This window comes from Stenotrophomonas sp. AS012628 (assembly GCF_010608305.1).
Classification (GTDB): Bacteria; Pseudomonadota; Gammaproteobacteria; order Xanthomonadales; family Xanthomonadaceae; genus Stenotrophomonas; species Stenotrophomonas geniculata.
The window spans coordinates 1-56,770 of record NZ_VMBJ01000010.1; the positions used below are offsets into that span (position 1 = coordinate 1).

Here is a 56,770-nt window from a genome sequence, read left to right on the forward strand (position 1 = left end):
CGCCCATCCCGCCTCGCCCAGCACGCAACAACACAGAGCCGACCAGCCTGCTGTTGCTGTTGCTGTTGATCTCGAAGCAGTCGTGGCCGCAGGCCGCGCGGAACACTCACAGATGCCGCAATTCCTGCTTCAACGTCGCCACGCAGCGGCGGCTGACTTCCAGCGGCTGCTTGCCATGGCGCAGCATCGCCTGCACCTGGCCGCCCGTGCCTCGACGCAGCTCCACCAGCTCATGGCGTGCCACCAGGCAGTTGCGATGGATGCGGATGAAGCGGCTGGCGAACTCCTCCTCCAGCGACTTCAGCGACTCCTCGATCAGGTCTTCGCCGCGTGCGTGGTGCACCACCACGTACTTCTCTTCGGCCTGCAGGTAGTGGATGTCGTCCAGCGGAATCAGGCGCAGGCTGCCGCGCAGGCGCGCGCACAGCATGCTGCGGGCCTGCTGCCCGCGGTGGTCCTGCGGCTGGCCGTCGCGGCCGGCCAGGAACGTGCGTGCGCGTGCGATCGCTGCAGCCAGGCGCTCGGCACGCACCGGCTTCATCAGGTAATCGATCGCTGCCGCTTCAAAGGCCGACAGTGCATGCGCGTCGTAGGCAGTGCAGAACACCACCGCCGGGCGTGGCTCGAAGCTGGCCAGGTGGCGGGCCGCTTCCAGCCCATCCAGCCCGGGCATGGCGATATCCAGCAGGACCAGGTCCGGCTGCAGCTCCGCGCACGCGTGCAGGGCCTGCTCGCCGTTGCCGGCCTCGGCCACCACATCCACGCCGTCCTGCGCGGCCAACAGGCTGCGCAGGCGCTCGCGCGCCAGCGGTTCGTCATCGGCGATGACTACCCTCACGATCGCTCCCTCACTGGATCGGCACTGTCACCTGGCAGGCATAGTAGCCCTCGCTCCAGCCAGCCGTCATCCGCGCGGCGCTGCCGAAGCGCCAGGCCAGCCGATGGCCGATGCTGTGCTGGGCATGGCCGGCACCGCGCGCCAGGGCCAGCCCGGGGGCCTGCGGATCGGGCGCCGGATTACGCACGCGGATCTGCAGCTGATTGCCCTCGCGCGCCAGCTGCAGCTCGATGGTCCCACCCTCGGGCAGCCGCGAGATGCCATGCAGCACGGCGTTCTCCACCAGCGGCTGCAGTACCAGGCGAGGCAGGGGAAGATCCCAGGGCAGTGGCTCGTCGCGTTGCCAGCGCACCTGCAGGCGCTCGCCCAGTCGAAGTGATTCGATCGACAGATAGCGCTCGGCCAGCTCGCATTCGTCACGCAGGGTGGAATCGCCCTCGCCCGCCCCCAGCGCGGCACGGAACAGATCGGACAGGTCCAGCACCGCCCGCTCGGCCACCACCGGGTCGCGATGCAGCAGGCTGGCGATCAGGTTCATGCTGTTGAACAGGAAATGCGGGCGGATCCGCGCCTGCAGCGCGTCGGCCTGTGCGCGTGCGTTGGCCTGTACCTGCGCGGCCCAGCGATCACTCACATAGAAGTAGCGCAGGGCCAACGCCGTGATCAGCGCCGTCGTCGCGGCGCTGCCCAGCGTGAAGCGCCAGAAGCTGATGCCGCGGGCGAAGTTGTCGCCAAGCACCGCGTACAGGGCATGCACGATGCCCGCGCAGACCACCGCGATCAGCGTCGCCAGTGCGATGGCCGAGACCGCCCCCAGGACCTGTGGCAACCTCGACAACGCGTTCCGCAGCAGGCACAGGCTGGCCGTTACGGCCAGCGCCAGCCACAGCGCGAAACCACTGGCCGACAGCAGTTCGCCCACGGTCCAGTGGCGGCTGCCATCCGGGGCCAGGGCCAGCACTACCACCACCAGTTCGGCCAGGCCGAGCATCGCCGCCAGCCGCGGCAGGCGGCACAGTTCCGGCATCCAGGGCGGGGCGCTGGCCGGTGACATGGCTCAGGCAGCGCCCAGGCGTTCCTGCAACCAGTCACCCAGCGCCTGGATCTCTTCGGCGCAGACCTGGTGGGCCATCGGGTAGCTGTGCCATTCCACCTCCAGGCCCAGCGCCTGCAGGGCCTGCGCGCTGTGTACGGCCACCGCCTGCGGAATCACCGGGTCGCTGCTGCCATGGGCCATGAACAGCGGCACCTGCACCGCTCCGTCAACGCGCTTGGCGCTCTCGGCTTCCGGCAGGTAGGTGGACAGTGCGATCAGGCCAGCCAGTGGCGCGGTGCGTGACAGCGCGGCGGTCAGGATGATCGCGCCCCCCTGCGAGAAGCCGGCCAGGAAGATCTTCTCCGGCGCGATGCCGCGCTCGACCTCCCGCGCAATCAGCGCATCCAGCTGCACCACCGATTCCTGCACGCCGGCCATGTCGGCGCGCGAACGGAAATCCATGCCGACGATGTCGTACCAGCCACGCATCGGCACGCCGTTGTTGATCGTGATCGGCCGCACCGGTGCATGCGGGAACACGAAGCGCAGCGCCGGCCAATGCGGACGCACCAGCTCCGGCACGATCGGTGCGAAGTCGTGGCCGTCGGCGCCGAGGCCGTGCAGCCAGATCACCGACCACTGCGGCGAGGCGCCGGTTTCCTGTTCCACCGTTTGCAGCATGATGCGGCTCCTTCAAGTTCGAGCCGCATTATGCCGCTGCCGCGGGACGATCAGTACAGCGGCGGTTGTTCGGCGGCTTCCCGTCGCAGCTGCGCGGCGCGTACCAGCACCGGCGGCGGGATGTTCTCCTCGGGAATATCGAGCAGGCCGAGGCGATGCAGGAAGGCACCCGGGCCGCGCGAAGACGTCAGCGCCACCACCGGTACCGCCAGCACCATGCCGATCACCACCGGCGCCATCCACGCGGCCAGCGAGGGCGATACCGCCCAGGCCAGCACGCCCATGAAGGCACCGAACACGCCCAGGCCGCCGTAGCCGCGGATCAGCGCCAACCACGAGATGCCGCCATCGTCGCGCTGCTGTGCGTCCCAGCCGGAATCGCGGCCGGACAGCACTTCGGCCACGCCGCGCGACTGCACGTACATCACCACCGGTGCCATCAGTGCCGCCAATACGGTTTCCACCAGCATCGAGACGAACGCGCGCAGCGCGCCGCCACACCCGCGGCGGTCGACCGGGTCCAGCAGCATCGCCAGGTAACCCAGCACCTTGGGCAGCAGCAGCACCGCCATGGTCGCCGCGAACAGGCGCACCACCTGTTCCTCGTCCTGGGCCCGCCAGTACACGCTCGGCGACAGGTGCAGCAGGGCGTTGAAATCGATGCCTTCCTGGAACAACGGGATGGCGATGCCGATCAGCATCAGCATCGCCCACATCGGCGCGGTGAAGTAATGACCGATGCCGATCAGCATGTGCATGCGGCTGATCCAGTGCAGGCCGCGGCTGCCGACCACCTTGCCGTGCTGCAGGTTGCCCTGGCACCAGCGGCGGTCGCGCACCAGCAGATCGGTCAGCGTCGGCGGACCTTCTTCATAGCTGCCCCCCAGGTACGGCACCATGTGCGCGGCCCAGCCGCCCCGACGCATCAGCGCCGCTTCGACGAAGTCATGGCTGAGGACGTGGCCACCGAACGGCTTGCGCCCCGGCAGCGCCGGCAGCCCGGCCTGATCGGCAAAGGCGCGGGTGCGGATGATGGCGTTGTGCCCCCAGTAATTGCTCTCGGCACCGTGCCACCAGGCCACACCGCGGGCGATCACCGGACCGTACACGCGGCCGCCGAACTGCTGCATGCGCGCGAACAGGGTGCGCCCACCGATCACCGACGGCAGGGTCTGGATCAGGCCGACATCGGCGTTGTGTTCCATGCCCGCGACCAGGCGCACGATGCTGTCGCCGGTCATCAGGCTGTCGGCGTCGAGGATCAGCATCTGCGGGTAGGCGCCGCCGAAGCGACGGACCCAGTCGGCGATGTTGCCGGCCTTGCGCCCGCTGTTGTCGCCACGGCGGCGGTAGAACAGCCGCGCCTGGCCATCGGTCACGCGCTCGCGCAGTTCGGCGAACACCTGCTCCTCGGCCCGTGCGATGTCTTCGCGGCGGGTATCACTGAGCACAAAGAAGTCGAACCGGTCGAGCTGGCCGGTGGCGGCCACCGACTCGTAGATCGCCTGCAGGCCGGCCAGCAGCCGGCGCGGGTCTTCGTTGTAGGTCGGCATCAGCAGCGCGGTGCGGCTGTGCACCGCCGGCAGCGGCTTGTCCGGGTCGATGCCGAGGCGGTAACCCCGGTCGAACACGGCAGTCAGGAAGCCGGCCACTGCACTGGCGAAAGACAGCGCGATCCAGGCAAACAGGCCGACAAACAGGACCAGCAGGCAGGCTTCGAGCACGCTGATGCCATTGGCCGACAGCACCCGCCACATCATCCGGGTGGCGATGGCGGTCATCGCCAGCGTGCCGCCGAAGATGTAGAACCGGCGCAGGCCGATCAGTCGCGGCGAGGTGCGGTGGCGGCGAACCTTCAGTTGGCCTTCGCGCAGGGTCTGCTCGGGCATCTGCAACGGCGATTCGGCCGGCAGCAGCGTCCAGCCGGCATCACGCCGGGACGTATCTGCTTCCGCATGGATGGTCTGCACCCCCATTGCCGCCTACTCCGCGCAGTCGGCACGGCCGGCCATCCCGGCCGGGCTGCATGCACCAAGGTTCCCGGCGCGCTTTCCCGGCGCCCGCACTTGTCCTGGCTGCGTCGGCCTCACGCCACGCAGTCGCTGTCTGTCACTACCGGAACCCACACGATCTCCAACGGGGCGGAATCGAAAATGCGGCTCAGTCTAGGGCGCCGGATGTAAGCCGAGTGCGAAGGTCTACGCCGGGATTTATCCCCATTCAGCAAACAGCAGGCGAGTGCCGGGGCGTGGGTACGGATGTCACTTGGTCGCCCCAGGTACTGGATCGTAACAAACGCGAACGGTTATCATTTCATTAACCAGGCAGGTCACCGTCTTCCGCACGGCCGAGACCCACCCAGCTGCGCCGGTTCGAGCCGCGCGCCCAACGACCCATGGAAGGGGGGCCTGCCTGCTTGTCTGCTTGCGCCCGTTGCTTCCATCCGGTCCCCCTCATCCGATGGAAGCCGTCATGTCCCAGCTGTTCCGTTCCCGTTCCGCGCGCCTGCCGCGCACCCGCCTGGCCAGTGCCCTGGCCACCGCCTGCCTGCTGGCCCTGCCCGGCCTGGCCGCCGCAGAGGCCAGCGCCGATGCCTCCACCAAGGATCTGGATACCGTGGTGGTCACCGCCTCGGGCAACCAGCAATGGATCAAGGATGCGCCGGCCAGCATCAGCGTGATCAGCCGCGAGGACATCGAGCGCCAGCCGGTGCACGACCTGGCCACCCTGCTCAGCCGCGTGCCGGGCGTGACCGGTGGCCTCAGTGCGGTCGGCGAGCAGTCCAAGATCAAGCTGCGCGGCATGCCGTCCAATTACACGCTGGTGCTGGTGGACGGCAAGCGCATGGGCAGCTCGGCCTCGACCAACTACCGCCCCGACCTCGGCCGCCAGGATCTGAACTGGATCTCGCCCGACCAGATCGAGCGCATCGAAGTGGTGCGCGGACCGATGTCGTCGCTGTACGGCTCCGACGCCATGGGCGGCGTGATCAACATCATCACCCGGCGCATCGGCGATGACTGGAGCGGCAGCGCAACGCACAGCTATACCCGCCCCGGCGATGACAAGCGCGGTGATACCCAGCAGATCGGTGCGGCCTTCTCCGGCCCGCTCGGCGAACGCTTCGGCCTGCGTATCGGTGCCAACAGCATGCGCCGCGACTCGGACCAGTCCAACGGTGGTGTCTACGGCAACGCCTACGCCGGCGAGAAGGACCGCAACGTCGACGCGCTGCTGCAGTGGAAGCTCAGCGATGCGCAGGAACTGTCGCTGGAAGCCGGCCATGGCGTGCAGCAGGCCTTCATCGATGCCTCGCTGGAGAAGCAGGACGAAGGCGCCTGGGGTGCCAGCGAACTCAAGCGCAGCTCGCTGGCGCTCAACCACGACGGCAAGTGGAGCTTCGGCAACTCGAAGATCAGTGCGTACTGGACCGAGTACAAGAACGACATCGGTGCCACAGGCCGCTCCGAAGCCACCGATACGATCATCGAGGGCAGCCTGACCACGCCCTTCACCCTGGGGGTTGAACACCAGTTCGCCGTGGGCGGCCAATGGAAGCGCCAGGAACTGACCAACACCGACACCATCGGCCGCGCGCCGATCGACTATGCCGGCAATGCCGTCAGCGGCTCCGATCTGGAAGTGGATACCTGGGCCCTGTTCGTCGAAGACGAACTGAAGCTGCACCGCACCTTGGCGCTGACCCTCGGCGCACGTCTGGATCACCATGAGAAGTTCGGCGGCCACGTCAGCCCGCGTGCCTACCTGGTCTGGCATCCGGCCGAGCAGTGGACGATCCGAGGTGGCGTTTCCAAAGGCTTTCGCGCACCCAGCCTGACCGAGAATTCGGCCACCGCCGCCACCCAGTCCGGCGGCCGAGGCTGCACCTCGCTGATCCCGCTGGGCTATACCCGCGGCGGCTGCTACATGGCCGGCAACCCGGACCTGGACCCGGAAACCAGCACCAACCGCGAGATCGGCATCAGCTTCGACAACGACCTGGTCGATGCGGGCCTGACCTACTTCCATACCGACTTCAGGAACAAGATCGAGTACGCACCGCTGGGCAGGTTCAACGGCATCTGGTGGACGCGCATGAGCAACGTGCAGCGCGCACGCACCAGCGGCATGGAAGGCAACCTCAATTTCCGCTTCGGCGAGCACTGGCGCTGGCGCACCTCGGCGACCTGGATGAAGGAAGCCAAGAACCTGACCACCGGCCGCAACCTGATCGATACTCCGGAATTCTCTGGCTATTCGTCGCTGGACTGGACGCCCAGTACGGTGTTTTCCAGCAGCCTGTCGGCGCAGTACACCGGCAAGCAGACCGGCACGGCGACGACCTTCCTCAAGGCCTACACGTTGTATGACCTGACCGCGGCCTGGAACGTCAACGAGGTACTGACCCTGCGTGGCGGCGTCAGCAACCTGGCCGACAAGAAGCTGTATGCCGAAGGCTCCACCGACTACTTCGTGGCCGGGCGCAGCTACTTCATGAGCATGACAGCGCGGTTCTGACCGGCGGCGCGCGCCGCGATCGCGCTGGCAGCACGCCAGCGCGATCGGCGGTGTTGCGGATTACTCGCTTTCCAGCGCGGCCGCGGCCGCGTTCTGCGTAGCGGCCGTGCGTGCACGGTCCATCGCTACCGCCAGTTGCTGGCGTGCGAGCAGTTGTTGTGCCTGCACCACTTCAGGTGTCGGCAGGAGCACCGGTCCCGGTGCGTTTTCCGGTGTAGCAGGTGTGGTCATGCAACCTCCATGGACATCCCGCCGCCACCCGGGTTTAGCTGGGGTGGCAGCGGAACTGCGCACCCTATCCTAAAAACAAGGCGGATGGGTGACGGTGCGGCGCCCCGCCGCACCACAACGAACAAGGCGGGCGTCACATTTTTGACGCCGAAGCTTGGATCCTGAATAGGACTTGCCCTATCATGAAAACGTTTTCCAACAGGGATGTTTCCCATGAATACCACTGACCTGTCCCAGTTCAGCCCGAAGTGGCAGTTCCGCTTCAACTTCTTCCGCCAGCACGGCGCCCCCAAGAATCCCGGCTTCAAGCAGGCCTGGAAGGCGCTGTCCTTCGGTGACCGCCTGAAGATCAACCTGAACTTCTTTGCGTTGTTCTTCGGCGCCATCTACCTGTTGATCCTGGGCATGTGGCGCAAGGCACTGGTGTTGATCGGCATCAACATCGTGCTCGCCATCATCACCATGTTCCTTCCGGACGTCGTGGGGCGCATGCTGTTCATCGCCATGAACCTGCTCGTCGCCTCCAGCACCAACTACAGCTACTACCTGGAGAAGGTGGAAGGACGCACCAGCTGGAACCCGTTTGAAGGCATGTTCTGAGCCCTCAGAACTGCGCAGGGATGCGCGGCAAGGATGCAATCGACGCCCGGCCCCCGCCGGGCGTCTTCGTTTGCGGGATCAGGCCGCGCGGCGAGCCGTGGCCACCGGCTCGGCCTGCAGGCGGAAGCGCGAGACCGCCACCGCCAGCTGCTCGGCCTGTTCTTCCATCGCACGCGCGGCGGCACTGGCTTCCTCCACCAGCGCGGCGTTCTGCTGGGTGGTCTCGTCCATCTGCACCACGGTCTGGTTGACCTGCTCGATGCCCGCCGACTGCTCGCGAGAGGCCGCCGAGATCTCGGCCATGATCTCGTTCACTCGACCGACCTGGCCGACGATTTCCTGCATGGTGCGGCCCGCGCCGTGCACCAGCTGCGCACCGGCACCGACCTGCGCCACCGAGGCGTCGATCAGCTCCTTGATCTCCTTCGCCGCACCTGCCGAGCGCTGGGCCAGCGCGCGCACTTCGCTGGCGACCACGGCGAATCCACGGCCCTGTTCGCCGGCACGCGCCGCTTCCACCGCCGCGTTCAACGCCAGGATGTTGGTCTGGAACGCGATGCCGTCGATCACCGAAATGATCTCCGCAATGCGCTGCGACGAGGCCTCGATCTGCTCCATGGTCTGCACCACTCGGCTGACCACCTGCCCGCCTTCGCTGGCCACACCCGCTGCGGAGCCGGCCAGGGTGTTGGCCTGCAGCGCGTGGTCGGCATTCTGGCGCACCGTGGAGGTCAGCTCCTCCATCGAGGCCGCGGTCTCTTCCAGGTTCGCTGCCTGCTGCTCGGTACGGCGCGACAGGTCACTGTTGCCCGCGGCAATCTCACCCGCCGCCAGGCGGATGCTGGCCGCCGACTGCTGGATCTGGCCGACGATCTGGGTCAGCTGCTGCACGGTGCTGTTGGCATCGTCGCGCATCACCGCGAACACACCGTGGAAGTCGCCGTGCATGCGCGCGCTGAGATCGCCTGCGGCGATCGCGCGCAGCAGCGTCGACAGCTCGGCCAGGTTGTGGTCGCTGACCTGCATCATGGTGTTGAGGGTTTCCACCATGCGGCGGAAGTCGTGGTCGAAGCGCAGCGTGTCGCCGCGCACCGCGAAGTCGCCGGCGGCGGCGGCGGCGGCCAGCTGCTGGATCTGATCGTTGATCGCCGCCAGGTTGCTCTTGGTGGTGGCCATCGCAGCGGTGAACACCGCCTTCTCGCCCGGCAGCGCTTCCATGTCCACGCTCAGGTCACCCACCGCATAACGCTGCATCACGTCGACCAGACGCTGGGTGACGGCGTTGCTGGAGGCCACCAGCTGGTTGCTGTCGGCCACCATCCGGCCGTACTCGCCCGGGAACGCCGCGGCGTCCATGCGGTAGCTGAGTTCGCCGGCGTCATGGCGACGCGCCATCTCCGCCTGCGCCGCCATCACCGACTGCAGCTGACCCCGCATGCCCTGCATCGCGTCCAGCAGGCGGCCCACTTCGTCGTTGCTGCGTGCCGGCAGGGTGCTGTCCAGCTTGCCTGCGGCGACGTCGCCGGCCACGCGCACGGCTTCGGCCAGTGGGCGGATCGCCAACCGGCGCAGCAGCACATAGACACCCACACTCAGCGTCAGCGCGGCTACCACGCCAACCAGCAGGGTCAGCCACAGCAGCTGGCGCGCCTCGGCCACGATCACCGCGTGTGGCATCACCACGCCCAGCGCGAAGCGCTGCGGCGCGTCGCCCACGCGCAGCGGCACGTACACGCGCACGTTGCCTGCCGCATCCGGAGTGAAGGCTTCGAACCGGCGGTCGGCGGCGATGTCGGCCAGCATGCTGCGGGTCAATGCGTCGTTGCGCGGCTTGCCGATCTCGGCGGCGTTCGCCGAGGCCAGCACCACACCGTTCGGCGAGAGCAGTTCAACGCGCCCGGCGCCCATCGGCTTCAGCGTGGCCAGGTGCTTCTGCAGCGCCGCCAGCGAGAAGTCCACGGTGAATACACCGAGGAACGTGCCGTTTTCGATGATCGGAGTGCTCAGCGTACTCATCAGCACCTGCTGGCCGGCGATGTCGTAGGCATAAGGTTCACTGACCTTGGGCAGCTTGTCGCGACTGGGCACCACGTACCAGTCGGCCGAGCCGTCAGCGGCTTCGGTGTAGTCGGTCATGGTCGACTGCTGCGGCTTGCCGTCATGCCAGGCCCAGTAGCTCATGTAGCGGCCGCTGGCATCGTGCATCTCGGTATTGGCGAACTCGGCATCCTTGCCGTCGAAGGCGTTGGCTTCCCACATGGTGCTCTTGCCCAGCCATTCGGGATGGCTGCGCAGCTGCTCGCCCAGCACGGCCGCCAGGCTGGCGCGATCAGGCGCGTCACCCCGCGCACGCTGGGCGAGCACGGCCTCGACCATGGCGTCGTTGCTTGCAAAGGCGGTGCCCAGATCGGCCGCGACCTGGCGGGCTTCGGCGGTGGCCTCGCTGGCCATGGTCTGGCGCGAGGCATCGATCAGGCTGGCGCTGGCCTGGCGGTAGATCAGGAACGCGGTCAGGCCGAAGCACAGCAGCGCGATCGCAGCGGTGCCCAGCATCAGCTTGTGGGCGATGCTGCCCGGGCGGCGGGCAGCGGCGGAACGGGGAGAATGCATGGAAGGGTCCGCAAGGCAGTTCAGGACGACCGGCACCGCGAGGGCACCGCGCAGGTGCGCGATCCGTCGCGCAGGCCACCGGCTGCCGGGACCCGCCCGGCGCAGGAAGCGCACCGGGTTAGCGGCCGCCTGCGAACGAGGTTGAGGCGCTCCGCCTGCACATTCCTGAATCTGCTCAGGGTCGGGTCAGGAACCCGCCCCGTTCCGTCCTATTCGGCAACCCGATCCTTGATCCACTGCGCCCGAGGCAACACCTCGATGCTGCCAGCCGCGTACTGCTGCAGCACGTCGTCCGGGCCGAAGCGCGGCTGCCAGCCCAGTGTGCTGCGCATCAGTGCACTGTCGTAGACGCGGTCGATGCTCAACGGCAGCGGCCAGCCGCGGCGCTCGAACTCGGCCAGCAGCAGCGGGGCGCGGCGGGCCAGCACCCGGCGGGGCTGAGTCGCCAGTTCCAGGCAATCCTCGCGCAGGAACGGTGTCGGTGCGCAGGCAATATAGCGTGCGAAGGCAGCGCCCTCATCGTGCAGCAGCGCGGCATGTGCACTGGCCACGTCGCGCGCGTCGATGCCGCGGTGCAGGCGGAACATCGCCATCCGCTCCGGTGGCTCGGGGAAGCAGCGGGCCATGCGCAGCACGCGCACGCTGAAGCCCGGTGCCGCAGCGGCTTCGGCCAACGCCTCTGCCTGCAGCTTGCTGCGATGGTAGATCGTGCGCGGCAACGGCTCGGTATCTTCATCGATCCAGCGGCATCCGCCCGCCACTACCGCATGGCCATACAGCGCCGTGGTGCTGGTCAGCACGAAGCGGCGTGCACCGGCCTCGCGGGCAGCCTGCAACAGGTGTGCGGTCGCCTCCACATTGATCTGCTGGAATACCGCATCCGGCACCAGGCCGACATGAGGTGCGTGCAGGGCGGCGGTATGGATCACCGCATCGACCCCCTGCACCGCCCGCGTCACGGCCTGACGATCGGTGACATCGGCAATGATGCGGGTGGTGGCAAATGGGCTGCGATCCAGCCCCACCACTTCGTGGGCCGCCGCCAGCGCGCCGAAGATCGCACGCCCGATCCGCCCGGAACTGCCGGTCAACAGAATCTTCATTGAGTCCATTCACTCGAAGCGCCCGGGAACTACCGGGATGCTTCGATTCTAGGCACGCTGCATGTCGTCTGCGATAGGGCGCGGTTGCAATTGTGCGTTCATTCTGGCGATGCCGATCGGGCCAGCAGCTGCCGGGCGACGAACAGCGGATCGTCACCGCCTGCCGCATCAGGCGTGACCCCGGTACGTTCCCAGTTGGTTCCGGTACGAAGGTTGATCGGCTGCCGGTCGGGAATGCTGATCTGATAGCCATCCGGCAGCAGCACAGGATCATCGAACATATGTGCCGCGCCGCCACTTCGACTCCCAACGACACGTGCCCGCCCCTGCGCCTGCAGCGAGTACGCGACGAATTCGGCGGCCGAGCCGGTGCGGCGGTCGATCAGCACCACCAGCGGCTTCAGGTACAGCCCCAGGCTCGCCGGTGGCAACGGTACCGGACTGCGTTGGCCACGTTGTTGCAGTGACTGCACCTGGGTGATCTCCGCCGCCAGCAGGGTCCGCACCAGCAGGTCCGCACTGCCGTCATCACCCCCCCCGTTCTGGCGCAGATCGAGCACCAGCCCATCGGTGTCGGCCAGCAGGGTGAAGGCCGCGGCCAGCTTCGGCCGGGCCAGATCGAGCGGATAGAAGGTGCTCAGGCGCAGGTAGCCGATGTTGCCTTCCAGCACCCGCACCTCGCGCACGCCCGCACCATTGCTGCGTGCATCCGCGCGCCAGGCCATCAGCCAGTCATCCTGGCCGGCGCTGGCATCCACCCGCTCGACATGGAAGTGGCCATCGAACACGTCCAGGTCCTGGTTCAGGCGTGCGCTGAACGCCTTGGGGTCCGCGCAGCTGTCCGCATAGCGCTGCTGGGCGGACCAGCCGCGCACCACCTCGGCAATGCGCGCGCCTTCGGCCACGTCCAGGTACTGCGCCTGTATCGCCGTGGCCGCCGCCTGCAGCACCGCGTTCTGGGCCGGGCAGGACGCCGCCAGCAGCGCGCCCAGCATCCACGAAACCGGCATGACCGCACCCCATGTTGATGATATGTAAGTGCTTATATATCATCGCCAGCATGGATCTCCAACACGCCACCCTGGGAACGCTGCTGCGGGCCCTGCTCGACCAGCTCGACCCGGCGGTCGAACAGGCCTACCGCGACCTGAAACTGGACTACCGCCCGCGCTACACCCCGGTGCTGCGCACGCTGATGGCGCAGGGCCCCTGCCGCATCAAGGACCTCGCACTGGCCTGCGGGCTCAGCCATTCGGCACTCAGCCAGACGGTTTCAGCAATGGTGCGCGACGGCTGGCTGCACGCTGCGGTCGGTGAAGACAGCCGTGAGCGCATCCTGCAATTGAGCCCGCGCGCACTGCAGGCGCTGCCGGCGCTGCAGGCGCAGTGGCAGGCCACGGCACGCGCGGCGCGCAGCCTCGATGCCGATCTTGGACAACCGTTGGAGCAGGTGCTGCGCGACGCACTGCAGGCGCTTGAGCAGCGGCCGTTCGCGCAGCGACTGCGCGACACACCCCAGCGCTGAGGCGCCTACTGTTCGGCTGCCATCTCGATTTCACTGAGGAAGGTCCAGCTGCCATTGGCCAACCGCAGCTCGAGCGTGCGGCACTGCGCGGCCAGCGGCGCGGCATTGCCCAGCACGTATTCCTCTTCGGTCGAACCGCTCAGCCCGGCCTGGGTGAATGGCGCCGACAGCACGCCGATGCGGGTTGCGGCAGTGCCCGGCTCAGCGCACATCACCTCCACCGACGTCGGCGTGACGATGCCCCAGGCCGGGCGGGTCATCGTGTGCAGGCCGATCCAGTCCACCCGCCGGCGCTGGCCGAGGTCGATGGTGATGCTGACGTTGCCGTGCACGCCCACCCAGCCGGCATCCATCGGGTTGCGCGGATCCCCCACCCGGCGATCGAACAGTTCATGCCCGGTGCTGTCGGGATAGTTTGCGTCCGGCGCCGTGCTGTAGCTGTAGGTGGTCTGCACCGGATCGACACTGTAGGACGCACCGAGGCCATACAACCCGCGATAGGTGTTCATCATCCGCGGCGATTCGCCATACCCCTGGCCGGGGCCGACCACCTCGGACATGTGGTACTGGTTGAGCCAGGCAACGCGCTTGCCGGCCGAGCGCGCACTCCACAACTGCTGGTTGATGCGCTGCACCGACGCGGAGCGATAGGCACCGGACAGCCCGTTGCCGGTCTCCAGGAACAAGGGGCTGCCATGGTTGAACAGTTCGATGTCGGCCCACAGGCCGCTGGCACCCAGCGCCGCCGACAGCGCCTCGTAGTACGCCTCGGTGGAATGACCCGCGCGATCCCACTGGAACAATCGGGCATGCGAGGCAGCACCGATGCCGTCCTGCCAGATCTGCACGTCCACGCCGGTGGCGGTGCGGAACTGTGCAGCAGCCCGGCCCACGCTGGCCGGATCCACGCTGGATGACGCCAGGTAGGGTGCCACCATCACCGGCCGCGAGGGTGTACTGCCTTTGAGCGCCGTCACGATCGCGCGATAGAACGACGCGCGATCAATCGGCACCTGTGCCGGCTCGTCGGTGATGTACCAGCCGGCGAACGCCGGATGCGATCCGTACTGCTGGCCAAGCTGCGCCAGCGACTGCGCCGCATCCTGTGCCACGGCCGTTGCATTCTGGCCCTGCCAGAAGGTGGCGCACTGCCCCGAACTGTAGGTGGTACCCACCACGACCTTCATGCCGCGCGCGGCTGCCGCATCGAGCACGGTGCCGAGCTTGCCGGGAAAGCCGGCAATCCATTCGAAATCCTGCACACCGCTGGCGCATCCCACGCCGGCACGGGTGGCACGCACCTGACCGAGGATGATCGTGTCGTTGCCGAGGTCCTGCAGTTCATCCAGGAACAGCGGCAATTGCGCGGCTGGCAGCTGTTCGTCGGTGGCCGAATAGCCGACGTGGACGAAGCTGCCGGACAACAGCGGGTTACCTGCATGGACGGAGCCGGCACACGCCAGCAAGGCGATCAATCCAATCCTGTTCATGTTCTACGTCCCTGTCGTGGCCAGGCGAGTGGCGTTGTCGCGCATCCTATCAACAGCGGCGGTGGCCCCATCACGATCATCGGTGGATGCGCGCGTGCTTCGACGCAAGGCTCCATCCTCACCCTGTCCCCTGCGGCCTTGCTGCTGCAGTTGTGCGAGAGAACTTCCGCATTGCAGCGCCCGCCTGAATGGCTGCGTGATCGGTCCCGTGCGCAGGGCGCGTGAAAACCGTGGCGAAGATGGCGACCTGGACTTAGCGTGCGATGGCCAAGCATGGATGCTGCCGTCTACGAAGGCGGCGTCCACACTGCAGGAGATTTCACATGACTGAGCAGAACCCGCGCAGTTCCAACCGGGGCTTCGCATCAATGGACCAGGACAAGCAGCGCGCGATCGCTGCCAAGGGCGGGCGTGCCGCACATGCCTCCGGCAACGCGCATGAATTCAGTCCGGCCGAAGCACGTGTCGCAGGCCGCAAGGGCGGCGAGGCGATCAGCCGCAACCGCCAGCACATGGCCACGATCGGTCGTGAAGGTGGGCACGCTCGCCACGCCAATGCGCGCCAGCAGCAACAGCAGCCACACGAGATCGAACGCACGGCAGAGGGCCCGCAACGCCAGCAGGGCTGAACGCTGCGCGTCAGGCTGGTGCGCGCTGGCGATACAGACCCAGCGCAGCAAGCAGGACCAGCGCACCGGCCACAGCCATCGCCCAGCCGAAACCACTGGCCATCGCACTGCGATACCACGCCAGTGTCTGCGGCGTGGCGTGCATCGAGCTTGGTTGCAGGATCAGTTCGCGCGCCTGTGCCACCAGCCCCCTCTGCCCGGCCGCCTGCGCGGAAACGGCGAAGTGCTGCACGGCGCGCTGGCCCATCAAGCTGCCCAGCAGCGCGATGCCCAGGCTCATGCCTGCCTGGCGTAACGCGTTCATCGTGGCTGAGGCGATACCCGCGCGCTCGACCGGCGCGCTGGCCATGACCGCCATGCCGGTTGCCGGCACTGCCAGCCCCATGCCAATGCCAAGCAGCACCAGCACAGCGCTGGCAAAAGCACGCGACGTAGCCGGTTCGAACGTGGCCATCGCGCACAGCGCTATTCCGGCCAGGGCGTAGCCCAGCACCAGCGCGGCATGCAGCCCGAGGTGGGCGACCAGACGACCGAACAACAGCGAGACGACCCCCATCAACAGGAACTGCGGAGCCAGCTGGGAGCCGGCCTGCGCAGCGCTGTGGCCCTGCGCCTGCTGGAAGAACAGCGACAGGAAGAACAGGCTGGCATAGGCAGTGAAGCCCAGCACGAACGATGCCAGGTTGAACATGCCGAAGCGGCGGTCGGCAAACAGGTCCAGCGGCAGCAATGGGCGTACAACCCGGCGTTCAACGATGCCGAACAGGATCAGTCCGGCGGCTGCGACGCCCAGCGCCAGCAGGGTCACCGGCGCCAGCAGGCCATGCTCGCCGATCGCGATCAGGCCATAGCTCAGCGCACCCAGCGCGACGATGCTGAGCAGCTGCCCGGCGGGGTCCAGTGCGGCGTGCTGCGGATGCCGCCGCTCCGGAATTCCCCAGACGCCCAGCGCCAGCGCGAGCAGGCCCAACGGCAGGTTGATCAGGAAGATGCTGGGCCATCCGGCGCGCTGCACCAGCACGCCGCCCAGCAGCGGGCCAAGCACCAGGGCCAGCGCACTGAACGCGGACCAGCCACCGATCGCACGTGCACGTTGGCGCGCATCGGGAAACGCATGGCTGAGGATCGGCATTGCGGCGGGAATCAACAATGCGCCCGCGATGCCCTGCACTGCGCGCCCGGCCACCAGGGTTCCAAGATTGCCGGCACAAGCGCACAGCAGGGACCCCAGCGTGAAGGTGGCGACGCTGAGCAGCCACATCCGCCGATGACCGTAACGATCCCCAAGCGGCCCCGCCGACAGCATCAACGCCGACAACGCGATCGCGTAGGCGTTGATCACCCATTGCAGGCCGGCCATGTCGGTGTGCAACGCCTGCTGCAGGGTCGGCAGGGCGACGTTGACGATGCTGATGTCCAGCGAGGCGAGGAATGTGCCGAGGTAGGCGGCCAACACCAGAGCCGGACGTTGGAAACGCTGCATGTGTGGATCCCGGGGGAGGACGTGCGCGCATCGTAGCCACTGACTGACCGTCGGTCAATGACCGGCGGTCAGTCAATGCCGAAGGACAGCTAGAATGCCCACCGTCGCACCCGGACCTTGCCCACCATGCAGACCCCAGCTGTCGCCAGGCCCCGCACCAAGCCTGCGGAAACCCGCCAGGAAGAACTGATGGACGCCGCGCAGGCACTGTTCCTGTCAAAGGGAGTGGACGCCACCACCATCAGCGACATCGTCGCCGCGGCTGATGTGGCCAAGGGCACCTTCTATACCTACTTCGCCTCGCGCACCGAGATCCTGCAGGCGCTGGCGCAGCGCTACACGCGGCAGTTCATGGAAGCGGTCGACCAGGCCGTGCAGCAGCACCCCGTCGGCGATGGCGTAGCACGCCTGCGCGCCTGGATCCGCGCCAACATCGAACTTTACGTGCGCACCCATGCACTGCACGACGTGGTGTACGCCAACCATCATCACCACAAGCGCGGCAACGCCGAACGCAATGCAATCCAGCAGCAGCTGCTGGGCATCCTCGAAGCGGGCAACGCCGCCGGTCTGTGGCAGCTTCCGGCGCCGCAGGTTACCGCCTCGTTGATCTACGCCGGCGTGCACGGCGCTACCGACGACCTGATCGCCACACCGGCACAGGATGCCGATGCGTTCATCGAAGCCGTGCAGGCCGATTGCCTGCGCATGGTCGGCGTGCCACCGGCCGGTGCCAAGCGGCGCTGACGAACCGTCTGTCGCTCAGCTATGGGCGAGGATGTTCAACAACCGCCCGAACGGGTCACGGACGAAGAAGCGACGCACGCCCCAGGGCTCATCGGCTGGGCCATATTCCAGCGGGATGCCGGCCGCGCGCATGCGCTCCAGTACCTGCTGCAGATTGTCCACTTCGATCGACAGATCCGGCACTGCGGTGCCGGACCCCCCTTCACTGGCAAAGCTGACCTGCGCCAGCGCGCTGCCCTCGCCGCCGTGGGTGACGATCCAGCCGTGGTCCATCACCACCGGCATGCCCAGCAGCTCGCCATAGAACACTGCGGCACGCGCAGGATCAGGCGTGGCGATGTTGGCGACGACACGTTTGACGGCCATGTGCAGCGGCTCCGATGCGATTCCCCATCCTCGCCGCTGCGTGCATGGCCTGCAAGCGGGCTGCGCTGAAACAGAAGAGCCCCGTCGGTGACGGGGCTCGTCATCAGTCCTGCTGCCACTGCTTACACAGCGCCGCAGCGATCCATGACGCAACGATCGTATTCGTACTGGCATTCCATCGCATCACCGCCACCGGACAAACAGGCCTGGTAAGCCTTCCAACAGGGAAGATCGCATGGCGGAATCGGCCCGGCCACAGCAACCGAACCGCTGCAGGCCAAGGCGAACACGGCACCTACGATCATTTTCCTGAAAGTACGCATCGACATCACTCCTTGATAAGCCTGGTGAGCCCAGGCCGGGCCACGGTAGCGGGGTTTCCCGGAGATGGAGTGAACACGCGCGTCACGAAACATTAACCTGTTCATTAAATTTTCTTCACACCACTGGGGGTGATCGGCGCGCTGCGGGGTTAACGGCCTTGTTGTCCGTCAATCAAGGAAGTTGTCCGATGAATCACCCGCTGCACGGCCGTTCGTCCCGCTCCCGTTCTCCGATGCACAGCCGCCTCGCACTGGCGGTCACCAGCACATTGCTGCTTGCCAGCACGTTGCCCGCGATGGCCAACGACTCATTCGAGGTCTGGCAACAACAGCGCCAACTGCAGGCGGCGTGGGCACAACCGGCCACTGCGGCGATCCCGTCCGCAACCACCCCGTTGCCGATTGCAGCCCCCGCAGCGGCGGCCAGCAGCACGACGACCCTCGGCAATCCGGGCGATCCAGCCAGCTGGCGTACGAACGAATTCAATGCCGACTGGGGCCTGGCCGCGACCAACGCGGACCACGCCTATGCGCGGGGCCTGACCGGTACCGGCATCCGCCTGGGTGTGTTCGACAGCGGCACCGGCCTGGACCATCCGGAGTTCGCCGGGAAGAACCATCGCAGCCTCCGTCTGGCCGATGTGTTGGCAAATGGCAGCCTGTGCGGAAGCGAGGTACTTGCCGGCCCGGATGCCTGCTTCACCAGTGACGGCAATCAGGTCGCCATCGATTACACCCTCATTGATCCGGCCTACAGGGACCTGCTCAATCGCAACGGCTACTTCGAGGGCCCGGGCTACAACGTGCACGGCACCCACGTATCCGGAACCATCGCCGCCAACCGCGACGGCAACGGAATGCACGGCGTCGCGTTCGGGGCGGACCTCACCGTGGCCCGCCTGTTTGCCAACAGCGTGAACTACCTGACCGTCGTCGAGCGCAATGGCGGACTGTATCTGGACAGTAAATCGGTTGCCGGGCTGGGAGCCTCCGACTCGATCTTCCCGCAGCTATACGCACAGCTCAACGAACAGCACGTCCGCGCAGTCAACCACAGTTGGGGCCTGACCAACGAACCGGACACTGCCGAGAAGCTCGACTTCTATCTGTCGCATCCGGATCTTGCGGACAGCCTCGGCGCGATAGCAGAAGGCTCACGTACCCGCGGCCTGATCCAGGTATGGGCTGCGGGAAACACCGACTCGGTCAATCCCTCGCCAGAGCAGGCGCCGATCGCGGGCATGTATGCATCGATGCCACGCGAATTCACTGACGTCGAGCCGTACTGGTTGGCCGTAGTCAACGTCAACCAGGCGCTGGAGCTGAGCAATCGCTCGATGCGCTGCGGCCTGGCCGCGAACTGGTGCCTGGCCGCGCCTGGTTCGAACATCAATTCGACCGTCTATGGCGAAGATTCGGTCATCGATGCCAGCCCCCGCGAGGACAATGGGAATGTGATCCTCGAGGTCTCCGGCCAGGCCCCAACGTATGCCTACGGGAACCTGAGCGGCACCTCGATGGCCGCACCCCACGTCACCGGTGCACTGGGCCTGTTGTTCGAACGCTTCCCTTATCTGGACAGCGCCCAGGTGCGCGACGTACTGCTGACCACCGCGCGCGATCTTGGCGCACCGGGCATCGATGATGTCTATGGCTGGGGCCTGATGGACCTGCGCAAAGCCATCGAAGGCTACGGCTCGCTGCGCGTGGATACCAACGTGGTGATGAACCAGAAGGCCGGTGGCCTGAAGGTCTGGGAAGGCGATGCCTGGGACGACTGGACCAACGACATCGGTGGCCCCGGCAAGCTGACCAAGTCCGGCATCGGCTGGCTGCGCCTGAGCGGTGACAACACTTTCAACGGCGCGGTACTGCAGGACGGTACGCTGGAATTGAATGGCGCCAACACGCTCACGTCTGCGGTCGAGGTCCAGGGTGGCCAGTTCCTGCTCAATGGCAGCCTGGTCTCCACCGCGCTGAACACCACCGGGGGCGTGAGCACGGTCAGCAGCAGCGGCCTGCTGAAGGACAGCAACCTGACCGTCAACGGTGGCGTGGTGTCCTTCAACGGTACGCAGACCGGCGGCACCACCACGGTCGGTGCCAACGGCCTGCTGAAGGGTGTCGGTACGCTCGGCAGCACCCACGTCGACGGCATCATCGCGCCCGGCAATTCGATCGGCACGCTGACCATCAACGGCAACTACGTACAGGGTGCAACCGGCGTCTATGCTGCCGAACTTGCTCCGGGCGGGCGCAGTGACCAGCTGCACGTGACCGGCACCGCCACCCTCGGCGGCACCCTGATCGCACTGCCGGAGCCGGGTACCTACTACCTCGGCGAGCAGTTCAATTTCATCCGCGCCGACGGCGGTGTCAGCGGCCAGTTCGCGAAAACCGACTTCAGCGCGTTCTCGCCGTTCCTGCAGTTCAGCCTGGCTTACGGTGCCAATGGCACCCGCATCGACGTGGCCCGTGGTGCGTCGCTCGCCAGTGCCGCCGCCACGCCGAACCAGCGTGCGGCCGCGGCGGCGGCCGATGGACTGGCAATCAACCAGGGCCTGCCCAAGCCGCTGACCCAACTGTTCCCGCAACAGGTCGGTGGCGTGCTCGATGGCCTCAGCGGCGAGCTGCATCCGGCCACGGCACTGGCCCTGGTCGAGGGCAGCCGCCATGTGCGCGATGCCGCACTGTCACGCCGTGCCGGTGCAGCCGCACCGGGATCCGATACGGGTGATGCCACCGGTGCCTGGGTGCAGGCGCTGGGCGGCAACAGCAAGCTGGATGGCAACAGCAACACCGCGCGCACTGATGCCAACAGCAATGGCCTGCTGGTCGGCATCGACCGCGAGTTCGGTGGCTGGCAGATCGGCGTGCTGGCCGGTACCGGCCGCACCGACGTGAAGCAGCAGGAGCGTCGTGCCAAGTCGAAGATCGACAACACGCACTTCGGCGCCTACGCCAGCCACACCTGGGGCGGGTTCGGCCTGCGCGGTGGCGTGGCATGGAGCCGCAATGAAGTGAAGAGCACGCGTGATGTTGCCTTCGCAGGCTTCAGCGACAGCCTGAGCGCGCGCTACAACGCACATACACGCCAGGCCTTCATCGAAGCGGGCTACCGTTTCGGCAATGCGGAAGGTGGGCTGGAGCCGTACCTGCAGGTCGCCCGCGTGGAAGTGGACCTGAAGCAGATCAACGAGCGTGGCGGCGCGGCGGCACTGCACGGCAAGGTGGACGACACCGGCACCACCATCGCCACCGCTGGTCTCCGCTTCGACAAGGGTCTGAAGGCATCGTTCCAGCAGGACAGCTGGTTGCACCTGCGTGGCGGTGTCGGCTACCGCCGTGCCTCCGGCGACCGCAGCCAGGTGGCCAACCTCGCCTTTGCCAACAGCAGCACCACGTTCGCGGTCGAGGGTGCTCCGATTGCCGACAACGCCGTCGTGGCCGAGCTGGGCCTGGCGGCGTGGCTGACCCCGCGGCAGCAGCTGGAGCTGGGCTACAGCGGTCAGTTCGGCAGTGAAAGCCGCGACCATGGCGCCACTGCACGCTGGTCCGTCCGCTTCTAAACACGTGTTCTCTTGACGGGTTGGGGCGGCCTCGCGGCCGCCCCTTTTTTTGCCCGCCATCCAGCGCTATGTGCGGTGCCGCAGCGCGGCGGTACCTGCCAGGCTGGCAAGTGGCAGCAGCAACCCGTAGGCCACCAGCGGCCACACGGTATCGCCGGGCAGCACCAGGGTAACCAGCGTGCCGATGCCTGCCACGATCAGGCTCTGCACCGCGTAGTACAGAGCCACCGCCGTACCCGACGCATCGGCGAAATCACGCAGCGCGCCGCTTGCGGCCACCGAAACCACCATCACCAGCCCCACCGCGATGCCCCACATGGGCAGCACCACCGCGATGAACGAGGGAGGCCACGCTGCGGCCAACGCCATCAGCAGCACCCCGGCCACCATCACCCACAGGCCGCGCAGGAAGGTACCGCGCACGTTCCAGCGGGCAATGCACACGTGCGCCATCCGCGCCGTGACGATCATCACCAGCGCCACCGTGGCGAAGGCAAGGCTGAACGACAGGGGCGAGTACTGCATGCGTCCGACCAGCAGCCGGGGCGCGACCGAGAAGAACACGAAGAACATGCCCATGCCCGCACTGAAGCCCAGCGTGTAGACCCAGAACGCGCCGCTGCCGAGGATGCGTCGTACCGCCGGTCGCGACGCGTCATGGCACCGCGGGCGGGTTTCCCGCCAATGCCGTACCGCGCGCATGCCGGCGATCATGCCCAGTGCGCCGAGCAGAACGAAGATCGCGCGCCAGCCAACCGCGCCTGCCAACAGTGCGCCGAGGATCGGCCCCAGTGCCGGCACGAAGGCCAGCATCGAGGCGAACAGCCCATACAGCGACGCACCTTCGGGTGTATCGGCATACACGTCACGGACCGTGGCAAAGGTCGCCACCAATGCCGCCGACGCCCCCACCGCCTGTACGGTCCGCCAGGCCAGGAATGCTGCGCCGCTGCTGGACATGGCCAGCGCAAACGACGAAAGCGCGAACAGCAACGCCCCCAGCAACAGGACCGGCCGCCGCCCGATGCGGTCGGACAACGGGCCGAACAGCAACTGGCCCAGGCCGAGCACCAGCAGGTAGATGCTCAACGTCAGCTGCACCACCGTCGGTGATGTCTGCAGTGCCCGCGGCATCACCGGCACCACAGGAAGATAGATATCCATGGCCAGCGAGGCCAGGAGGTCGAACGGCGCCATCAGCACAATGGCCGATGGCGGCGGGTGGGCCCAACGCGGGGCCTGTCGATTGAACATGGGGAGTCTCCGCCCAGAGTGAATCCGGCGGTGATCCATCCACTTCGCGTGCATCGCAGGGATGATCACCGCAACAACGTCTGCATCGTTGTTGCGGCTCAGCGAACTGTCTGCGGACCGTTCCCGTTGTTCATGATGTCCATCGAATGCAAATGCAGGTGGCGCAAGTGTAGCAATCGTCCACCTGCCGCGCGGCGCTCAGGCCAGGGGCAACATGTCGATGCGCCGGCACGGCGTCTCCTTCACCTGCTCGATCAGCCGTCGCACCACAGGCGAGGACTCCGCCCGCCGGTACTGCACAGCGATGGTCGAGACGATGGTGGGGCCGGCCAGTGGCAGATAGATCATTCCGGGCAGCACCAGCGTGCGTTGCAGTACCGATGGCACGATCGCCACCGAACCAACGCCGACCGACACCTCGGCCAACACCGCCGCCAGATGCCCGGGCTGGGAACGGATACGTGGAATGAACCCGCCGCGGCGCCCGACTTCCATTGCGCCCACCGGCTGCTCCGGCATGACGAAGCTTTCCCGGGCCAATGACGCCGGCTGTACCGGCGCGCGGGCCTGCGTCAGCGGATGGGTTTCCGGCAGGGCCACGCAGAACTGGTCTTCGACCAGGGTGTGTTCGCCGAAACTGTCGGGTACATCCATCGGAGGCCGGCAGAACACCACATCCACCCGGCCTTCCTGCAGCAGCTGCGGGAGCTCGCCCATCGGCCATTCGCTTACCTGCAGTTCCACGCCCGGGTAGCGGCTGCGGAACCGGCTGAGCTGATCCTGCAACGCACCGGCATACAGCGCCGAGCCGACGTAGCCGATCTCGATCTTGCCGATCTCACCCCGCCCGGCGCGCCGACCCAGGGTTTCGGCCTGTTCGAACCGGCGCAGCACATCGCGGGCTTCCGCCAGGAACACCTCGCCTGCGGAGGTCAGCAGCACTTCGCGCCGGCCGCGGTCGAACAGGCGCGTGCCGAGGCGACGCTCGATGTCCTGGATCTGCACGCTCAGCGTGGGAGTGGCGATCCCCAGCCGCAGGGCCGCGCGACCGAAGTGCAGTTCCTCGGCCAAGGTGACGAAGTACTCCAGGTGACGGCGTTCCATGGGCGGCATTTCGTTAGGTTCAAGCTAACGTAACCAGAAAACACCGAGAATGAAACAAACACCGATCATTGCTGGAATGGCGGTCCTCTCTTCGTGCGAGTGACCGGTGCCGCCCTCCCCTCCCTCTTCGCCTGCACGGCACACGCTGCCTGACGCGATCCTGCTGGTGGCCTCGCTGGGCTGCACGATGACCGTGCTGGAGACCAATGCCGTGGCGGTCGCACTGCCCAGCATCGCGCGCGACCTGCACGCCGGATTCGCCGATATCGAGTGGGTGATCAGTGCCTACATCCTGTCCTTCACCTCACTGCTGCTGCCCGCCGGTGCTGTCGCCGACCGCTACGGCCGCCGCCGGGTGCTGCTGATCGGCATCAGCCTGTTCGCCCTCACTTCTCTGCTCTGTGCACTGGCGCCCGGTGCCACCCTGCTCTACCTGGCGCGGGCACTGCAGGGCATCGGTGCTGCTTTCCTGCTGGCGCCCTCGCTGTCGATCATCGGCCACACCTACCACCAGGGGGCCGCCAAAGACACTGCATGGGCGTTCTGGGGCACAGCCATGGGCGTGATGATGGTGCTCTCGCCACTGATCGGCGGCCTGCTGTCCGCGCTCTGGGGCTGGCGCGCGGTGTTCATTGCGATCCTGCCGTTCCTGGGCCTGCTCGGCTACGGCACGCTGCGCTGGATACCCGAGTCGTCCGACAGCGCGGTCCGCCCGCTCGACCCGCCCGGCATCATCACCTTCAGCGTTGCCATCTTCGGCATCGTGTTCTTCCTGGTCGAAGGACTGGCAAAAGGATGGTCATCGGCGCCGGCGCTGAGCGGGCTGGGCCTGGCCATCATCATGGCCGCCGCCTTCGTCATCGTTGAGCGGGCACGGTCACATCCCATGGTCGATCTCGGGCTGCTGGCCAGTCCACGTTTCGTCGGCGCACTCATTGCCATGGTCGGCTATTCGGTCAGCGCACAGGTGATGGCGTCGATGCTGCCGCAGTACCTGCAGAACGGCATCGGCCTGGGCGTACTGGCTGCGGGTGCCGGCATGCTCCCGTTCGCTGCGGCGATGCTGCTGTTTCCCAGCGTGGGCCGCCGGCTCGGTCGCCATCTGAACAGTCCGGCGGTGCTGGCGATCGGGCTGTCGATCACTGCCGCGGGCAATGCCGTGGCCGGACTGGCCGCGTGGCAGCATCTGCCCTGGCTGGCATTCGTCGCAATGGTGGTGATCGGTGCCGGCGGCGGCATCCTCAATGGCGAGACATCCAAAGCCATCATCGGCGCGGCACCGCGCGAGCGGGCCGGCATGGCCTCCGGCATCAGCGCGACCACGCGCTTTGTCGGCATCCTGCTCGGATTCACCGTGCTGTCCAGCGCCTTGAGCCTGGGCATCCGCAACGCACTGTCGGCTGTGGTTCCCGCGCGCGAGGTACTGTCGATGGCCGATGCGATCGCTACCGGCACCTTCACCGGTGCGCGCAACATGGCCTTCGCACAGGCGATCTACAGCCACGGATTTGCCAGTGCACTGCGGACGTCGGCCATTGCCGCGCTGCTGGCCAGCCTTGCGGTGTTGCTGCTGGGCCGTAGTCCCGCACAGCGATGACGCTGGAGCGCGGATTACGAAGTTGGCCGGGGCAGCCACGCTGCCCCGACCGTGGCGGCCCCGGGGAGAAGGCCGCCGATGATCGTCAGGCCGCCTTCATGGCGTGCTTGCGCGCCCGCATCACGTTGTGGCATTCCTGCACTTCGGGCAGCAGCTGGGTGACTTCCTGGCGCACGGCCGGCGGCAGTTCGTTGTCCTTCAGCACGTCCTTGAACGCGCCAAGCAGCCGGTCTTCCGACTCTTCCAGCTCGGCCACGTAACCATAGTTGGTGTCGCCGAATGCAGCGCGCACCTTGCCGTAGAACTGCTGCATCGACCCGACCATGGTGCCGTGCTCGGCGGGCTTGCCGCCGCTGGCGGCGACCGAACTGCTCAACGCGGCGACGATGCGGCCCTTGACGCCGGCAATGCGGGTGAACAGGGCCGACAGTTCGGCATCCTTCACCTTGGTCGCAGCTTCTTCGTAGAACGACTTTCCGTCCCGGGCAATCTCGATCAGGTCGTTGAGGCGATGTTCGATGGTGGACTGGGTGCTCATGGAATCGCTCCTGTGTGCTCGATGGTCTATGGAGAATGACAGCGCGAGTGCGTTGCCTTCGGGATCACTGTGGAGGTTTGAATGTGCCGGTTGGGTGAGTACGAATTGATGCATGCATCACCACCCTCAACGCGTCCTGACTCCTTCATCCCATCGCATTTCCGCGTTCACGGCATCTGAGCAGAACGCCCACGATTCACCAGGGCGCGATGACGATGATCAGCGCCACCAGCAGTGCGATGGCAAGCACCAGCAACAGCACATGCCACTGCTTCCACGTGGGTTTTGGTTTACCGGGGGTATTCATCGGATGTCTCCTGGAGTCTGTCATCGGCCCGCAGCCAGACTGAAGCAGGGCACCCCCGGTGCGCGTCGCGGTTTCGTGCATGGCTTGTGCATGAACGCTGTATCCAGCGCGCGACGATAACGCGTCCATAACGTAATCGAGTTGTAAACGGAATGTTAGGTTCCTTCCGATTCCGCACAGCGGAGTTTCAGATCGGTTTCCACGCAGCTATGCGGAAACCCATTCAACTGGATTTGGAGAGAGCCAAATGCATTACAAGTACACCCTGCTTTCCCTGGCAGTGGGCACGGCCCTGGCCGCCGCCTGGTCACCGGCCGCGCATGCGCAGGATGACGGCGACAAGACGCCGAAGAACCTCGATCGCATCCAGGTTACCGGCTCTGCCATCCGCAGCGTGGATATCGAAACGCAGCAGCCGATCATCGCCATCACCCGCACGATGATCGAGCAGCAGGGCTTCACCACGATCGCCGACCTGCTGCAGAACCTGACGTCCACGGGCGCGCCGGCGATCTCCCGCGCACGCGCATTGTCGTCCGGTGAAAATGTCGGCGGCTACTACGTCGACATCCGTAATCTGGGCGCCACGCGCACGCTGGTGCTGGTCAATGGCAAGCGCCTCGGTGCGACCACCAGCGGCCTGCAGGATCTCAGCCAGATTCCGATGAGCGCGGTGGAACGCATCGATGTCCTGAAGGACGGCGCCTCCTCGCTGTACGGTTCGGATGCGATCGCTGGCGTGGTCAACATCATCACCCGCAAGAACTACGAAGGGCTGGAAGTGTCCATGCAGCACGGGCAGTTCAGCCAGGGCGATGGCAAGGACAGCACGTTCTCGCTGGTGACCGGCGCCCGTGGAGAACGTGGCGGATACACCCTCGCACTGGAATACCAGAAGTCGGATCCGGTATTTGCCCGCGACCGCGAGTTCTCCCGGTACGGCGGCGCCGGCCCCAATTACCCGGGCGCGGACTGGAGCAACATCAGCCAGAACGGTTCGTGGTGCGACCCGGCGCTCTACAAGTGCAACACCGGTGACGCGGTGTTCAAGACGCTCAACCGTGGCGGCGACCCGAAGAATCCGAACGACTACCACCCGATCACGCCGGCCGAGTTCGCCAACGGCAACGACCAGATGCACCTGCAGACCGGCATCGAGCGTCGCTCGCTGTTCCTCAGCACGGACTACGCGCTGAGCGACCAGATCAAGTTCGCCGCCGACATCGGCTACAACGAGCGCACCACCGACCAGCAGATCGCGGGCTACCCGTACCAGTCGACCAAGTTCGGCACGCCCCTGGACGCAGCCAGCGTATTCAATCCGCTCGACCACGGCATCGCGTTCAATCGCCGCCTGTGGGAAGTGCCGCGCACGACCGAAAGCAAGCTGAAGTCGCTGCGCATTGCACCAAGCCTGTCCGGCTACTTCGAACTGGGCGCCAAGACGTACGACTGGGAAGTCGGTGCGCTGTTCAACCGCAATGAAGTCACAAAAACAGGCCGTGGCGACATGAGCCTGATCGCTTCCCGGCAGGCATTGGGGCCCTCCTACCTCGATGCCAACGGTGTGGCCCGGTGTGGCACGGCGGCATCGCCGGTCACGGGCTGCCTGGCCTGGAATCCTTTGCTGCCATACGGTGTCGCGGGGGCTGGCTCTCTCTCCGATCCCGAACTGCAGCGCTTCTTGTTCCCGACGTTCAACGATACCGGCATCACCAAGACCCGCAGCTATTTCGCCAATATCTCCGGGCCAGTGATCGAACTGCCTGCCGGTGACCTGTCCGTCGCTCTGGGTTACCAGTACCGCAAGGAAGAAGGCCGCTTCGTGCCCGACGCCTTTGCCCAGTCGCGCCAGAGCACGGCACTGGGCGCATCCACCACCTCGGGTGAGTACAGTCTCAATGAGTTCTTCGCCGAAGTGAACGTGCCGGTGCTGCGTGACCTGCCGTTCGCCAAGGAACTGACCGTGAACCTGGCCACGCGCTATTCCGACTACAGCAATTTCGGCAACACCACCAATTCCAAGGCCAGCTTCGCCTGGCGCCCGATCGAGGAATTGATGATCCGCGGCACTTTCGCCGAAGGCTTCCGCGCCCCGAGCATCTCCGACCTGTATGGTGGAATGGGGACCAGCTTCGAAACCTATGTCGATCCCTGCGGCACCGGCGCCACCAACAGCGTCAACGGCAACGCTGCCTGCAACGCTGCCGGCGTCCCGCTGGGCTACCAGCAGCTGAACCAGAGCCTGAAGCCCTGTGCCAGCTATCCGTGTGCCACGCCCGACGAATTCACCACCGGCTCCAACGCGAAGCTGCGACCGGAGGAGTCCAAGAGCAAGACCGTGGGCGTGGTCTGGAGCCCGCGCTGGGTCGATGGCCTGGACATCAACCTCGACTGGTACAGCTACAAGATCACCAACATGATCATCGAGGACAGCGTCGACCGCATCCTGCGTGACTGCTACGTGCTGGGCAATTCCTCGCGCTGTGGCAGCATCAGGCGCGCTGGCGATGGCCACATCACCAGCATGTTCTACGGCCTGGCCAACCTGGGCTCGATGGAAACCGAAGGCTGGGACCTGGGCATCCACTACCGCCTGCCCGAGTTCTCGTTCGGCCGCTTCACCATCGACCTGCAGAACAGCTATGTCTCCAAGTACGACGAGGAGAACCAGAACTCGGCCGGCGACACCATCATGATGGGCCGGATCGGTCGGCCGGGCATCTTCCGCCTGCGCTCGAACCTGGGTGTGAACTGGCAGCTTGGCAACTTCAGCACGCAGTACACGGTGCGCTACTACTCCGGCATGGCCGAAAGCTGCGTGCCGAACCGTCCGTGCTCGCTGCCCGATCGCTACGCCTACGGAGAACCGGATGCGTTGCGCAAGGTGGGCTCCAATGCCTTCCATGACATCCAGGTCAGCTACAAGCTGCCGTGGGACGGTACCGTGGCGCTGGGTTCGAACAACGTGTTCAACCACCAGGGCCCGATCATGTTCTCCAAGCCGTCCAGCTCCTTCCCCTACTACGGCGGCTTCGATATCGGCCGCACCGTGTACGTGAAGTACTCGCAGCGCTTCTGACGGGCATGTCCGTGCTCGTGGCCGGCGGAAGGGGAGTCCGCCGGCCACGATGCACACCACATCCACCCAATCTCCATCGTTTTTCGACGGAATCTCCAAGGTTCCCGGCAACACTTGATGTCATGACGGCTAAGGAGCAGGACCGCATGGATCGCCACGCGCCCCGACGCTGCACACCCGTCTCCAGGTTCACCACTGAATGTGGCGATGTGGCCGGGTTCCGACCCTCCGGACGTGCCGCCGCAAGGGAAGTACGAGATGACGACGGCAGTTCGCACCGGCCTGACCGACCTGGTCGCTGACGCGCAGCGGTACCTGCGCAGGATTCTCCCCGGGCTGGCCTCGGCAGTGCATCCACTTGCTTCATTGCACGCCATTCCCCACGCAATGGCATCGCGCTACCACCTCGCCGGACTGATGCTGTACGGGGAAACCCCCGCCATGCTCGCCGTGGCCCGCGAGCCCGGCGAATCCAGCACCCGTGTGATCCAGGATGTACGCTGCCTGCGCTCTGCTGCGAATGCACTGGTGCTGTACGTCTCTCCCTATCTCACGCCGACCCAGCGCCGCTTCCTTGTCGAGAACCACATCGACTTCGTCGTCCCGCACACCCAGTTGTTCGCGCCCAGCCTGGCCATTGAGTTCCGCGACGCCCCTGATCATGAGAAGAAGGCCATCTCGCTGCTGCCTTCGGCGCAGGCCGTGCTGATCCACGTGCTGCTGAGCGGCCAGTCGCGCTGGTGGTCGCCGCGCGAGATCAGTGCTGCCGCCGGCTACACCTCGATGACGGCGTCGCGCCTGTCGGCCGAACTGGTTGGTCGCGGCCTGGTTGAACGCTCCACCGGTGGCCGCGAGCGCTTCCTGAAGCTGGCCGGCAACCGCGACGAGGTCTGGGCCAGGGCGCAGCCGTTCCTGCGTTCCCCCATCCTGAAGGAAGTGGATGTCTACTGGGGCCCGACCGCCGAGGCGCTCCGCGATGCCGGGCACCCGGCGCCGACGGCGGGCCTCGATGCGCTTGCTGACACGTCACCGCCCGCGATCGGCGGCACCCGCGCGCTGCACATCGATGCGTGGCGGTTGCTGGGTACACTTCCCATGCCCGGCCCGGACTGCGCCCAGAGCGCACGGTTGCAGATCTGGGCCTATCCGCCGGCATTCACCAGCATCGGCGATGTGGTTGACCCGCTTTCGCTGTATCTCAGCCTGCAGGGCAAACGCGGCCATGATGCAGAGGCGCTGGAACAACGGGTGGAACAGGCGCTGAGCGGGGCCACATACCCCGCATGACCGAAGCCCTATGCGGGCTGCTCGCTCGGCACCGCAGCAGCGCGCCTGGCGCTGTACTCGGCCAATACCACGCCGGACACCGCCAGCAGGCCACCGCCCAGTACCCAGCCACTGAGCGATTCGCCCAGCAGCAGCACGGCCAGCGCGGCGGTCACGATCGGCACCAGGTTGAAGAAGCCAGAGACGCGCGCAGCGCCCAGGCGTGAAAGTCCGGTCATCCAGGTCAGCGGCGCCAGGATCGAGGCACAGACCGCCGCGAAGCCGATGCAACCAACGGCGGTCAGATTGCTCACCCCGGTACCGACCAGCAACTGCAGTGGCAGCAGGATCAGCGAGGCCGCCGTGGCCTGCAGGAACAGCGACTCCAGCACCGACAGCGGAATCTTCCAGCGCTGCATCAGCACGTTGTAGGCGGCGAAGGCCAATGCGCCGATCAGCATGATCGCGTCTCCGCGGTTCAGGCCCTGCGCCGCCAACCCTGCCAGGTCGCCCTGCGATACCACCGCCACCACGCCGGCGGTGGAGATCACCGCGCCAAGAATGGAAGCACCACGCACCGGATGGCCCATGAACACGCGTGACAACGCCAGCGCGATCAACGGAATCAGCGCCTGGATCACCCCCATGTTGGTGGCCGAGGTGAAGTGCGCCGCATAGTAGGCCAGGCACTGGTACATCACCCCACCCAGGCAGCCCAGCACCAGGAAGCGCCCGAGGTTGGCGCGCACGGTCGGCAGATTGCCGCGCAGCCGCGGCAGCGCGAATGGCAGCAGGACCACCGCCGCGACCAGCCAACGGAAGAAGCCGATATCGATGGGACCGACCGAGCCCGAAGCAAGCTTGGTCACGATGGTGTTCGCGCCCCACAGCAGGCAGGCGAGGATCGGGAAGAGATAGTTCACGCGTGCAGGTGTACGTGGGGGAATGGCCAGCGTACGCTTGGCGTATATCGAGGACATCCCGAAAATGCGCCACCCCGACCCCGGCTTGCGGCAATCGATGGAGCCGATCCCCACCTTCCGCCAGCTGCCCGGCCCGATCTACTTCCGGCAGGGCGCGATGGAGCCCACGGACTGGGGCACGCACAGCCATCCGTGGGGTCAGTTCAACTTCGTCGCGCAGGGGGTGATGGAGATGAAGATCGACGGCGAGTGGATGGTGTCGCCGCCGCACTACGCGATCTGGATTCCACCAGGAATGGCGCACTATTCGCGCAACCGCTCGCAGCTGGCCTACCGCTCGGCCTATCTGTCGGCGACACTTTCACGCCGGCTGCCCACGCGTTGCAGTGCGCTGGAAGTCAGCCCGCTGCTGCGCGAACTGCTGCATGAACTGGCACGACAGGGCGTGACCGATCCGCAGACACCGGTCCAGCGGCGCATGGCCGCCGTGGTGATCGACCAGATCGTCAATGCCGCTGTGCTGCCCAGTTTCCTGCCGATCGCCAGCAGCGATGCCTTGAAGCAGGTGATGGCGTACATGGAGAAACACCTGTCGGCGGCCGAATCGGTTGCCGAGATCGCGCGGCGGCACCACATGAGCGTGCGCAAGCTGGAGCGCCTGGCACGCAGCGAACTGGGCATGTCGCTGGGCGACTGGCGTGGGCGGGTGAAGTTCGTGCGCGCCACTGAGGCGCTGTGTACACGCCGGCCGATCAGCCGGATCGCCGAAGAGCTGGGCTATTCCGGCGTCAGCGCCTTCGCCGAGATGTTCAAGCGGCACGCGCAGTGCACGCCGGATCAGTACAGGAAGCTGCATCGGGCGGGGTGAGCGCGGCCTAGAGAGCGACCAGCAGGTCCACAAGCAGCCCCGGCAGGAACAAGGCGGCCAGAACGCTGGCCAACAGGATCAGCAGGACCTTCGCCGTCAAGGGGCGACGGCGCGGATTGCTGAAGTACAGGTGCAGATCGCGCAGTTCATCTTCCAGCTCCTTCCGCACGCCTGCGCTCTGTGCACCGGGTTCGAGCAGCTGTCGCTCAAGCGCCTTCAGGCGCTTCATCAGTTCACGCGGCGGTGTAGCCCGCAGGATCAGCTGATTGAGCTCCTGGAGCCGGTGCGCCTGCGGCATCAGCGCTGCCACGAGATCATCCGGCGGAAGCCGTGAGACCCGTCGCTGGGCATCCGCATCCATCTCAGCCTGCAGCACATCGCGTTGCCGCTGCAGTTCGGCCAGGGAGGTGCGGCGCTGCCACATGAGGAGGCACAGGATTGATGGGTGGCGGGCAGTGTATCGCCCGGCGCCCCGGGAAGGTTGTCGATTTCCCGCCCCATCGTTCGTCGGAGAAGGAAAGGCGGGTCTTTCAGCCTGCAGGAGTGCCCCGATGTGCCCGATCCTCACCGCCTTCGCCACCTCTCCCGACCGCGGCCAGGGCCTGGCCCGTGACATGCGCGTACGCTGGGCGCTGGAGGAACTGGCCGTGCCCTATGACGTGCAGCTGCTCAGCTTTGCCGAGCTGAAGCAGCCCGTCCACCTGGCGCGCAACCCCTTCGGGCAGATCCCCACCTGGCAGGACGGCGACCAGGTCCTGTTCGAATCCGGCGCAATCGTCCTGCACCTGGCCGAACAGCATGCCGGCCTGCTCCCCGCTGATCCGGACGCACGCATGCGCGCGATCATGTGGGTTTTCGCTGCGTTGAACACGGTGGAACCGCCCATCGTCGAACGCTCGATGGCCTGGGTGCTGGAACGCGAACTACCTTGGTATTCACAGCGGCTGGTGATGCTGGACGAGCGCGTGCGGATGCGTCTCTCGCAGCTGTCTGCGTGGTTGGGCACGGTGGCGTGGCTGGATGGCGACTTCAGCGTGGGCGACCTGATGATGGTCTCGGTGCTGCTGCGCCTGAAGAGCAGCGGCCTCCTCGACGAATACCCGAAGGTGGCTGCCTATGTGGGCCGTGCAACGCAACGCCCCGCCTACCAGCGTGCGTTTGCCGCGCAGCTGCAGGTGTTCCGGCAAAGCACAGACGCGCCATCACCAAAGGATGACTGAGGCAGCCTCCTTCGGCATTCGAAGGTCCCCGGCCGCGCGGGAAACCGGAAGGCAGCCGTGTCGTGTATACACGGGCTTCACTGCCTGTGGGCTCCGATCGCGGGAGTCGGACACCCTCAAGGACTTCACTGTGAGCACTTCCTCGCACTCGCTCGCTTTCCTGCTTGCGCGCATCCTGCTGATGGCACTGTTCCTGGTCTCCGGCCTGGGCAAGCTTGGCGACCTCAGTGGTACCCAGGGCTACATGGAAGCAATGGGAGTGCCCGGCATCCTGCTGTGGCCGACCATCGCCTTCGAGATCGGCAGCGGCCTGTGCATCCTGCTCGGCTTCCAGACCCGGCTGGTATCGATCGTCCTGGTGGGCTTCAGCCTGGTCACCGCCTTCATCTTCCACCACAACTTCGGCGACCAGACCCAGCAGATCATGTTCCTGAAGAATCTGGGCCTGGCCGGTGGCTTCCTGTTGCTGGCCTGCACTGGAGCCGGGCGCTACAGCATCGACGGCCGGGGACGCGGCGCATAGGTACGGGCCAGCAGGCTCGCCACGCTAGCGACGGAGCTCCGCCTCCGGCGCCAGCGTGTGGACCACCTTGCCCTGCGCATCGAGGAACTCGATTGCCCCGTAGCCCTCCGGCGTGACGGTCAACCGCAGTCGCGGCCGATCCGCCTTGTCATTCAGTGCAATGGCCGGCGTTCCATCGGCGCCGACCACCAGGCCGATGCGGGTCGGCGCCTGCACACCGGGAATCAACGCATTCCCGAGCGCGGGTTCGCGTATCAGCTTCGGTGCCTGGTTGATCGAGAAGCTCACTTGGCCATCGGGAGACACCCGCCATCCGATCGCATCCATCGCCGGATGATCCAGCGCCAGCACCGCCATGCCGCCGTCGACATCAGCGGTGCCGAAACCACCGCGCTCGCTGCCCTTGTCGTCGTACAGCACCATGCCGGCCACGTTGAAGGCGCGCTTGTACTGGATGCCATCGATGATCGGCGCCGGCGTCTTCCCGGACAGCGTCATGCGGATCACGCCCTGGTCATCGACGATATCGATGCGACGCGCGGTGATGCGCTCGCTGTGGGGCGTCCCGATCCGCGTCTGCGGAGCCTTGTCAACGATCAGGCGCTGCAGGGTTTCCACCGAAGGCCGCTTGGGCGCTCCGGCATCTTCGGCCGCACGCGCCGGAATGCTGTGGAATGCAATCAGCAGGACCAGCGCGCAGGCAGGGCGCATCATGCGGCCTCCAGAGCGGCGTGCACCGGGCGCCGGCAGGCCGCCTGCACCAGCATCAGCTGTGCCACCAGGATCAGCATCGCGCAGCCGGACAGCAGCCATGGGTCGATGTACCACTGGGCATTGAAGCTGAATTCGCCGGCGGAGATTCGCTTCCAGCCGTTGAAGTGCTGCATCGCCGCGACCACGAACGCGAAACCACCCATCGCGTTCGAAAGCCACGGCACGACGATGCCACCCGGCCGTGCAGACATCATCAGTAGACCCAGCACGCCGATGACGGTGCGCTGCACGCGGCAGTAAGGGCAGACATAGGCCAGCCCACTCCATTCCACCGACCAGGCCAACAGGCTGATCAGCACCGCTGCCGCCCCCGCGACGTACAGGACCCTCGGCGCGATCGCCGTGCTGCCGTTATGTGCCATGCTGTGGCTCTCTGCGGTAAGGACCCGCGCAGGGTAGCGCGGTTGGCCCTCGTACGGTTCAGCGCAGCGGATCGGCGGCCACACCCTCGCGGGTGATCTTCACCGGCAGGATGTTCCCCTGCGCATCGAATTCCAGGCGTTCTATGGCGGTCTGCCGATGGTCGCGCGTGGTGTCACCCAGCGGCCGGCGATGGTAGACGATGTACCAGCGGTCGCTATTTGGCACCTTGATCACCGAGTTGTGGCCGGCACTGGTGGCGATGGCCTCGTCCTGCTGCAGCACCTTGCCGATGCGCTTGAAGGGCCCGGTGGGTGTATCGGCGATGGCGTAGGCCACCGAGTAATCCGGGCCACCCCAACCGCCTTCGGACCACATGAAGTAGTAGCGGCCTCCGCGCCTGAACATCAGCGGGCCCTCCACGTATTCCGGCGCCGGGGTGATCTCCTTGAACAGCGAACCATCGGTCAGCGGCAGCACACCGGTGAAATCATCCTTCAGGCGCACGATGTTGGCGTGCTTCCAACCGCCGTAGATCATGTACCAGGCGCCATCGTCATCCTTGAAGACGAACTGATCGATGGGCTGCGCACCATTATGAAAAGCGCCGACCAGCGGCTTGCCCAGCAGGTCTTTGTAGGGCCCTTCCGGGCGGTCGGCCACCGCCACGCCGATGCCACCCAGCTCGCTATCGGTCTTGATGTCGTTGGCGGCGAAGAAGAAGTAGTACTTGCCGTTGTTTTCCACGACGGACGGCGCCCACATCGCGCGCTTCGCCCAGGGCACGTTCCTGGCGTTCAGGACGTCGGCATGCTTTGTCCAATGCACCAGATCAGGCGACGAGAAGGCATCGAACGTAATCTGCGCATCGTAGTCCGCCGAGGTGGTTGGAAATATCCAGTAGCGGCCTGCAAATACCGCCGCTTCCGGGTCGGCATACCACCCCTGCAGGATCGGATTACCCGAGGTGGCCGGCGGCGCGGCGTGCGCGCCCGTTGCCAGCGGCGCTGCCAAGCACGCGGCCATCATCCACTTGCTCAACGCCATGCCGTGCGCTCCCGTGCTGGATGGATGGGAGCATATTAGATCGATTCAGATGCGGATTGCGAAGGCAGCCTCACCCCATGGGCGGGAATGGGACGAAGGCCTCAGGCTTTCTTGATGACGGTGCGCTTGCCGATGCTGCTGGTCTTGCCCGCTGTCGGCCTGGCCAGGCCAGGAATCAGGAAATCGGTGACCTTGTGGCCCATCGATACCTTGGCGGCCAGCCAGCGCGGCATGCGGCCACGGCCGGTCCAGGTCAGGCGCTTGTATTCCGGATCGCGGTATTTGGCCGCGACCTTGCCGGTTTTACGGCGGGCGGACTTGCGCGCAGGTGCGGCGGTTTCTGCGGCTTCATCGCCGAAGAGCTCTTCGATGGTGTAACCAGCTTCGGCGGCAGCGGCCTTCAGCAGGCGGCGCACGGCCGCGGCCGGGCGGCGGGTGGTGATGAGCGCTTTGCGCTGTTCGGCCGCAGCCACCAGTGCGCCCAGCTCCCGAAGGCTGAGCGATTCGATATCGATAGTCATGCGGAGAAAGGTCTACTGCGGCGGGCTGGGTGTCAAGCTTGGCTGATCAAGATGCCGAAAAAACCTCAAAACCACTAATCCGTGCATCTCACGGGCCTGCCCCACCGGGTCAAAAGGGGCCAGCGCCAGCGAACCGGTAGCATTTGCAATTGAAGAGTTCCAATTCACGTCAGAGCATGAAAACCGATATAGAGACAGCGGGAGGGCCCCAGCAAAAAGCTGGCCCTCTTAGACGCGTTCAGAAAGACCTCTGCTTTTTCTAGCAATCATCATCACCATCTGCCTAAAGCCCTGAGGCGTTAAATCAAAGGCGCAGGGATTGGGTTCTCTCCCGATATCACAGACGGTTCTAAAATAGCTGCAACCTTATGATCCTGCCTGGCGACCCTTCGCCGCATCCTGGGGTTATGGCGTCGCTCGATGTAGTCAGACACATCCGCTCTTGCTGCATCCAGAGTGGGGTAGCTCATTCGATAGATCCGCTCGCGCTTCAGCAGTCCAAAAAGCTTTCGCAGGCCGCGTTGTCGCCGCAATGCCCCGCAGCGCTCATTGAGCATATCAGCCCACTAGCCGCGAGATGCTCCTGGTAGTAGCCGCTGCGGAACTGACTGCCACGATCCGAATACAGGATCACATGATCGCTTCCTTGCCGCTGCCACACCGCCATCTGTACAGCCCGGATCACCCTCTGGCGGTCCTGCCGAGCCTCCATTGACCAGCCCACAATGCGCTGATCGTTCAGATCCAGCACGATGCACAGATACGGCTTGCCCTGCGGGGATTTGATCTCGGTGATATCGGTTACCGGTTGCTGGTCGGGTTGGTAAGCGCGGTTGACGGAGATAACGTCAAGCCCTGCGTACAGGTCACCTACGACCACGAGTTCGAAGACAGCAAGCAGGCCGGCGCTTGGTTGCAGACCATGCCCGAAGCTGGCATGTACAAGGTGCCAGGACTGCAGTTCGACAGGAGCTACGGTACTGCAGTCATAGGTGCACGCATGACCCTCTGGGGCCTGCAGAGCAACATTGGTATCAGCAATACAGCCCTGCAGAAGCTGGCTCGCGACGCCACGCTGTTTGCCAGCTTCAGCAGAAGCCTCTAAGGGCTGGCGCCACGTCGAACACCCGACGTGGCGTTCGTGGCGCATTCGCTTGGGGATTGGACACCCGATGGCACGTCCCTCCCCGTACCCACCGACAGCTCCTGCAAGAGCTCGGAACATCAAAATCTGGGATCGCCCGGGTTTGATTTGAAGGGTCCGAGTTTAAGCAGGTCCAAGGACTCAAGAAGCAAGGTAGGCCTTGATGCCAGCGCCAGCGCTGCTGCGTCGGCCCGGGCCCTCTCATCCCATCCGTGTCTATCCCTCCAGGCGCGTGTAGGGCGGTAGTAGTTGTTGTCTCCATACTCAATGAAACCAACTGATAGAAGATAGGGGCCAAGGCGTGGATTCCTCACAGCCTCGACGTAGATGGCATCCCACGGCACCAGGTGGTCGACCAGTTCCAGAAAGCAACTGAACCAGCGCTTCCCACGAAGTCTTGGAGTCAGCGATACGGATGCAATGTCCAACGTCGTCACGTTCTTGCCGATCCCGGGAAGCGTGAAGCACGTGGAGCGGCGTATATATAGCTGGTAGCCGCCGCGCCTGAGATCGACGCAGCGCGCGATCTTACGATCGTCGACCAGCTTCATCCACGCGAAGAACTGCAGCTCGATCGATATCATTCGACGAACCACCCGCTCATTCTTCCAGGCGTCTTCAGGCATGTGGATCATTCTGGTCCCTACCAAGCAATAGTGATCGATCACCGCCATGATCCGGATTTCGGGGCAGATCCGATAGCAATCCACGCGAAGAATAGGGCCGCATCTCCCGCTGCATCAGCGCTTTCTCGTTGACGGAACCTGCGGATGCCACTTGAGTCCCTGAGCGGCGTTTCGCCCCCCCTCCGGAGCCTTCAAGACCATGAAGGCCATCAATCCATCCTCATCAAATATGCCCCAGGCAACATATCTGCCCCCATTCGGCAGCAAACTCCCTCCATAGCCTCTTCAGGAGAGGCAAAGACATCCTGACGGTCAAATATGCCGCCCCTCAGCAGAATTCGCTGTCTCGGGTTCTACCTCGATTTCCCGGACTCGGCCCCATGGAGCTACGCCTAGTCGATACCTTGAGGTCCACTGGCCAGCCCCGCTCCATAGGCTGGGAAATTCTTCGCGACCCGGTTAACTTTTCCGGTGACGCCAATGACAGTCAGGGAACGAAGCGATGGCAACCCGGTACTCCAAGCGACGGCCCGACGGCTCGGTCGCCTACTACGACTCAGAAGAAGCAATGTGGGCCGACCAACCTGCCCGGCCGGCAGAGCCTGGCCTGTTTGATTTCTCCCCCCTCTGGGCCGTCATTGGCTTCTTTGCCTCGGTGTTCATCGTTGCTTTGACGGTGTACGGACTCGGATTGGGTGAAGGTTTGCCCAAGGCTGTTCGGTTTGGAGCTGTCTTGCTGTCAATTTGTCTCTCTACCTATCTCATAGGTAGAACTGGGCAATTCCTCTTCCAGCTGTTCTGGGTACTACTAGGTATCAGCTTCGTTCTGGTTGTTCTTGGGGCGATTATTGCCCTTCTCTGGCATTTCGCCTGAGAAGGGTGTTCTGACAGACTTGATGCTGATAGCACTGAGGTCGGCCGTCCAATGAATCGTGGATTGCGAGCAATCACACCGTTCAGCGATGCTCACGCTGATTATTGAACTGGATATGGATGTGACTGAAGTACGCAACCTAAAAATCCGCCGCCGCCCCAGTCAAGAAGAGGGTCTGGCCTGTCTCGCCACTGCGTTTGGATCACTGGCTCCAAGGACCGGCGGTGAGCTTCTGATACGCCAGGTCTTGGACCACTGGAACTACCCTGCGGCGCATGTCATGGATGTGCTCTACCGTGCAGAGGCGTGCGACTTGATTATGCTGTCCAATCGCGCAGTTGGACTAGTAATCACATTGACCGTCGCTGGCGCAAAGCTCTTCTTGTCCCCACTGGGCCAGCATGAGTCGAGGACACCCGTCTCGCCCGATTGGATTTGCCAAACTGATCCCCTGGATCAACTGTTCCAAGTCGCCACGCAGTACATGGAAGTTCATGGCGAAGCTGGTCTGAAGGTGATGGCCGAGCAACCCTGCAGAATCGTGGCGCCAGCTCTTGATGGGCCTCAGGCATGGATGGAGCTCGTGGAGCACATCAAGAAGGCCAGCGGCTAGGAAGCGAAGCGATAGCGCCAAGCCTTGCTGCCGGCAGGACGAATCTCGATCACCAAGCCGTTCGTATCGGCCACTCGATACGCTGCGTCCGTTGGCTTTAGCGCACAAATCTGTCAATGAGTGTGTGAGTCAGGCGAAAATTGTCCGCCACCTGACTCGCAAGCTGACTCACTTCTTGGGCGGATGCAAGCGGATCGGGGTAGCCCCGCGGCGGCACCTCAACCCTTATTTTCCAGCGCTTTTATGGACTGTTTGGACTGATCTGGTGTTCCTGAAACCATAACTTGTCCGCCAACTTCAACCATAACCTGTCCGGACAGAACCTTCCAGTCCATGCCGGCCTAGCGCTTCCAAACCTCGATGGATTGCCGTGGCACCAGTCGGTTGCCCAGGCCGTGCCAAGGCTTCTCACCGGCATAAGCCATCGTTTCGACCAAATGCATTGTTGTGTCCTCTTTAGTTGGCGGCACAAACGCGCAAGGCCCGGACAATGCCGGGCCTTGCGCGAGATGCCAAAGATTGTTTGGAATCAGCTGTAGGGATCGACCATGCCAGCACATCTGCTGCAGGCCGCGCTTGCCGTGCACTTCATGACACCGGCCAGCACAGCAGTGGCCACGACCATCACGCAGTAGATCAGCTCGACCTTGCTCTTCATCTTTATTTCCTCCTGCAAAGACGCGACCTGCGCTGCGTCGTGCGCGAAGCCAGAACCACCCGGCTTCATAGAGTGGTATGGATTTGAAATTTCGTTCAATCTCAACTACAGACCAATGGAAGGGAATTTACCGCACGGCAGGCTCCGCTGAACTTTATGAAGGCAATCCCCGGATAGAAAAAAAGCGAAGCGCCTATCGAATTTGAAGAGCATTGTTAGCGTGGATACAATTGCGTTGCGGCCTCAGCCAATCGTTTGGCGCGCGCGAAGATGACCTCCTCATTCCAAGTTTTGCAAGCCATCAACTCGCCATTGAGGCTCAACACGGTGTTGGCGATCAGCAGTTGCTTCTTGGTGACGAAGTCTTTGTTTTGCGCCTCGCGGTTGACCGACAAGTTGAGCAACGTCAGGTTGCCCAACGTGGGAATGGCTTTGGCGCGGCGGCGGATAGCCTGGTAGTGATCCGACAGGACGGCTCCTACCAGTTCCAGCTGCTCGGCGGCCTGGCTCTCGGCAAACGTGGCCTTGCTGCCGTCCGGCAACGTCCAATGCTCGTACCACGACCTGGGCAGGATGTGGTCAATGTCCAAATTGGACAAATCGGGGATGGAGGGCTCTTCCGTACGCTTGGTCAGGCGCAGCCAGCCCTCCAGCTCCGTGAGCAGCATTCGGCACCGGCCCGCGTCCAGATTGCCGTGGTACGTGGATGCAGTCTGGAAGGCGTGGACAAACTCGTCATCCTCAGGCCAGCGCGCCGCCGGGCTGTTCGGTGATGAGGCCAGCAGCTCCTTCAAGGCTTCCCGCGTAGGCTCGCCCTTGATCCACTGACGCAGTACCGACATGAACCAGTTGTTGTAGTTTTTGAGGGTCAGGCCACAGACGGCACGACGAACGATGTACGACACGATGTTGTTGAACATCGCGGTTTTTTCGCTGTCGGGCACGTCGGCTGTCGATATGCGCAGGGCCAACGGGTGGGTGGTCGTGGTGTCGAACGGCTGGAGCCGCCGCCCGAACCGGGCCACCGGCAAGTCGCCCTTGCCTTGGATCAGTTGCAGGTAGTGCTTGCCATAGGTGTCCAGCATGGCCAACTGCTGGGTGGTGGACAGCCCTTGGGCGAAGTTCTTGAAATCGACGTACAGGCGGGCCAGGTCGCCCTCCTGTCCGGTCTGGGCGCGGATGGTCGAGAAGATCAGCCATTCCAAGCGCGGCTTGATGATACGCCCCCGCCGTTCGGCGACCTTCCAGATGTCTTGCTCGAACTGCTTCCACTTCGCTTCATACAGCGCCGCCGGATCTTCCTTGCTGCTGTCCACCGTCATGAACAGGTGGTTCCGGATCAGGTCCGTGGCATGGAGTTCGGCCCCTCGCCCATTCAAGGTCTCGAAGATGACTTGGGCGTCGTCGCCCTTCTCCAGCTGAATCAGGACCACTTTCAGATCGGTTAGCACCGCCATGACCAAGGCTTCGACGGCGTCCGCGCCGCCATTGGCCTCGATCCAAGCCTTGGCCCATTCGGCGAAGTTCCAGATCGCATTGAGCGCGGGCGGGTGGACAATCCCGATACGCCGGAAGGTGCCAGCCTGGGTGAAGTGAGCGGGATACCTCGCCTGCAAGGTAGCGAGCTTGTCGGCAGTCATGGCCGACACAAACGCCTTCTGGTCGGAGAACGTTGGCCAAACCTTGAACACCTCCACATCGGCATTGGCCATGGTGGTGGGGTTGGGGTTGTCCAGCACGGCCACCAAGTAGGAGTCGTAGTCCGTGATCTTCAATTCGCGGGTGGCCAGCCGGATGCCGGCCAGGACGTACTGCAGCGTAGTCAGGCGTTGCTGGCCATCGATGATGTGGAGGGTATCCACGCCCCGCAGGCCCACCTTATCCTGCGGCTCGACCACGATGGCGCCCAGAAAATGCGGCGCAGGCTGGGTGTTGCTCAGCCGCTCCTCAGCCTTGTCCTTGATATCTTCCCAGAGCAACGGCCATTGCTTATCCAAGGTCCAGACGTAGGCCCGCTGGTAGAACGGCACCTTGTACTGCTTCCGATCTTGGAACACCTGCTGGATCGTCCAAGTTTCCGACTTCATTCCCCGCTCCGATCTCCCCTGAAAACTGGATTATGCCCCGAGGTCTCCGTCAACGATGAGGCCGAACCGGGGTCGCAGGCCTTGAGATGGCCCCGGCCCAGAGTCCGCAGAGCGGGCATAGCCCGAACAACCCCGGTATCCTCTAGCCGTTCACCGTCCCATGGCCACCTCCTCCATACCCGCAGCCGGCTTGTCCGGGCCAGGACGGCGAACTACCACTTGAGGAGCGTTCTACGGTATGGCCGACAACCAATCCATGGATATCAAGATCGAGGCCAAGCCGGACTTCTTGAAGTCGCTGGCGTCCAACGTCAGCCCGATCACGGCAGTCTCGGAGCTAATCTGGAACGGATTTGACGCAGGCGCCCAGCACGTCAAGGTCATTCTGGAACCGAATGAACTCAATGGGCTCCATGCCATCCGTGTGGCAGACGACGGCGACGGCATAGACCGAAGCAAGGTCGATGCGTTGTTCGGCGGTTTGGGCGACTCATGGAAGGCCAAATCTCACCGCTACAAGGGCCGGACGCTCCACGGCAAGAACGGCAAGGGTCGCTTCCGTGCTTTTGCCCTAGGTGAGAGTGTCGAGTGGCGGACCACTTATCTCGATGGAAAGGCATTCAAGACCTACGCGATTACTGGCCGCGCAAGCCGACTGACAGGCTTCAGCGCCTCGCAACCAACGGACGCCGACACCACGATCCTCGGTACCGAGGTCGTCATCGAGAACCTTGACTCCAACTTCCCGTCCCTGACGAGCGACAAGGCAGCACTGGAGATCACCAAGCAGTTCGCCGCTTACTTGACGGAAAGCCCGGGCCTGACGTTGTACTACAACGGCGAAAAGATCGATCCGGCCTCCGTCCAGAACTACAAGGAAGACTTCCACCTAGGCGAAGTCGAACTCCAAAGCGGAAAGCGGGTTCCAGTGTCTATCACGATCGTCGAATGGTCGGTCCAGACAGACCGCGTGTTCGAGCTTTGCGACAAGGCAGGCGTTTCCCTCCATGAGGTCACGATCGGCCCCCAGATCAAGGCGCCTGGATACAACTTCACGGTGTACGTGAAATCGGACCACTTCCGCGACTTGGACAAGGAAGGAGCCCTTGTCCTGTCCGATCTCAACCAGGACGTGGCGGACATCCTTGGCGCCGTCAAAGTCAAGGTGCGCGAGCATTTCCGGCGTCGCATTCTGCAACACCGCAGTGAAACGATCCAGCGCTGGAAAGACGAGAAGATTTACCCCTACGAGGACAAGGCCGAAGTCAACTCCTCCGAGCAGATCGAGCGTCAGGTCTTCGATATCCTCGCGGTGAATGTGGAGGACCACCTTCCCTCTTTCGATGAGGCCCCCTCCAAATCCAAGAAATTCACGTTCCGGCTGCTGGCACAGGCCATTCGCGAGAACCCGGATTCGGTTCGAACGATCATGGACGAGGTACTCAATCTCAAGAAGGAGGAACAGGATGACTTGGCGACCCTTCTTCAAAAGACGACCCTGTCCAAGATCATCACGTCGGCCAGGATCGTGGCGGACCGCTTGAACTTTGTGGAAGCACTTAGCGATCTTCTTTTCAACAGGGAAAGCAAGAAACGGCTCTTGGAACGCGATCAGCTCCACAAAGCGCTGGAAGTGGAGTCATGGATCTTCAAGGAGGACTTCAACCTCGCAGGATCCGAGAAGACGCTGGAAGACGCTCTTGCCATCCATATCGGCAAGCTCGGCAAGCGAGAGGACGACGCCGACGAATCGGACGATCCCGTCCTGCGTGAAGATGCCAAGGGTGGGCGAATCGACTTGATGCTGGCACGTTCTATCCAGCCTACCCAAGGCAGCCACGAGTATCTGGTAGTTGAGTTGAAGCGCCCAAAGCAGAAAATCAACTCAGAAGTTCTTGGCCAGATCAAGAGCTACGCATTTGCCGTAGCCAAGGACTCCCGCTTCGATCAGAAGAGAACGAAATGGACCTTCATGGTGGTGTCGAACGAAATGGATGATTTCGCCAAACTGGAAAGCAGACAGAAGGACCGGCCCGAGGGTGTCGTCTTCCAGAGCGACGATTCAAGCATCACGGTGTGGGCCAAGACATGGTCCGAGATCCTGACCGACGCACGGGCTCGGCTGCATTTTTTCAGTCAGCAACTTGACTATCAGGCTGACTCCGATAGTGAGCTTGCTTATCTGAGACGTGCACACTCGAAATACATTCCGGACGACCTAGCCGAGCTCGCGACGGGTGCAGGTGCCGCAGCGGCTGAAGGCGACTTCCCCTAACGATTATTGCCTGTTGCCCGACAGCCTTCCCGGAAGCGAGAACAGCCCAAGAGCGGATTCTCCTCCACGGTGGCGAAGAAGTCCTTGCGCGCGATCTTCTGGCGCGCCAGGTGTTGGGTGTTCAGGTTGTCGAACTTTTTCCGCAACGTCTCTTCGGTGGAGGTGTCGCCCGCAGCCTGCCTCCAGCTCTTCCGCTGATGCTTGTGGGAGTGCTGTGACCACAGATCCCAGATTACTTCGAATTGCGCCTTCTTCATTCCAACCATTTCCACCAGCTGGGCCCGGTCCAAGAACCAAGCTTTCTTACCAGACAGACACTGTGACTGAACTTGTTGGGCCAGATGTTGAAAGAAGGGAATGGTTTTCAAGCGCGCGATTAGTTCATCCCTCTGCCGCTCAAACCCTTGCAGTTGCTCCGGATCGTCCGCGAACATCTTGACGCGACTGCAGCAGTCGTTGAGTTGTAGCAGCGTGATCCGCGCACGGCCTTCTTCAAGATCTTCATTGGTCGGCGATATGAGGTAGTGGAAGAAGAGGTTTCCTTCCAAGATCGCACGAGCATGGCATGCAATCGCATGAAATCCCCATTGAGCATGGTCACTTTCAACCCACCGGGACAGCGGTGCGGCACGTACAGCGGCCGTACCGTGGTCACACATGCGGGCGAAGACATAAGTCGCGTATCCCATGCAGGGTCCTGCCATCCTCCCGGCTTGGGCCTGTCCGACGGCTACCGCCTCGCACACGGCCTCATCTAAACATCCGAGAGCCTCCTCATAATCCTGCCGTCCGGGTTCCTCTTTTTCGCTCAATCGTTGAACGAACGCCTCAGCTTTACTCATCTCGTCTCCATACCTCGGCCGTTCAGCTAAAGTCACGCCCACGCCTAGGGCGCTGTCGAAGACACCCTACAACGACCACAGCGCAAGGCTATCAGATGGTCTGCGGTATAATTGGACCTCGGCAGGAGGCACCCATGATCAGCAAGGCTCAGCGCCAACAGGCACTGATTGAGGCCACAGCTTCGCTCCGCCTGGAAGGCCTGCCTATTACATGCCGGGATGACGATCTTTATGCAGCGGCCGTTGATGGACGGCGCGTTGGGGAGTTGCGCGATGCCGTATTGGCTCGTGTCCGCGCCGAGCTGGCGTCAATGACGACATCCGCGACCCCATAGGGACGGCGAGGCCTTAAACGGCTCATCTTGATCTTGCTACGTTGGGCCGATCACCGGCTTCTCGGGTTGTCTCGGCCATGTCCGACCAGCAGTTGGCCTGAGTCTTATCACAGCCTCATCCCGGCTCAGTGAGTCCGAACTCCGCGATCATCCCGCGAAAGGGGCGTCTTATGGTCGTTTTACCATCATAAGTTGTCCAAAACGGCCAACTTATGCCTGCAGGAACATCTGGACGTCCTCAGACGTCCAATTGGTGGGCCCACCAGGATTCGAACCTGGAACCAAGGGATTATGAGTCCCCTGCTCTAACCGTTGAGCTATAGGCCCGGCGCAGCGTCACAGTGTAGTAGAGCCTGTGCTTGATCGGCTACCCGGTAATCGCAAACGGCAGCCGAGCATGGCTCGGCTCTACAGAAAGCACACACCCCCAAAAAGAAAAACCCCGCCGAAGCGGGGTTTCTCTCAACGCTTCAACAGCCGCTGGAAATCAATCGATATCCAGGAAGCTGCGCAGCTGCTCCGAGCGGCTCGGGTGACGCAGCTTGCGCAGGGCCTTCGCTTCGATCTGGCGGATGCGCTCGCGGGTCACGTCGAACTGCTTGCCGACTTCCTCAAGGGTGTGGTCGGTGTTCATGTCGATGCCGAAGCGCATGCGCAGCACCTTGGCTTCCCTCGGGGTGAGGCCGGCCAGCACGTCGCGCACGGTTTCAGACAAGTTGATGTTGGTGGTGTTCTCGATCGGGGACTCCACGTTGGTGTCCTCGATGAAGTCGCCCAGATGGGAATCCTCGTCGTCGCCGATCGGGGTTTCCATCGAGATCGGCTCCTTGGCGATCTTCATCACCTTGCGGATCTTGTCTTCCGGCATGTCCATTTCCTTGGCCAGCTCCTCCGGCGTAGCCTCGCGGCCGTACTGCTGGAGCATCTGGCGGGAAATGCGGTTCAACTTGTTGATCGTCTCGATCATGTGCACCGGAATACGGATGGTGCGCGCCTGGTCGGCAATCGAGCGGGTGATCGCCTGGCGGATCCACCAGGTGGCGTAGGTCGAGAACTTGTAACCGCGGCGGTACTCGAACTTGTCCACGGCCTTCATCAGGCCGATGTTGCCTTCCTGGATCAGGTCCAGGAACTGCAGGCCGCGGTTGGTGTACTTCTTGGCGATCGAGATCACCAGGCGCAGGTTGGCCTCGACCATTTCCTTCTTGGCCTTGCGCGCCTTGGCTTCACCGTAGGCCATGGCACGGCTGATTTCCTTCAGCTCTTCCAGGTCCAGCTGGGTCAGCTTCTCGATGTCGATCGTCGCCTGCTGTTCGGCGATGATCTGGTCCTTCACTTCGCGCAGGGCCGACGACCACTTCTGCTTGCGCTTCAGTGCGTCTTCCACCCACTCCAGGTTGGTCTGGTTGCCTTCCCAGGAACGGATGAAGTCCTTGCGCGGCATGCGTGCAGTGACGGTGGCCAGGTTCAGCACGCGGCGCTCATGGGCCTTGATCGACGCCATGGTGTCGCGCAGCTGCTTGGTCAGCACATCGGTCAGCGGCAGCGGCAGCTTCAGGGTGACGAACACCGCCGACATTTCTTCGCGCAGGCGCGGCAGGTTCTTCTTGTCGCCCTTGGTCGCGGCCTTCTTGAAGGCGTTGAAGGCATCGCTCAGCGCCTGCATGCGCGCGGCGACTTCCTCCGGATCCGGACCGGTCGGTGCGGCTTCTTCATCGCCACCGTCGACATCGTCGTCCTCGTCCTCGTCGCCTTCGGCGTCGGCATCGGCGCTGTCATCGGCAGCGGCCGCCGGCGGTGCCGGCTCTTCATCGGTCAGATCGTTGAAGCCGACGATCACTTCGGCCAGGCGCTTCTTGCCTTCCTTGTGGGCTTCGTAGTCGGTCAGCAGCGACTCGACCGAGACCGGGAACTGGCCCAGGGCCGCCTGGACCTGCGAAAGGCCTTCCTCGATGCGCTTGGCGATGGCGATTTCGCCTTCGCGGGTCAGCAGCTCGACGGTGCCCATTTCGCGCATGTACATGCGCACCGGGTCGGTGGTACGGCCACCTTCGGTGTCGAGCGCGCTCAGTGCGGCGGCGGCTTCTTCGGCCGCGGTGTCATCGACTTCGCGGTTACCGGTGTTGCCGTCGTTGAGAAGCAGGGTTTCCACATCCGGCGCAACTTCATGGACATCGATGCCCATGCCGTTGATCATGCCGATGATGTCTTCGATCTGTTCCGGGTCGACCATGTCGTCCGGCAGATGGTCATTGACTTCGGCGTAGGTCAGGTAGCCCTGTTCCAGGCCCTTGCTGATCAGTTGCTTGATTTCGGATTGGGCAGGACGTTCGTTGGCCATGTAGTGCTCGCGCCACCGGCTAGGGAGAAATAGGGAACGTAGCATTATACCAGCCCGGGGCCCGGCCTGCCGGGCGGTGGTCCCGGCGGCCTAGGGCCTGAGAAGGAAGGTCACAGGACCGTCATTGACCAGGCTGACGACCATATGGGCACCAAATCGGCCCGTTTCCACCCCTGGCGCGTGATTTTCACGACAGATCTCGACAAATCGATTGAACCCGCGTTCAGCCTCGTCCGGCGGCGCGGCGCTGGTGAAGCTGGGCCGCATGCCCGATCGGGTGTCGGCCGCCAGGGTGAACTGGCTGACCAGCAGCAGGCCGCCGCCGGTGTCGCGCAGCGACCGGTTCATCTTCCCGGCCTCGTCGGCGAACACCCGGTAGCCCAGCAGGCGCTCGGCCATGCGCCGCAGCTGGGCCTCGGTATCGCCCGGCTCCATGCCCACCAGCGCCAGCAGGCCCGGGCCGATCTGGCCGACCGCTTCATCATCGACGTGGACGGCAGCCTGGCTGACACGCTGGATCAGGACGAGCATCGTGGGCTCCTAATGAACACGGCCGGCCACGATAGCAGCGCCCTTGGCTAAACTGGCGCCGATGAATCCGCAACGCAAAGCCCGGCTGGTCTACCGCGCCACCACCCTGTTCGCCCGCCTGCCCTGGCCGCTGCTGCGGGGAATCGCCCGTGCCCTGTCCTGGACCTGGATCAGTCTCAACGCCCGTGAGAGCCGCGTCACCCGGCGCAACCTGGAGCTGGCCTACCCGGACCTGGAGGGCGCCGCGCGCGACCGCCTGCACCGGGAGCTGCTGCGCTCCACCGCCCTGCAGGCCATCGAAACCCTGCGCCTGTGGAGCCAGGCGCCGGCCGACAACCTGCGCCTGCACTTGAAGCATCGCCACGGCGAGGCCCTGTACGACGCGGCGCTGGCCAGCGGCAAGGGCGTGATCGTGGCGGCGCCGCACTTCGGCAACTGGGAGCTGCTGAACCAGTGGCTGGCCTCGCGCGGGCAGATCGCCATCGTCTACAAGCCACCGGAGGACGAGGCCAGCGATGCCTTCCTGCAGCTGGTGCGGGGCGGGCAGAACGTACAGCAGGTGCGTGCCGAAGGCCCGGCCGTGCGCCAGCTGTTCAAGGTGCTCAAGGATGGCGGTGCCACCGGCATCCTGCCCGACCAGCAGCCCAAGGCCGGCGATGGCGTGTTCGTGCCGTTCTTCGGCGTGCAGGCGCTGACCATGACCCTGGTCAACCGGCTGGCCGAGCGTACCGGCGCCACCGTGCTGTATGGCTGGTGCGAGCGCATCGGGCCGGACATGGAGTTCGCCCTGCACATCGAACCGACCGACCCCGCCGTGGCCGACCCGGACCCGCAGGTGGCCGCCACCGCGCTCAATGCAGGCATCGAGCGCATCGCCCGCCGCGACCCTGCGCAGTACCAGTGGACCTACAAGCGCTATACGCTGCGGCCATCGGGCAGTGGCGAGGAAGACCCCTACGCGACCGAGGAACACCCGCACTGACGGCCGCTCCACTCAGGCCACCGCCCCCTGCGACCGGCGGCCGCACCACGTTGAATACGACGCCGGCGCCCCCATAGAGACTGCGATGTCCGCCTCCCCCGGTCCTGCCATGCCTGCTGCTTCTTCCCTGTTCGGCGATCCAGCCGCGATCCGCTGCGAGCGCGCGGTTTCCGAACTGCGTGCCGGTCGCCCGGTGCTGCTCCACGATGGCCAGGGCCAGCGCCTGGCGGTGATCGCGCTGGACAGCGCCACGGCCAGCAGCTTCGCTGCCTTCGCCAATGCCGCCCACGAGCGGCATTACCTGTTCCTGACCGCCACCCGCGCCCGCGTGCTTGGCGTGGAGGCCCCGCAGGGTGCGCGCCTGCCGCTGGCCGGTGTTGCCTTCGACGCCCTGCCCTCGCTGGGCTATCTGCGCGAACCGGGCCCGATGCCGGACGGCTGGAGTGCCGGTGACGCCTTCGACGCAGGCGCCGTGGAACTGGCCCGCCTTGGCCTGTTGCTGCCGGCCATGGTGGCGGTGCGCCTGGACGCCGAAGACCGCACCTTCGATGGCGCGGCCGAGGTGGCCCTGTGCGACCTCGCCGAAGGCGCAGCACATGCCGCGCATGATTACGAACTGGTGGCGCGTTCACCGGTGCCGTTGCGCGATGTCGGCATGACCACCTTCGCGGTGTTCCGTGGCGGCGTCGCCCAGCGTGACCAGGTCGCGATCATCGTCGGCGAACCGGACCTGTCGGCGGTGGTACCGGTGCGCGTGCACTCCTCGTGCCTGACCGGTGACCTGTTCGGCTCGCTCAAGTGCGACTGCGGCGACCAGCTGCGGCGCGGCCTGCGCAAGCTGAAGGAACTGGGCGGCGGCGTGCTGCTGTACCTGGACCAGGAAGGCCGTGGCACCGGCATCGCCGCCAAGATGCGCGCCTACGGCTACCAGCACGACGGCCTGGACACCATCGACGCCGACGCACAGCTGGGCTTCGGTGCCGACGAGCGCCGCTACGGCAGCGCGGTGGCCATGCTGCGTGGCCTGGGCATTTCGCGCGTGGCCCTGCTCAGCAACAACCCGACCAAGGCGCAGCGCCTGCGCAATGCCGGCATCGAAGTGCTGGACTGCATTCCGGTCACCGGCGAAATCACCGCCGAGAACGAACACTACCTGCGCACCAAGGCCGATCGTGCCGGCCACATGCTGGATGTGGACGCGCTGATCCAGGCTGCCCAGTAACGCAGCCGACCTGCTACCGTCTGCGCGGTGCGGCCACGGCCGCTACCGCCCGCCCTGCCACCTGACGGAGCCCGCGTGACCGACGTTCCCCTTACTGCTCCGCCCACCGATGCCTGGCAGTCGCTGCCGCGCCGCGCCTCGCGGCTGGCCGCACTGGAAGGTGCCTTCGGTGGCCTGTTTGTGCCAGGCCTGCCGCTGGCCGCTGCATGGTGGTTCTTCGATCTGCCCGGTGGCGTATGGGTCGCAGCCCTCGGGCTGCTGGTGGGGGCTGCATGTGGTGCGTGGCTCGGCCACCGCCGCCTGGTCCGCACCCGTTGGCGGCTGGACGCACAGGGCCTGGGCCTGCGACGAGACCTGATGTGGCAGCTGGAAACGCGCATTCCCCTGTCGCGCGTGCAGCACCTGGACCTGCGCCGCGGGCCACTGGAACGCCGCGCCGGTCTGGCCACGCTGATCGTGCACACCGCCGGCACCCGCATGAGCGCGGTGACCGTCAGCGGCCTGGACGAGGCGGATGCCGAGCGCCTGCGCGACACCCTGTCCCATCAGCTCGACCAGGACGCCGACGCCCTGTGAGCCTGCCACCACCTCTGCCTGCAGCGCTGCCCACCGGTGGCGAGGACCACCGCCTGCATCCGTGGTCATGGTTGTTCGTACTGTTGATGCAGCTGCGCCATTACTTCCTGCCGCTGGTCGCGCTGCTGGTGTTCGGCCAGCGGGGTGACCGCGACCCGATGTGGGCGCAGCTGATTCCGCTGACGGCAATTGCCGCACTGGTACTGGTGTCGGTGCTGCAGTACCTCAGCTACCGCTACCGTATCGGCAGTGATGCGATTACCGTGCGCAGCGGTCTGCTGGCGCGCAACCGCCGCGAGATCCCGTTCGCCCGCATCCACAACGTGGAGGTCCGGCAGAACCCGCTGCACCGCCTGTTCGGTGTGGCCGAGCTGCGCCTGGAATCGGCCGGCGGCGTGCGTCCAGAAGCCGAAATGCGGGTGCTGAAGCTGGACCAGGCGCTGGCGCTGGAACGACTGGTGCGCCAGCGCGGGCAGGCGCCGCAGGCCGCCGACGTTGTCGCCGCCGCCTCGATCACCGAGGCCGACACCGAACAGGTACTGCTGCGCCTGTCGAGCTGGGACGTGGTGCGCATGGGCCTGCTGTCCAACCGTGGCTGGGCGCTGGCGATCGCCGCGTTCGGTGTTCTGTTCCAGACCGTGCCGCGACCGGTGATGGACGATGCCCTCCAGCGCGGTGGCCGCGAGGCCTTCGGCTACGCCAGCCACCTGCACCCCGGCGTGGCTGGCGCGTTCCTGCTGCTGGCTGCGGCTCTGTTGCTGGGCTGGCTGGCGCTGCGCGTGTTGTCGGTGGTGCTGACCCTGCTGCGCTACCACGGCTTCACCCTCAGCGAGCAGGATCGCCGCCTGACCGTTTCGGCTGGCCTGCTCAGCCGCACCCGCAGCAGCGTGGCGCGCCGGCGCATCCAGGCCTGGACGCTGCGCGAAGGTACGTTGCAGCGCTGGTTCGGGCTGCGCCAGCTGCGCATCGACAGCGCCGCCGGTGGCCCTGCGCGCGATGAGGACCGCGCCCTGCGCGAACTGGCACCGCTGGCGTCAAGTACGCGTTGCGAGCAGCTGGTGCAGCACCTGCTGCCACAGTTGCAGTGGCCACCGGCGCAGTGGCAGTCCATTCCGCAGCGCGGCTGGTGGCGGCTGTGCCTGGGCGCGCTGCTGCTGGTGCCGCTGCTGGCTGCGGCCGCGTACTGGCGCTGGGGCCCATGGGGCCTGCTGGTGCTGGCGTGGCTGCCGGTGGCGCTGCTGGTCGCGCACCGGCAGATGGCGCGCATGGGCTGGTCCCTGGACGAGCACTATGTGGCGGTGCGCGGCGGCTGGTGGAAGCGCTGGTGGCGCTGGGCCGAGCTGGACAAGGTGCAGGGCCTGCGCCTGCAGCGCTCGCCGCTGGACAGGCTGCTGGGCACCAGCAGCCTGCAGCTGGATACCGCCGGCGCGCATGGCGATGTGGCGCTGACCCTGCACCATCTGCCGCAGGCACAGGCGCAGCAGGTGATGGAGCAGCTGGCCGCAGCACTCGCGCGGCGCAAGCTGCGCTGGTGACGGCGGGGCCGGATCCCGGCCGCGCATCCACGCATGGCGTGGATCTACTGTAGCGCCGAGCCCACGCTCGGCTTGCCGCAGCCGAGCAAGGGCCCGGCGCTACATCACCCCCCGTTACCGCTGCGAGGGGCCCCAATAGCCCAGGTCCTTGCGGATCTGCAGGTCGCGCATCCAGCTGCCGAACGGCTTGCGCCGCAGCGCGCCCATTTCGCCGGACAGGAAATCCTCGGTGGCCGCGATCACGCGCTCGCTGGACAGGCCATCGCGGTACGGGTGGATGGCATCGGCGTAGCGCACGATTTCCGCCTGCAGCGCCGCGTCCGGGTGCAGCGCGCGCTGCAGCATCGCCTGCAGCTGCGCAGGATCATCGAAGTCGATCATGTGCGGCTTGGGCACGCGGTTGCGGAAAGTCACCACTGGCTTGTGCTGGACAATGAACTCCGAAACGATCGACGAGGTATCCGATACCAGCACATCGGCGGCGCGCTGTGCGGCCATCACCTGCTCGGGCTCGATGAAGCGGGCATTGGCACCGGCCAGCGCGCGGTAGCGTTCGAACAGTTCCGGCGGGCACTTCGGGTGCAGGGTCAGCAGCCAGTAGTGATCACCAGCAGCGATATCGGCGGCGATCTGCGCGTGCAGGTGCGGGGCCGCGCTCAACCGTTCAGTGAAGGTCGAGCCGAACAGGATCACCGGGCGCTCGCCGGCCGGAGCACGCAACGCGGCGCTCTCGCCGCCATCGTCGCGGAACAGCGGATCCAGCTTCGGCCAGCCGGTCTCGGCCACGGCGAAGTGGCCCTGCTGCTCGGCGATCTGCCGGAACGGTGCGGTGGTGGCCGGCCCCTGCGTGCAGTACAGGTCGAACATGCCGCGCACCCTGAAGTGGCCGCGGGCACTGTCACGCTTCTCCACGTTGAAGCCATGAAACAGCTGCACCTTGGCCCCGGAAAGGAAGGTCGGCACCCAGTTGGCGGCGCTGAACACCGCACGCGGGCGCATCGCCAGGGCCTGCTTCAGGCCAATGTTGGGCACCCCCGGCAGGCTGCTGCCGGCCGCTCCGCCCTCGAACCAGGCGGCCACCTCCTGCCCGGACGCGTGCAAGGCCTGCGCCAACGGGGCGAGAATAGGCAGCGCATAGCGCTCCGTCGCAAACAACAGGTACCCGGCCATCATGTCCTCCACGACCGCTCCCATCGAACGGCCTCGCATCTCGGCGTGCATTATCGCGTTCAACGAGGCCGGGCGCATCGGCGACTGCCTGGCCTCGCTGGCCTTCTGCGATGAGATCGTGGTGGTCGACTCGCAGTCCACCGATGCCACCGTGGGCATCGCCGAGGCTGCCGGTGCCCGCGTGCTGCAACGTCCGTTCGATGGTTTCCGCAGCCAGAAGGCGTTCTGCGTCGAGCAGGCCAGCCACGACTGGGTGCTGTGCCTGGACGCCGACGAACGCATCAGCCCCGAGTTGCGTACGGCCATCGAGCAGGCCCGCGACGGCGGTTTCAGCGGCCACGCCGGCTACCGTTTCGCCCGCCTCTCGGAATATTTCGGGAAGTTCCTGCGCCACGGCAATGCCTACCCGGACCGGGTGCTGCGGCTGTTCGACCGTCGCCAGGGCGGCTGGCGCGGCAAGCGCGAGATCCACGAAGCGGCCAGCGTCGATGGCAACGTCGGCACCCTGCGCGGCGACCTCATCCACTACCCCTACCGCTCCCTGCAGCAGCAGCTGGCCAAGACCGAGAAATACGCGCGGATGATGGCCGAGCACGAGTTCGCACGCGGCAAGCGGGCCACCCTGGGCAAGCTGGTACTGGCGCCGGCCTGGCGGTTCTGGCGCGGCTTCCTGTTCCGTGGCGGCTTCCGCGATGGCTGGCATGGCCTGGTGTATGCCTACGTACGCGCCAACTACGTGCGGCAGAAGACCATCATGCTGTGGATGCTGGGCAATGGACAGGCGGTGGCCGACCCGGCGCCTTCCGCGGACCGGCCGTGACCACGCTGTGTCACACTGCGCGGGCGTTGCCTGAAGATCCCCCATGAAAATCCTGTACACCAACTTCCACTATGGCGACGGTGGCGGCCACACCACGTACATCGTCTCGTTGGCGCGTGCGTTGCACGGCCAGCACACGCTCCATGTCGCCGCGCCGGCCGACAGCCGGCTGCTGCGGACCATGGCCGATGAAGGCCTTGCCCGCACACTGCCGATTGCGTTCGGCAGCGGCCTGCCAACGCTGCCCCGGCAGCTGGCCGAACAGCGTGCGCTGCGCAGGCTGGTGCGCGATGAAGGCATCGACCTGATCCACGTCAACGGTGCGCGCGACCACCGCTTCGTGATGCAGGGGCTGCTTGGCATGCGCCGCCCGCCGATCGTGCTGACCAAGCACAACAGCAAACCCACCGACACCTTCGGCAATGCGCTGCGCGCACGCTGGGCCACCGATCGGCTGATCGCGGTCTCGGCCGACACCAAGCGCCTACTGGAACAGGGCCCATACCGTCGCTGCCCGATCGACGTGGTCCGCAACGGCGTGGACCTGGAGCGCTACTCGCCACAGCCGGCCGGCACCGGCAGCGCGCTGCGCCAGCAATGGACGCAGGATCCACAGGCGCTGGTGCTGGTCAGCAATGCCGGCACCGACGATTACAAGGGCTGGATCGACCTGGCCCAGGCCATCGCGCGGCTGCCCGATGCGGTGCGCCCGCACGTGCACATGGCCGTGGCCGGCCACCTGCCCAGCGCACAGCAGCGCGAACAGGTGCAGGCGCTGGGCGAGGTGGCCGCGCAGGTGCACTTCACCGGCCTGCTGGCCGATACCCGCGTACTGATCGCGGCCGGCGATGCTGGCTTCGTGCTGTCCCATGACGTCGAGACGATCTCCTTCGCCTGCCGCGAGATGATGGCCAGCGCCAAGCCGATGCTGGTCAGCGATTACGCGGGCCTGCCGGAAAACATCGAACAAGGCGTCGATGGCTGGGTCGTTGCCACCCGCGACATC

Annotated in this window: 49 protein-coding genes, 1 tRNA gene and 2 pseudogenes (1 of these 52 cut by a window edge); 23 read left to right on the forward strand and 29 right to left on the reverse strand. The window is 65.0% G+C overall.

The annotated features are described in order from the left end of the window. Positions 1-106: 106 nt before the first annotated feature. From G5A07_RS06775 to mdoH, 4 genes are read right to left on the reverse strand one after another with little or no spacing between them, the layout of a single operon-like run. Complete coding sequence (locus G5A07_RS06775) at positions 107-838, reverse strand: LytTR family DNA-binding domain-containing protein (RefSeq protein ID WP_010481294.1); 732 nt, start codon at positions 836-838, stop codon at positions 107-109. A gap of 10 nt (positions 839-848) precedes the next feature. After that, entirely contained in the window at positions 849-1,892 is a 1,044-nt protein-coding gene (locus tag G5A07_RS06780; RefSeq protein ID WP_191863063.1) for a sensor histidine kinase, read from the reverse strand. A gap of 3 nt (positions 1,893-1,895) precedes the next feature. After that, a complete protein-coding gene (locus tag G5A07_RS06785) occupies positions 1,896-2,555 on the reverse strand; it encodes an alpha/beta hydrolase (RefSeq protein WP_191863064.1) in 660 nt (219 codons plus the stop codon). A 50-nt stretch (positions 2,556-2,605) separates the two neighbouring features. Continuing rightward, the gene (gene mdoH, locus G5A07_RS06790) at positions 2,606-4,531 is read right to left on the reverse strand and encodes a glucans biosynthesis glucosyltransferase MdoH (RefSeq protein ID WP_049480181.1); all 1,926 of its coding nucleotides are present in this window, start codon (positions 4,529-4,531) and stop codon (positions 2,606-2,608) included. Positions 4,532-5,027: 496 nt separating this feature from the next. Here mdoH and G5A07_RS06795 point away from each other — a divergent pair, with 496 nt between their 5' ends. Continuing rightward, positions 5,028-7,073, forward strand: coding sequence for a TonB-dependent receptor (locus tag G5A07_RS06795; RefSeq protein WP_191863065.1), 2,046 nt, complete (start codon positions 5,028-5,030; stop codon positions 7,071-7,073). Between the two features lie 60 nt (positions 7,074-7,133). Here the strand turns inward: G5A07_RS06795 and G5A07_RS06800 are convergent, their stop codons facing one another. Next, positions 7,134-7,304: a hypothetical protein gene (locus G5A07_RS06800; protein ID WP_167345305.1), complete on the reverse strand. Its 171-nt coding sequence runs from the start codon at positions 7,302-7,304 to the stop codon at positions 7,134-7,136. A gap of 213 nt (positions 7,305-7,517) precedes the next feature. Here G5A07_RS06800 and G5A07_RS06805 point away from each other — a divergent pair, with 213 nt between their 5' ends. Continuing rightward, positions 7,518-7,904: a DUF2628 domain-containing protein gene (locus tag G5A07_RS06805; RefSeq protein WP_010481288.1), complete on the forward strand. Its 387-nt coding sequence runs from the start codon at positions 7,518-7,520 to the stop codon at positions 7,902-7,904. A gap of 78 nt (positions 7,905-7,982) precedes the next feature. Here the strand turns inward: G5A07_RS06805 and G5A07_RS22580 are convergent, their stop codons facing one another. The 3 genes from G5A07_RS22580 to G5A07_RS06820 form a co-directional block, all read right to left on the reverse strand. Further along, positions 7,983-10,514 carry a methyl-accepting chemotaxis protein gene (locus G5A07_RS22580; RefSeq protein ID WP_100446785.1) on the reverse strand — a complete coding sequence of 844 codons (2,532 nt, stop codon included), beginning with the start codon at positions 10,512-10,514 and terminating at the stop codon, positions 7,983-7,985. Positions 10,515-10,723: 209 nt separating this feature from the next. After that, positions 10,724-11,617, reverse strand: a complete 894-nt coding sequence (locus G5A07_RS06815) for an NAD(P)-dependent oxidoreductase (protein WP_049480185.1) — start codon at positions 11,615-11,617, stop codon at positions 10,724-10,726. A 98-nt stretch (positions 11,618-11,715) separates the two neighbouring features. Continuing rightward, positions 11,716-12,627, reverse strand: a complete 912-nt coding sequence (locus G5A07_RS06820) for a S41 family peptidase (RefSeq protein ID WP_191863066.1) — start codon at positions 12,625-12,627, stop codon at positions 11,716-11,718. Between the two features lie 50 nt (positions 12,628-12,677). Here G5A07_RS06820 and G5A07_RS06825 point away from each other — a divergent pair, with 50 nt between their 5' ends. Next, a complete protein-coding gene (locus G5A07_RS06825) occupies positions 12,678-13,142 on the forward strand; it encodes a MarR family transcriptional regulator (protein WP_057501632.1) in 465 nt (154 codons plus the stop codon). 5 nt (positions 13,143-13,147) lie between these two features. Here G5A07_RS06825 and G5A07_RS06830 read toward each other — a convergent pair whose 3' ends face one another. Then, positions 13,148-14,632 carry a DUF4434 domain-containing protein gene (locus tag G5A07_RS06830; RefSeq protein ID WP_191863067.1) on the reverse strand — a complete coding sequence of 495 codons (1,485 nt, stop codon included), beginning with the start codon at positions 14,630-14,632 and terminating at the stop codon, positions 13,148-13,150. Positions 14,633-14,955: 323 nt separating this feature from the next. Between G5A07_RS06830 and G5A07_RS06835 the strand changes: the two genes are divergently transcribed. Further along, positions 14,956-15,261 carry a KGG domain-containing protein gene (locus tag G5A07_RS06835; protein WP_100446791.1) on the forward strand — a complete coding sequence of 102 codons (306 nt, stop codon included), beginning with the start codon at positions 14,956-14,958 and terminating at the stop codon, positions 15,259-15,261. 10 nt (positions 15,262-15,271) lie between these two features. On the opposite strand, the gene G5A07_RS06840 is transcribed toward G5A07_RS06835, so the two are convergent. Continuing rightward, positions 15,272-16,744: an MFS transporter gene (locus G5A07_RS06840; protein ID WP_191863068.1), complete on the reverse strand. Its 1,473-nt coding sequence runs from the start codon at positions 16,742-16,744 to the stop codon at positions 15,272-15,274. Positions 16,745-16,870: 126 nt separating this feature from the next. On the opposite strand from G5A07_RS06840, the gene G5A07_RS06845 reads away from it, so the two are divergent. Next, the gene (locus G5A07_RS06845) at positions 16,871-17,491 is read left to right on the forward strand and encodes a TetR/AcrR family transcriptional regulator (RefSeq protein WP_191863069.1); all 621 of its coding nucleotides are present in this window, start codon (positions 16,871-16,873) and stop codon (positions 17,489-17,491) included. A 15-nt stretch (positions 17,492-17,506) separates the two neighbouring features. Here G5A07_RS06845 and G5A07_RS06850 read toward each other — a convergent pair whose 3' ends face one another. Beyond that, positions 17,507-17,857 (reverse strand): VOC family protein, encoded by a 351-nt coding sequence (locus G5A07_RS06850; protein ID WP_043397553.1) that lies wholly within the window; start codon positions 17,855-17,857, stop codon positions 17,507-17,509. 511 nt (positions 17,858-18,368) lie between these two features. Between G5A07_RS06850 and G5A07_RS06855 the strand changes: the two genes are divergently transcribed. Beyond that, complete coding sequence (locus G5A07_RS06855; RefSeq protein ID WP_191863070.1) at positions 18,369-21,749, forward strand: autotransporter domain-containing protein; 3,381 nt, start codon at positions 18,369-18,371, stop codon at positions 21,747-21,749. Positions 21,750-21,815: 66 nt separating this feature from the next. Here G5A07_RS06855 and cml read toward each other — a convergent pair whose 3' ends face one another. Beyond that, positions 21,816-23,003, reverse strand: coding sequence for a CmlA/FloR family chloramphenicol efflux MFS transporter (gene cml, locus G5A07_RS06860; protein ID WP_191863071.1), 1,188 nt, complete (start codon positions 23,001-23,003; stop codon positions 21,816-21,818). Positions 23,004-23,201: 198 nt separating this feature from the next. Continuing rightward, positions 23,202-24,107, reverse strand: coding sequence for a LysR substrate-binding domain-containing protein (locus G5A07_RS06865; protein ID WP_191863072.1), 906 nt, complete (start codon positions 24,105-24,107; stop codon positions 23,202-23,204). A 106-nt stretch (positions 24,108-24,213) separates the two neighbouring features. Between G5A07_RS06865 and G5A07_RS06870 the strand changes: the two genes are divergently transcribed. Further along, entirely contained in the window at positions 24,214-25,704 is a 1,491-nt protein-coding gene (locus tag G5A07_RS06870) for an MFS transporter (RefSeq protein ID WP_262405859.1), read from the forward strand. Between the two features lie 85 nt (positions 25,705-25,789). Here the strand turns inward: G5A07_RS06870 and G5A07_RS06875 are convergent, their stop codons facing one another. Further along, a complete protein-coding gene (locus G5A07_RS06875; protein ID WP_010481259.1) occupies positions 25,790-26,242 on the reverse strand; it encodes a PA2169 family four-helix-bundle protein in 453 nt (150 codons plus the stop codon). Between the two features lie 554 nt (positions 26,243-26,796). Here G5A07_RS06875 and G5A07_RS06880 point away from each other — a divergent pair. Together G5A07_RS06880 and G5A07_RS06885 are read left to right on the forward strand one after the other, a co-directional pair. Next, entirely contained in the window at positions 26,797-29,631 is a 2,835-nt protein-coding gene (locus tag G5A07_RS06880) for a TonB-dependent receptor (protein ID WP_191863073.1), read from the forward strand. Positions 29,632-29,889: 258 nt separating this feature from the next. Next, entirely contained in the window at positions 29,890-30,918 is a 1,029-nt protein-coding gene (locus G5A07_RS06885; protein ID WP_191863074.1) for a hypothetical protein, read from the forward strand. 8 nt (positions 30,919-30,926) lie between these two features. Here the strand turns inward: G5A07_RS06885 and G5A07_RS06890 are convergent, their stop codons facing one another. Beyond that, on the reverse strand, positions 30,927-31,877 hold the full coding sequence (locus G5A07_RS06890; protein WP_191863075.1) for a DMT family transporter: 951 nt from the start codon (positions 31,875-31,877) through the stop codon (positions 30,927-30,929). 7 nt (positions 31,878-31,884) lie between these two features. On the opposite strand from G5A07_RS06890, the gene G5A07_RS06895 reads away from it, so the two are divergent. Then, positions 31,885-32,688 carry a helix-turn-helix transcriptional regulator gene (locus G5A07_RS06895; RefSeq protein WP_191863076.1) on the forward strand — a complete coding sequence of 268 codons (804 nt, stop codon included), beginning with the start codon at positions 31,885-31,887 and terminating at the stop codon, positions 32,686-32,688. 7 nt (positions 32,689-32,695) lie between these two features. On the opposite strand, the gene G5A07_RS06900 is transcribed toward G5A07_RS06895, so the two are convergent. Then, on the reverse strand, positions 32,696-32,998 hold the full coding sequence (locus G5A07_RS06900; protein WP_235650902.1) for a hypothetical protein: 303 nt from the start codon (positions 32,996-32,998) through the stop codon (positions 32,696-32,698). Between the two features lie 241 nt (positions 32,999-33,239). Here G5A07_RS06900 and G5A07_RS06905 point away from each other — a divergent pair, with 241 nt between their 5' ends. Next, on the forward strand, positions 33,240-33,908 hold the full coding sequence (locus G5A07_RS06905) for a glutathione S-transferase family protein (RefSeq protein ID WP_049413077.1): 669 nt from the start codon (positions 33,240-33,242) through the stop codon (positions 33,906-33,908). 130 nt (positions 33,909-34,038) lie between these two features. Continuing rightward, positions 34,039-34,431, forward strand: a complete 393-nt coding sequence (locus G5A07_RS06910) for a DoxX family protein (protein ID WP_019336340.1) — start codon at positions 34,039-34,041, stop codon at positions 34,429-34,431. A 24-nt stretch (positions 34,432-34,455) separates the two neighbouring features. On the opposite strand, the gene G5A07_RS06915 is transcribed toward G5A07_RS06910, so the two are convergent. The 5 genes and pseudogenes from G5A07_RS06915 to G5A07_RS06935 all read right to left on the reverse strand — a co-directional run. Further along, a complete protein-coding gene (locus G5A07_RS06915) occupies positions 34,456-35,142 on the reverse strand; it encodes a hypothetical protein (RefSeq protein ID WP_191863077.1) in 687 nt (228 codons plus the stop codon). Beyond that, on the reverse strand, positions 35,142-35,567 hold the full coding sequence (locus G5A07_RS06920; protein WP_010481243.1) for a hypothetical protein: 426 nt from the start codon (positions 35,565-35,567) through the stop codon (positions 35,142-35,144). Before G5A07_RS06920 ends, G5A07_RS06915 begins: the two co-directional genes overlap by 1 nt. A gap of 58 nt (positions 35,568-35,625) precedes the next feature. Beyond that, entirely contained in the window at positions 35,626-36,612 is a 987-nt protein-coding gene (locus G5A07_RS06925; RefSeq protein ID WP_191863078.1) for a glycoside hydrolase family 43 protein, read from the reverse strand. 101 nt (positions 36,613-36,713) lie between these two features. Further along, complete coding sequence (locus G5A07_RS06930) at positions 36,714-37,133, reverse strand: H-NS histone family protein (RefSeq protein WP_043397532.1); 420 nt, start codon at positions 37,131-37,133, stop codon at positions 36,714-36,716. Positions 37,134-37,432: 299 nt separating this feature from the next. Next, positions 37,433-37,962: pseudogene (locus G5A07_RS06935) on the reverse strand (DDE-type integrase/transposase/recombinase); the annotation flags it as partial. Positions 37,963-37,965: 3 nt separating this feature from the next. Here G5A07_RS06935 and G5A07_RS22460 point away from each other — a divergent pair. Beyond that, positions 37,966-38,238: pseudogene (locus G5A07_RS22460) on the forward strand (autotransporter domain-containing esterase); the annotation flags it as partial. Between the two features lie 119 nt (positions 38,239-38,357). Here G5A07_RS22460 and G5A07_RS06940 read toward each other — a convergent pair. Then, positions 38,358-38,903 carry a hypothetical protein gene (locus tag G5A07_RS06940; protein WP_191863079.1) on the reverse strand — a complete coding sequence of 182 codons (546 nt, stop codon included), beginning with the start codon at positions 38,901-38,903 and terminating at the stop codon, positions 38,358-38,360. Positions 38,904-39,405: 502 nt separating this feature from the next. Here G5A07_RS06940 and G5A07_RS06945 point away from each other — a divergent pair. Both G5A07_RS06945 and G5A07_RS06950 read left to right on the forward strand, forming a co-directional pair. Continuing rightward, positions 39,406-39,777 (forward strand): hypothetical protein, encoded by a 372-nt coding sequence (locus tag G5A07_RS06945; RefSeq protein ID WP_191863080.1) that lies wholly within the window; start codon positions 39,406-39,408, stop codon positions 39,775-39,777. A gap of 88 nt (positions 39,778-39,865) precedes the next feature. Further along, positions 39,866-40,390: a hypothetical protein gene (locus G5A07_RS06950; RefSeq protein ID WP_191863081.1), complete on the forward strand. Its 525-nt coding sequence runs from the start codon at positions 39,866-39,868 to the stop codon at positions 40,388-40,390. 529 nt (positions 40,391-40,919) lie between these two features. On the opposite strand, the gene G5A07_RS22465 is transcribed toward G5A07_RS06950, so the two are convergent. Then, positions 40,920-41,048: a hypothetical protein gene (locus G5A07_RS22465; protein WP_262405861.1), complete on the reverse strand. Its 129-nt coding sequence runs from the start codon at positions 41,046-41,048 to the stop codon at positions 40,920-40,922. 215 nt (positions 41,049-41,263) lie between these two features. Then, positions 41,264-43,135, reverse strand: a complete 1,872-nt coding sequence (locus G5A07_RS06955) for a DUF262 domain-containing protein (protein WP_191863082.1) — start codon at positions 43,133-43,135, stop codon at positions 41,264-41,266. A gap of 256 nt (positions 43,136-43,391) precedes the next feature. Here G5A07_RS06955 and G5A07_RS06960 point away from each other — a divergent pair, with 256 nt between their 5' ends. After that, positions 43,392-45,410, forward strand: coding sequence for an ATP-binding protein (locus G5A07_RS06960; RefSeq protein ID WP_191863083.1), 2,019 nt, complete (start codon positions 43,392-43,394; stop codon positions 45,408-45,410). Here the strand turns inward: G5A07_RS06960 and G5A07_RS06965 are convergent. Beyond that, complete coding sequence (locus G5A07_RS06965) at positions 45,407-46,252, reverse strand: hypothetical protein (protein WP_191863084.1); 846 nt, start codon at positions 46,250-46,252, stop codon at positions 45,407-45,409. The two genes, G5A07_RS06960 and G5A07_RS06965, sit on opposite strands and share 4 nt — an antisense overlap. A 134-nt stretch (positions 46,253-46,386) precedes the next feature. On the opposite strand from G5A07_RS06965, the gene G5A07_RS06970 reads away from it, so the two are divergent. Then, complete coding sequence (locus G5A07_RS06970) at positions 46,387-46,587, forward strand: hypothetical protein (protein WP_191863085.1); 201 nt, start codon at positions 46,387-46,389, stop codon at positions 46,585-46,587. Between the two features lie 251 nt (positions 46,588-46,838). Here G5A07_RS06970 and G5A07_RS06975 read toward each other — a convergent pair. The 3 genes from G5A07_RS06975 to dtd form a co-directional block, all read right to left on the reverse strand. Next, positions 46,839-46,914: transfer RNA gene (locus G5A07_RS06975), tRNA-Ile, on the reverse strand. Positions 46,915-47,074: 160 nt separating this feature from the next. Continuing rightward, positions 47,075-48,928 (reverse strand): RNA polymerase sigma factor RpoD, encoded by a 1,854-nt coding sequence (gene rpoD / locus G5A07_RS06980; protein WP_010481200.1) that lies wholly within the window; start codon positions 48,926-48,928, stop codon positions 47,075-47,077. A 90-nt stretch (positions 48,929-49,018) separates the two neighbouring features. Next, positions 49,019-49,459, reverse strand: a complete 441-nt coding sequence (dtd, locus tag G5A07_RS06985) for a D-aminoacyl-tRNA deacylase (RefSeq protein ID WP_049401012.1) — start codon at positions 49,457-49,459, stop codon at positions 49,019-49,021. A 61-nt stretch (positions 49,460-49,520) separates the two neighbouring features. Between dtd and G5A07_RS06990 the strand changes: the two genes are divergently transcribed. The 4 genes from G5A07_RS06990 (at position 49,521) to G5A07_RS07005 (ending at position 53,774) form a co-directional block, all read left to right on the forward strand. Then, positions 49,521-50,441 (forward strand): lauroyl acyltransferase, encoded by a 921-nt coding sequence (locus tag G5A07_RS06990; protein WP_049436895.1) that lies wholly within the window; start codon positions 49,521-49,523, stop codon positions 50,439-50,441. A gap of 85 nt (positions 50,442-50,526) precedes the next feature. Next, positions 50,527-51,663, forward strand: a complete 1,137-nt coding sequence (gene ribA, locus G5A07_RS06995; protein ID WP_049452915.1) for a GTP cyclohydrolase II RibA — start codon at positions 50,527-50,529, stop codon at positions 51,661-51,663. 75 nt (positions 51,664-51,738) lie between these two features. After that, positions 51,739-52,239: a PH domain-containing protein gene (locus tag G5A07_RS07000; protein ID WP_043397520.1), complete on the forward strand. Its 501-nt coding sequence runs from the start codon at positions 51,739-51,741 to the stop codon at positions 52,237-52,239. Beyond that, the gene (locus G5A07_RS07005) at positions 52,236-53,774 is read left to right on the forward strand and encodes a PH domain-containing protein (protein WP_053443573.1); all 1,539 of its coding nucleotides are present in this window, start codon (positions 52,236-52,238) and stop codon (positions 53,772-53,774) included. The genes G5A07_RS07000 and G5A07_RS07005 overlap by 4 nt, the downstream gene beginning before the upstream one ends. 114 nt (positions 53,775-53,888) lie before the next feature. Here the strand turns inward: G5A07_RS07005 and G5A07_RS07010 are convergent, their stop codons facing one another. Beyond that, complete coding sequence (locus G5A07_RS07010) at positions 53,889-54,947, reverse strand: CDP-glycerol glycerophosphotransferase family protein (protein ID WP_191863100.1); 1,059 nt, start codon at positions 54,945-54,947, stop codon at positions 53,889-53,891. On the opposite strand from G5A07_RS07010, the gene G5A07_RS07015 reads away from it, so the two are divergent. Both G5A07_RS07015 and G5A07_RS07020 read left to right on the forward strand, forming a co-directional pair. Beyond that, on the forward strand, positions 54,946-55,764 hold the full coding sequence (locus tag G5A07_RS07015; protein ID WP_191863086.1) for a glycosyltransferase family 2 protein: 819 nt from the start codon (positions 54,946-54,948) through the stop codon (positions 55,762-55,764). The two genes, G5A07_RS07010 and G5A07_RS07015, sit on opposite strands and share 2 nt — an antisense overlap. A 43-nt stretch (positions 55,765-55,807) precedes the next feature. Beyond that, positions 55,808-56,770, forward strand: partial view of a glycosyltransferase family 4 protein gene (locus tag G5A07_RS07020; RefSeq protein WP_191863087.1) — the 5' portion only. It continues 159 nt past the right edge of the window; the window shows 963 of its 1,122 coding nt (coding positions 1-963); it begins with the start codon at positions 55,808-55,810; its stop codon lies beyond the right edge, outside the window.

What these genes read in the sequence shown, in the direction of transcription:
- G5A07_RS06780 (WP_191863063.1), bottom strand. Translation starts at nt 1,892, where the DNA reads ATGTCACCGGCCAGCGCCCCGCCCTGGATGCCGGAACTGTGCCGCCTG.
- G5A07_RS06785 (WP_191863064.1), bottom strand. Translation starts at nt 2,555, where the DNA reads ATGCTGCAAACGGTGGAACAGGAAACCGGCGCCTCGCCGCAGTGGTCG.
- mdoH (WP_049480181.1), bottom strand. Translation starts at nt 4,531, where the DNA reads ATGGGGGTGCAGACCATCCATGCGGAAGCAGATACGTCCCGGCGTGAT.
- G5A07_RS06795 (WP_191863065.1), top strand. Translation starts at nt 5,028, where the DNA reads ATGTCCCAGCTGTTCCGTTCCCGTTCCGCGCGCCTGCCGCGCACCCGC.
- G5A07_RS06800 (WP_167345305.1), bottom strand. Translation starts at nt 7,304, where the DNA reads ATGACCACACCTGCTACACCGGAAAACGCACCGGGACCGGTGCTCCTG.
- G5A07_RS06805 (WP_010481288.1), top strand. Translation starts at nt 7,518, where the DNA reads ATGAATACCACTGACCTGTCCCAGTTCAGCCCGAAGTGGCAGTTCCGC.
- G5A07_RS22580 (WP_100446785.1), bottom strand. Translation starts at nt 10,514, where the DNA reads ATGCATTCTCCCCGTTCCGCCGCTGCCCGCCGCCCGGGCAGCATCGCC.
- G5A07_RS06815 (WP_049480185.1), bottom strand. Translation starts at nt 11,617, where the DNA reads ATGAAGATTCTGTTGACCGGCAGTTCCGGGCGGATCGGGCGTGCGATC.
- G5A07_RS06820 (WP_191863066.1), bottom strand. Translation starts at nt 12,627, where the DNA reads ATGCCGGTTTCGTGGATGCTGGGCGCGCTGCTGGCGGCGTCCTGCCCG.
- G5A07_RS06825 (WP_057501632.1), top strand. Translation starts at nt 12,678, where the DNA reads ATGGATCTCCAACACGCCACCCTGGGAACGCTGCTGCGGGCCCTGCTC.
- G5A07_RS06830 (WP_191863067.1), bottom strand. Translation starts at nt 14,632, where the DNA reads ATGAACAGGATTGGATTGATCGCCTTGCTGGCGTGTGCCGGCTCCGTC.
- G5A07_RS06835 (WP_100446791.1), top strand. Translation starts at nt 14,956, where the DNA reads ATGACTGAGCAGAACCCGCGCAGTTCCAACCGGGGCTTCGCATCAATG.
- G5A07_RS06840 (WP_191863068.1), bottom strand. Translation starts at nt 16,744, where the DNA reads ATGCAGCGTTTCCAACGTCCGGCTCTGGTGTTGGCCGCCTACCTCGGC.
- G5A07_RS06845 (WP_191863069.1), top strand. Translation starts at nt 16,871, where the DNA reads ATGCAGACCCCAGCTGTCGCCAGGCCCCGCACCAAGCCTGCGGAAACC.
- G5A07_RS06850 (WP_043397553.1), bottom strand. Translation starts at nt 17,857, where the DNA reads ATGGCCGTCAAACGTGTCGTCGCCAACATCGCCACGCCTGATCCTGCG.
- G5A07_RS06855 (WP_191863070.1), top strand. Translation starts at nt 18,369, where the DNA reads ATGAATCACCCGCTGCACGGCCGTTCGTCCCGCTCCCGTTCTCCGATG.
- cml (WP_191863071.1), bottom strand. Translation starts at nt 23,003, where the DNA reads ATGTTCAATCGACAGGCCCCGCGTTGGGCCCACCCGCCGCCATCGGCC.
- G5A07_RS06865 (WP_191863072.1), bottom strand. Translation starts at nt 24,107, where the DNA reads ATGGAACGCCGTCACCTGGAGTACTTCGTCACCTTGGCCGAGGAACTG.
- G5A07_RS06875 (WP_010481259.1), bottom strand. Translation starts at nt 26,242, where the DNA reads ATGAGCACCCAGTCCACCATCGAACATCGCCTCAACGACCTGATCGAG.
- G5A07_RS06880 (WP_191863073.1), top strand. Translation starts at nt 26,797, where the DNA reads ATGCATTACAAGTACACCCTGCTTTCCCTGGCAGTGGGCACGGCCCTG.
- G5A07_RS06885 (WP_191863074.1), top strand. Translation starts at nt 29,890, where the DNA reads ATGACGACGGCAGTTCGCACCGGCCTGACCGACCTGGTCGCTGACGCG.
- G5A07_RS06890 (WP_191863075.1), bottom strand. Translation starts at nt 31,877, where the DNA reads ATGTCCTCGATATACGCCAAGCGTACGCTGGCCATTCCCCCACGTACA.
- G5A07_RS06895 (WP_191863076.1), top strand. Translation starts at nt 31,885, where the DNA reads ATGCGCCACCCCGACCCCGGCTTGCGGCAATCGATGGAGCCGATCCCC.
- G5A07_RS06905 (WP_049413077.1), top strand. Translation starts at nt 33,240, where the DNA reads ATGTGCCCGATCCTCACCGCCTTCGCCACCTCTCCCGACCGCGGCCAG.
- G5A07_RS06915 (WP_191863077.1), bottom strand. Translation starts at nt 35,142, where the DNA reads ATGCGCCCTGCCTGCGCGCTGGTCCTGCTGATTGCATTCCACAGCATT.
- G5A07_RS06920 (WP_010481243.1), bottom strand. Translation starts at nt 35,567, where the DNA reads ATGGCACATAACGGCAGCACGGCGATCGCGCCGAGGGTCCTGTACGTC.
- G5A07_RS06925 (WP_191863078.1), bottom strand. Translation starts at nt 36,612, where the DNA reads ATGGCGTTGAGCAAGTGGATGATGGCCGCGTGCTTGGCAGCGCCGCTG.
- G5A07_RS06930 (WP_043397532.1), bottom strand. Translation starts at nt 37,133, where the DNA reads ATGACTATCGATATCGAATCGCTCAGCCTTCGGGAGCTGGGCGCACTG.
- G5A07_RS06940 (WP_191863079.1), bottom strand. Translation starts at nt 38,903, where the DNA reads ATGCCTGAAGACGCCTGGAAGAATGAGCGGGTGGTTCGTCGAATGATA.
- G5A07_RS06945 (WP_191863080.1), top strand. Translation starts at nt 39,406, where the DNA reads ATGGCAACCCGGTACTCCAAGCGACGGCCCGACGGCTCGGTCGCCTAC.
- G5A07_RS06950 (WP_191863081.1), top strand. Translation starts at nt 39,866, where the DNA reads ATGCTCACGCTGATTATTGAACTGGATATGGATGTGACTGAAGTACGC.
- G5A07_RS22465 (WP_262405861.1), bottom strand. Translation starts at nt 41,048, where the DNA reads ATGAAGAGCAAGGTCGAGCTGATCTACTGCGTGATGGTCGTGGCCACT.
- G5A07_RS06955 (WP_191863082.1), bottom strand. Translation starts at nt 43,135, where the DNA reads ATGAAGTCGGAAACTTGGACGATCCAGCAGGTGTTCCAAGATCGGAAG.
- G5A07_RS06960 (WP_191863083.1), top strand. Translation starts at nt 43,392, where the DNA reads ATGGATATCAAGATCGAGGCCAAGCCGGACTTCTTGAAGTCGCTGGCG.
- G5A07_RS06965 (WP_191863084.1), bottom strand. Translation starts at nt 46,252, where the DNA reads ATGAGTAAAGCTGAGGCGTTCGTTCAACGATTGAGCGAAAAAGAGGAA.
- G5A07_RS06970 (WP_191863085.1), top strand. Translation starts at nt 46,387, where the DNA reads ATGATCAGCAAGGCTCAGCGCCAACAGGCACTGATTGAGGCCACAGCT.
- rpoD (WP_010481200.1), bottom strand. Translation starts at nt 48,928, where the DNA reads ATGGCCAACGAACGTCCTGCCCAATCCGAAATCAAGCAACTGATCAGC.
- dtd (WP_049401012.1), bottom strand. Translation starts at nt 49,459, where the DNA reads ATGCTCGTCCTGATCCAGCGTGTCAGCCAGGCTGCCGTCCACGTCGAT.
- G5A07_RS06990 (WP_049436895.1), top strand. Translation starts at nt 49,521, where the DNA reads ATGAATCCGCAACGCAAAGCCCGGCTGGTCTACCGCGCCACCACCCTG.
- ribA (WP_049452915.1), top strand. Translation starts at nt 50,527, where the DNA reads ATGTCCGCCTCCCCCGGTCCTGCCATGCCTGCTGCTTCTTCCCTGTTC.
- G5A07_RS07015 (WP_191863086.1), top strand. Translation starts at nt 54,946, where the DNA reads ATGTCCTCCACGACCGCTCCCATCGAACGGCCTCGCATCTCGGCGTGC.
- G5A07_RS07010 (WP_191863100.1), bottom strand. Translation starts at nt 54,947, where the DNA reads ATGATGGCCGGGTACCTGTTGTTTGCGACGGAGCGCTATGCGCTGCCT.